At 60.0% G+C, this 57,671-nt stretch carries 40 protein-coding genes and 1 pseudogene; 30 read left to right on the top strand and 11 right to left on the bottom strand.

All coding sequences use genetic code 11. The features are described from left to right. Positions 1 to 213 precede the first annotated feature (213 nt). Complete coding sequence (locus IEY47_RS03765; RefSeq protein WP_188981834.1) at positions 214 to 5,070, bottom strand: NAD-glutamate dehydrogenase; 4,857 nt, start codon at positions 5,068 to 5,070, stop codon at positions 214 to 216. A 511-nt stretch (positions 5,071 to 5,581) separates the two neighbouring features. Here IEY47_RS03765 and IEY47_RS03760 point away from each other — a divergent pair. The 11 genes from IEY47_RS03760 (at position 5,582) to ggpS (ending at position 20,362) form a co-directional block, all read left to right on the top strand. Further along, entirely contained in the window at positions 5,582 to 7,465 is a 1,884-nt protein-coding gene (locus IEY47_RS03760) for a methyl-accepting chemotaxis protein (RefSeq protein WP_188981833.1), read from the top strand. A gap of 128 nt (positions 7,466 to 7,593) precedes the next feature. Then, a complete protein-coding gene (locus tag IEY47_RS03755; RefSeq protein ID WP_188981832.1) occupies positions 7,594 to 8,553 on the top strand; it encodes an AAA family ATPase in 960 nt (319 codons plus the stop codon). Then, on the top strand, positions 8,553 to 9,512 hold the full coding sequence (locus IEY47_RS03750) for a DUF58 domain-containing protein (protein WP_188981831.1): 960 nt from the start codon (positions 8,553 to 8,555) through the stop codon (positions 9,510 to 9,512). Before IEY47_RS03755 ends, IEY47_RS03750 begins: the two co-directional genes overlap by 1 nt. Continuing rightward, positions 9,509 to 9,997, top strand: coding sequence for a DUF4381 domain-containing protein (locus IEY47_RS03745; RefSeq protein WP_188981830.1), 489 nt, complete (start codon positions 9,509 to 9,511; stop codon positions 9,995 to 9,997). The genes IEY47_RS03750 and IEY47_RS03745 overlap by 4 nt, the downstream gene beginning before the upstream one ends. Further along, positions 9,990 to 10,991, top strand: a complete 1,002-nt coding sequence (locus IEY47_RS03740) for a vWA domain-containing protein (RefSeq protein ID WP_188981829.1) — start codon at positions 9,990 to 9,992, stop codon at positions 10,989 to 10,991. Before IEY47_RS03745 ends, IEY47_RS03740 begins: the two co-directional genes overlap by 8 nt. Continuing rightward, positions 10,988 to 12,700: a VWA domain-containing protein gene (locus tag IEY47_RS03735; protein WP_188981828.1), complete on the top strand. Its 1,713-nt coding sequence runs from the start codon at positions 10,988 to 10,990 to the stop codon at positions 12,698 to 12,700. Before IEY47_RS03740 ends, IEY47_RS03735 begins: the two co-directional genes overlap by 4 nt. Then, positions 12,697 to 14,331 carry a BatD family protein gene (locus IEY47_RS03730; protein WP_188981827.1) on the top strand — a complete coding sequence of 545 codons (1,635 nt, stop codon included), beginning with the start codon at positions 12,697 to 12,699 and terminating at the stop codon, positions 14,329 to 14,331. Before IEY47_RS03735 ends, IEY47_RS03730 begins: the two co-directional genes overlap by 4 nt. Positions 14,332 to 14,446: 115 nt before the next feature. Next, the gene (locus IEY47_RS03725) at positions 14,447 to 15,271 is read left to right on the top strand and encodes an HDOD domain-containing protein (RefSeq protein WP_188981826.1); all 825 of its coding nucleotides are present in this window, start codon (positions 14,447 to 14,449) and stop codon (positions 15,269 to 15,271) included. Between the two features lie 382 nt (positions 15,272 to 15,653). Then, a complete protein-coding gene (locus IEY47_RS03720; RefSeq protein ID WP_188981825.1) occupies positions 15,654 to 16,418 on the top strand; it encodes a sugar phosphate isomerase/epimerase family protein in 765 nt (254 codons plus the stop codon). Positions 16,419 to 16,641: 223 nt separating this feature from the next. Further along, on the top strand, positions 16,642 to 17,901 hold the full coding sequence (locus IEY47_RS03715) for an MFS transporter (protein WP_188981824.1): 1,260 nt from the start codon (positions 16,642 to 16,644) through the stop codon (positions 17,899 to 17,901). Positions 17,902 to 18,064: 163 nt separating this feature from the next. Beyond that, positions 18,065 to 20,362 carry a glucosylglycerol-phosphate synthase gene (gene ggpS, locus IEY47_RS03710; RefSeq protein ID WP_188981823.1) on the top strand — a complete coding sequence of 766 codons (2,298 nt, stop codon included), beginning with the start codon at positions 18,065 to 18,067 and terminating at the stop codon, positions 20,360 to 20,362. A gap of 184 nt (positions 20,363 to 20,546) precedes the next feature. On the opposite strand, the gene IEY47_RS03705 is transcribed toward ggpS, so the two are convergent. After that, complete coding sequence (locus tag IEY47_RS03705) at positions 20,547 to 21,446, bottom strand: AEC family transporter (protein ID WP_188981822.1); 900 nt, start codon at positions 21,444 to 21,446, stop codon at positions 20,547 to 20,549. Positions 21,447 to 21,752: 306 nt separating this feature from the next. On the opposite strand from IEY47_RS03705, the gene IEY47_RS03700 reads away from it, so the two are divergent. Beyond that, complete coding sequence (locus tag IEY47_RS03700; protein ID WP_188981821.1) at positions 21,753 to 22,874, top strand: aldo/keto reductase; 1,122 nt, start codon at positions 21,753 to 21,755, stop codon at positions 22,872 to 22,874. Positions 22,875 to 22,985: 111 nt separating this feature from the next. Here IEY47_RS03700 and IEY47_RS03695 read toward each other — a convergent pair whose 3' ends face one another. Both IEY47_RS03695 and IEY47_RS03690 read right to left on the bottom strand, forming a co-directional pair. Further along, complete coding sequence (locus tag IEY47_RS03695; protein WP_188981820.1) at positions 22,986 to 23,726, bottom strand: SDR family oxidoreductase; 741 nt, start codon at positions 23,724 to 23,726, stop codon at positions 22,986 to 22,988. 129 nt (positions 23,727 to 23,855) lie between these two features. Then, entirely contained in the window at positions 23,856 to 24,611 is a 756-nt protein-coding gene (locus tag IEY47_RS03690; RefSeq protein ID WP_188981819.1) for an SDR family NAD(P)-dependent oxidoreductase, read from the bottom strand. 153 nt (positions 24,612 to 24,764) lie between these two features. Here IEY47_RS03690 and IEY47_RS03685 point away from each other — a divergent pair, with 153 nt between their 5' ends. Beyond that, entirely contained in the window at positions 24,765 to 25,670 is a 906-nt protein-coding gene (locus IEY47_RS03685; RefSeq protein ID WP_229779177.1) for a helix-turn-helix domain-containing protein, read from the top strand. 126 nt (positions 25,671 to 25,796) lie between these two features. On the opposite strand, the gene IEY47_RS03680 is transcribed toward IEY47_RS03685, so the two are convergent. Then, a complete protein-coding gene (locus tag IEY47_RS03680; RefSeq protein ID WP_188981818.1) occupies positions 25,797 to 26,552 on the bottom strand; it encodes an SDR family oxidoreductase in 756 nt (251 codons plus the stop codon). 152 nt (positions 26,553 to 26,704) lie between these two features. Between IEY47_RS03680 and IEY47_RS03675 the strand changes: the two genes are divergently transcribed. The 3 genes and pseudogenes from IEY47_RS03675 to IEY47_RS03665 all read left to right on the top strand — a co-directional run. Next, complete coding sequence (locus IEY47_RS03675; protein ID WP_188981817.1) at positions 26,705 to 27,631, top strand: AraC family transcriptional regulator; 927 nt, start codon at positions 26,705 to 26,707, stop codon at positions 27,629 to 27,631. Between the two features lie 64 nt (positions 27,632 to 27,695). Next, entirely contained in the window at positions 27,696 to 28,763 is a 1,068-nt protein-coding gene (locus IEY47_RS03670; protein WP_188981816.1) for an NAD(P)H-dependent flavin oxidoreductase, read from the top strand. Between the two features lie 119 nt (positions 28,764 to 28,882). Further along, a pseudogene (locus IEY47_RS03665) lies at positions 28,883 to 29,152 on the top strand (PAAR domain-containing protein); the annotation flags it as partial. Positions 29,153 to 29,431: 279 nt separating this feature from the next. On the opposite strand, the gene hrpA reads toward IEY47_RS03665, so the two are convergent. Further along, the gene (gene hrpA, locus IEY47_RS03660; protein ID WP_188981814.1) at positions 29,432 to 33,580 is read right to left on the bottom strand and encodes an ATP-dependent RNA helicase HrpA; all 4,149 of its coding nucleotides are present in this window, start codon (positions 33,578 to 33,580) and stop codon (positions 29,432 to 29,434) included. Between the two features lie 326 nt (positions 33,581 to 33,906). After that, positions 33,907 to 35,106, bottom strand: a complete 1,200-nt coding sequence (locus IEY47_RS03655) for an MFS transporter (RefSeq protein WP_188981813.1) — start codon at positions 35,104 to 35,106, stop codon at positions 33,907 to 33,909. 304 nt (positions 35,107 to 35,410) lie between these two features. On the opposite strand from IEY47_RS03655, the gene IEY47_RS03650 reads away from it, so the two are divergent. The 6 genes from IEY47_RS03650 (at position 35,411) to IEY47_RS03625 (ending at position 40,905) form a co-directional block, all read left to right on the top strand. Further along, a complete protein-coding gene (locus tag IEY47_RS03650) occupies positions 35,411 to 36,469 on the top strand; it encodes an ABC transporter substrate-binding protein (protein ID WP_188981812.1) in 1,059 nt (352 codons plus the stop codon). Between the two features lie 111 nt (positions 36,470 to 36,580). Continuing rightward, positions 36,581 to 37,387 carry an alkaline phosphatase family protein gene (locus tag IEY47_RS03645; RefSeq protein ID WP_188981811.1) on the top strand — a complete coding sequence of 269 codons (807 nt, stop codon included), beginning with the start codon at positions 36,581 to 36,583 and terminating at the stop codon, positions 37,385 to 37,387. After that, on the top strand, positions 37,384 to 38,280 hold the full coding sequence (locus IEY47_RS03640) for an ABC transporter permease (RefSeq protein WP_188981810.1): 897 nt from the start codon (positions 37,384 to 37,386) through the stop codon (positions 38,278 to 38,280). Before IEY47_RS03645 ends, IEY47_RS03640 begins: the two co-directional genes overlap by 4 nt. Further along, entirely contained in the window at positions 38,270 to 39,058 is a 789-nt protein-coding gene (locus tag IEY47_RS03635) for an ABC transporter permease (protein ID WP_188981809.1), read from the top strand. Before IEY47_RS03640 ends, IEY47_RS03635 begins: the two co-directional genes overlap by 11 nt. Positions 39,059 to 39,268: 210 nt before the next feature. After that, a complete protein-coding gene (locus IEY47_RS03630; RefSeq protein WP_188981808.1) occupies positions 39,269 to 40,252 on the top strand; it encodes an ABC transporter ATP-binding protein in 984 nt (327 codons plus the stop codon). After that, positions 40,252 to 40,905, top strand: coding sequence for an HAD family hydrolase (locus IEY47_RS03625; protein ID WP_188981807.1), 654 nt, complete (start codon positions 40,252 to 40,254; stop codon positions 40,903 to 40,905). Before IEY47_RS03630 ends, IEY47_RS03625 begins: the two co-directional genes overlap by 1 nt. 58 nt (positions 40,906 to 40,963) lie before the next feature. On the opposite strand, the gene IEY47_RS03620 is transcribed toward IEY47_RS03625, so the two are convergent. Next, entirely contained in the window at positions 40,964 to 42,826 is a 1,863-nt protein-coding gene (locus IEY47_RS03620; protein ID WP_188981806.1) for a pyruvate kinase, read from the bottom strand. Between the two features lie 338 nt (positions 42,827 to 43,164). On the opposite strand from IEY47_RS03620, the gene IEY47_RS03615 reads away from it, so the two are divergent. Beyond that, positions 43,165 to 44,157, top strand: coding sequence for a TerC family protein (locus IEY47_RS03615; RefSeq protein ID WP_188981805.1), 993 nt, complete (start codon positions 43,165 to 43,167; stop codon positions 44,155 to 44,157). Positions 44,158 to 44,262: 105 nt separating this feature from the next. Here IEY47_RS03615 and IEY47_RS03610 read toward each other — a convergent pair whose 3' ends face one another. Both IEY47_RS03610 and pncB read right to left on the bottom strand, forming a co-directional pair. Next, a complete protein-coding gene (locus IEY47_RS03610) occupies positions 44,263 to 45,387 on the bottom strand; it encodes a beta-ketoacyl-ACP synthase III (RefSeq protein WP_188981804.1) in 1,125 nt (374 codons plus the stop codon). Between the two features lie 95 nt (positions 45,388 to 45,482). Beyond that, positions 45,483 to 46,688: a nicotinate phosphoribosyltransferase gene (gene pncB / locus IEY47_RS03605; protein WP_188981803.1), complete on the bottom strand. Its 1,206-nt coding sequence runs from the start codon at positions 46,686 to 46,688 to the stop codon at positions 45,483 to 45,485. A 145-nt stretch (positions 46,689 to 46,833) separates the two neighbouring features. On the opposite strand from pncB, the gene IEY47_RS03600 reads away from it, so the two are divergent. Next, positions 46,834 to 47,394, top strand: a complete 561-nt coding sequence (locus IEY47_RS03600; protein WP_188981802.1) for an ankyrin repeat domain-containing protein — start codon at positions 46,834 to 46,836, stop codon at positions 47,392 to 47,394. Between the two features lie 395 nt (positions 47,395 to 47,789). Next, positions 47,790 to 49,436 (top strand): acetolactate synthase large subunit, encoded by a 1,647-nt coding sequence (locus IEY47_RS03595; protein WP_188981801.1) that lies wholly within the window; start codon positions 47,790 to 47,792, stop codon positions 49,434 to 49,436. Between the two features lie 55 nt (positions 49,437 to 49,491). Here the strand turns inward: IEY47_RS03595 and IEY47_RS03590 are convergent, their stop codons facing one another. Beyond that, positions 49,492 to 50,481 (bottom strand): DctP family TRAP transporter solute-binding subunit, encoded by a 990-nt coding sequence (locus tag IEY47_RS03590; protein WP_229779175.1) that lies wholly within the window; start codon positions 50,479 to 50,481, stop codon positions 49,492 to 49,494. A 562-nt stretch (positions 50,482 to 51,043) separates the two neighbouring features. Here IEY47_RS03590 and IEY47_RS03585 point away from each other — a divergent pair. The 5 genes from IEY47_RS03585 (at position 51,044) to IEY47_RS03565 (ending at position 57,314) form a co-directional block, all read left to right on the top strand. Further along, positions 51,044 to 52,420 carry a TackOD1 domain-containing metal-binding protein gene (locus IEY47_RS03585; RefSeq protein ID WP_188981800.1) on the top strand — a complete coding sequence of 459 codons (1,377 nt, stop codon included), beginning with the start codon at positions 51,044 to 51,046 and terminating at the stop codon, positions 52,418 to 52,420. Next, positions 52,420 to 53,748, top strand: a complete 1,329-nt coding sequence (locus tag IEY47_RS03580; RefSeq protein WP_188981799.1) for a glycosyltransferase family 2 protein — start codon at positions 52,420 to 52,422, stop codon at positions 53,746 to 53,748. Before IEY47_RS03585 ends, IEY47_RS03580 begins: the two co-directional genes overlap by 1 nt. Positions 53,749 to 53,764: 16 nt before the next feature. Next, positions 53,765 to 55,861, top strand: coding sequence for a TolC family protein (locus tag IEY47_RS03575; RefSeq protein WP_188981798.1), 2,097 nt, complete (start codon positions 53,765 to 53,767; stop codon positions 55,859 to 55,861). Then, positions 55,858 to 56,898, top strand: a complete 1,041-nt coding sequence (locus IEY47_RS03570; RefSeq protein WP_188981797.1) for an HlyD family secretion protein — start codon at positions 55,858 to 55,860, stop codon at positions 56,896 to 56,898. Before IEY47_RS03575 ends, IEY47_RS03570 begins: the two co-directional genes overlap by 4 nt. A gap of 149 nt (positions 56,899 to 57,047) precedes the next feature. Further along, positions 57,048 to 57,314 carry a DUF2790 domain-containing protein gene (locus IEY47_RS03565; RefSeq protein ID WP_188981796.1) on the top strand — a complete coding sequence of 89 codons (267 nt, stop codon included), beginning with the start codon at positions 57,048 to 57,050 and terminating at the stop codon, positions 57,312 to 57,314. Positions 57,315 to 57,671: the final 357 nt, after the last annotated feature.

Genomic DNA, 57,671 nt, shown 5'->3' with positions numbered 1-57,671 from the left:
AATCGCGCAGGGCTTCCCCCGCCAATTACGGGATAACCCGGCTGAACGCCACGACGAGGTGAACGGTGGATTACGCCACGGTATGGCTAATCCACCCTACATACCTACGCAGCCATCGCGGGCATGGTGCGCTCCCACAGGCTCGATGAAACCTGTAGGAGCCCGCTTGCGGGCGATCCGCGGCGACGCCGATCCCACCTGCCAGCACTACGACTACGGATGAATCACGCTCTGCCCGCTTTGCGCAAGATCGGTCAATTCCCGACTGGCGACCGCGAACATGGCGTAGTCAGACGCGGTCGCCGCGTGAAGCTCCGTGAGCAGCGCGCGCCAGCGGTCAACCAGATACTGACGCTGCGACAACCAGCTCTCCACGCGGGCCTCCATTTCTTCCGGCGCGTCGGGCATTTGCAGGACAGAAACGGTTATTGCCCGCTGCTGCATGTCCAGATCGTCCCGATAGGCTTCCCGGGCCAAAGCCTGCCAGTTGTTCTCCACCGGAAGACTGGTGATCTGTTGCAGGTACCAGGACAGCTCCAACTGGCCGCCAACATTGAAGTACGCCTGCGCCACGCGGGCCGGCTCCTGACCGGTGAGGTCGGCCGCTTCGATGATTGGCAGCAGCGTGTAGATATGCGAGGTACCCGCCACCATACGTGCCAACAGCTCCGGCACGCCCGCATCGACATAAGTCTGGTGCCGCGCTTCCCAGTCTTCCCGCGTCTGACCTTCCAACAGCTCGTTGAGCTTGAGGCCCAGCGCCGCGATACGCGCACCGAAATGCTCGACGTCCCGTCCTGCATCCAACTCCTGGCGACGATTGCGCAGGAACCAGCGCGTCGCGCGACGACCGAGACGCATCAGCTCGTCCATCAAGCCCAGTTGCAACTCGGCCGACACCTGCGAATCCAGTGCCTCGATCTGACGGAACCAATGCGGCAGGTGGAAGACGTCCCGTACGACCACGTAGGCCGCGACCACTTGCGCCGCACTCATGCCCGTCGATACGGTCAGGCGCTGAACGAAGGTGATCCCCATGTGGTTGATCAAGTCGTTGGCGATCTGAGTCGCCACGATTTCACGCTTCAAGCGATGGCGACCCATCGCCTCCTTGAACCCCTCGGCCAAGCGCGCCGGGAAGGCGCCTTCTACGTCGCGGGCCAGGTACGCGTCATCCGGCACGCTGGACTTGATCAGCACTTCCTGCAAATCGTTCTTGGCGTAGGAGATCAGCACCGACAGCTCAGGGCGAGTCAGCCCCTTGTCGCTTGCGGTACGGGCAGCCAGCTGTTCGTCGCTCGGCAAGAACTCTAGCGCGCGATCGAGCTTGCCACGCGCTTCGAGGTCGGCAATCAACCGACGGTACTCGCCCACACGGGCCTTCGCGCGCCGCTCAGCCAGCGAGAGCGCCTGGGTTTGCTTGTAGTTATTGGCGACGACGAGCTGCGACACGTCATCCGTCATTTCCAGCATCAGCTGGTTGCGTTGCTTGACCGTCATGTCGCCGGACGCGACCACGTCTCCCAGCAGGATCTTGATGTTGACCTCATGGTCCGAGCAGTCGACCCCACCGGCGTTATCGATGAAGTCGGTATTGCACGCGCCACCATTGAGGCAGAACTCGATGCGGCCCAACTGGCTCATGCCGAGGTTACCGCCCTCGCCCACCACTTTTGCACGCAGGTCGGAGCCATTGACCCGCAGGCCGTCGTTGGCCTTGTCGCCCACGTCAGCGTGCGACTCGAGGCTGGATTTGACGTAAGTGCCGATGCCGCCATTCCACAGCAGATCGACGGGCGCCTTGAGCAGCGCGTTGATCAGCTCGGTCGGGGTGAGACGATCCGCGCTGATCTCGAAACGCGCTTTCATCTCGTCGCTGATCGGAATGCTCTTTGCACTACGCAGGAAAACCCCACCACCCTGGGAAATCAGCGACGCATCGTAATCCGCCCAGGTCGAGCGCGGCAGGCGGAACATGCGCTCACGTTCGGCGAAGCTTTTCGCGGCATCCGGGTTCGGGTCAATAAAAATGTGCTGGTGGTTGAAGGCTGCGACCATCAACAGACTGTCGGAGCACAGCAAACCATTGCCGAAGACGTCCCCCCCCATGTCGCCAATGCCGAGCACCGTGACCGGGTCGCGCTGCACGTCGATGCCACGCTCGCGGAAGTGCCGCTGCACCGAGACCCAGGCGCCTTTTGCCGTGATCCCCATGGCCTTGTGGTCGTAACCTGCGGAACCGCCCGAAGCGAAGGCATCATCCAGCCAGAAGCCGTAATCCTGCGCGATACCGTTGGCGATGTCGGAGAACGTTGCCGTCCCTTTGTCAGCCGCAACGACTAGGTAAGGATCATCTTCGTCGTAGCGCAGTACGTTCTGCGGCGGTACGACCTGACCTTCCTTGAGGTTATCGGTGATATCCAAGAGACCAGAAATGAAGATGCGGTAGCACGCGATGGCCTCGGCCTGAATTTCGTCACGCGTGCCGTTGAGCGGCAATCTGCGCGGCACGAAGCCACCCTTGGCCCCTACAGGCACGATAACGGCGTTCTTGACCTGTTGCGCCTTCACCAGCCCGAGCACTTCGGTACGGTAGTCTTCCTCGCGATCCGACCAGCGTAAGCCGCCACGGGCAACTTTGCCGAAGCGCAAGTGCACGCCCTCGAAGCGCGGCGAATAGACGAATATCTCCGCCATTGGCGTCGGTCGTGGCAGTTCGGGGATGGCGCGTGGGTTGAATTTGAAGCTGAAGTAATCCTTGCCTTGCCCGCCTTCGGACTGGAAGAAATTGGTTCGCAACGTGGCTTTGATGAGGTCCAGGTAACGACGCAGAATGCGGTCTTCGCTCAACACCGCCACATCGTCCAACGCGGTCAAGATGGCCTGTTCGAGCTTGCTGATCTTGTCGTCCAGATCATCTGCGCTGAGCTTGCGCGCGAGATAAAAACGCGTACGGAAGAAGCGTACGAGCTCACGCGCAATGTCCGTGTGGTTGTTCAACGCTGCCGCGATATAGCCCAGGTCGAAGCCCAGGCGAATCTGCTTGAGATAACGCGCATAGGCACGCAGCAAGGCCGCTTCGCGCCAGCTCATCCCTGCGGTGAGCACCAGTCGGTTGAACGCATCGTTCTCGGCATCACCTTTGATGATGTGAACGAAGGCGTCCTGGAAAGTATCGTTGAGCTGCTGGATATCGATATCCAGCCCTTCGGTATAGGTAAACGCGAAGTCGTGAATCCAATAAGTGCGCCCGTTGCTGTGTTGCAGGCGATAAGGGAATTCACCCAGAACCCGCAGCCCGAGGTTTTCCAAGATGGGCAGCACGTCGGAAAGCGGCAATGGCGTGTCGGCGTGGTAGATCTTGCAATGCAGCCATTGATCCTGCGTCGTCAGCGGCTGGTAGAAGCTCATTACCAGCGGTCGGCTTTCGGAGAGATTAAGGATGTGCTGCATGTCGACGATCGCCGAATGCGGCGCGAAGCGTTCCCGGTAGCCCGCCGGGAAGCCCTTGGCGAATTCGGATAGCAGCGTAGTGCCCTGCGCCTCGCCGAAATTCTCGACCATCAGACTGGCATAATCGTCCGCCCAGGAACGGCACGCTTCGATCACTTCGCGCTCCAGACGCGGCATGTCGACCGAGACCTTGTTCTTCGGGTCCAGTCGCAAGATGAACTGAACGCGTGCCAGGACCGAGTCAGAGAAGTACGTCCAGAACTCGCAGTCGCGCGCCTGCAAGCGATCCATCAGCACCTGCTGGATCTTCATGCGGATGTCAGTGGAATAGACATCGCGGGGAACATAGGCCAGGCAGTAGGCGAAGCGACCGTAGGGGTCCTTGCGCAGGAACAGGCGCAGCTTGTTGCGTTCTTGAATCTGCACGATGGAGATGGCGGTATTGAACAGCTCGTCCACCGGCGTCTGGAACAGGTCATCCCGCGGCAGCACTTCCAGCACCTGCCCCAGTTCCTTGCCCAGATGCGCCGAATTGCTGAAGCCGGCACGTTGCTCGATCTCCAGGACCTTGCGTCGGATATACGGAATCTGCCGCACGCTCTGGTTGTAGATCGATGAGGTATAGAGGCCCATGAAGCGGCGCTCGCGGATGACCTGCCCCTGCGCATCGATTTCACGAATCGACACGAAATCCGGATACGTCGGCCGATGCACGCTGCTCGGCAATGCAGCCTTGGCGAACGACAGTACCCGCGGCTCGCGCAGATAGCTCACAGCTTCAGGCTCGATGTGCAGGTCGTCTGCGGCCAAACCTACGCGCAACTTGCGAGAAAGGCCCAGCAGGGAGCTGTGGTCGTACACCATCTGCCCGCCATTGGCGTCATCAGCAACGGTGAACTCCTCGTATCCCAGGAACGTGAAATGGTGGTCGAGCAACCACTCGAGGAACACCTTGATCTCTTCGCGCTCTACCAAGTCGCCCGCGGCGTCGCCCGTGCCCAGAAGACGAAGCACATCGGCCACTTTTTCCCGCATGGCGGGAAAGTCCGTGACCGCCATCCGCACGTCAGCCAACACTTGGATGACGTCCCGCTCCAGTCCTTTGAGCTCAGTCGCGCTGCCGCAACGGTCGATTTCCAGGTACATCAAAGCTTCTTGCGTAATGCCCTCGCCCTCGGTGCCGCGAGGCAACACTTCCTGCAAGCGACCATCCGCGCCCCGACGGACACTCAGCACGCTGTTCTGCAAGGTATGGATCGCGTAACCGTTGCGGTTGAGCTCCATACGGACCGAGTCCACCAGAAACGGCATGTCCTGATGCAGCACTTCCACAACGGTATGCGTCGAGCGCCAACCGTGCTTTTCGTAATCGGGGTTGTAGACGCGCACTTCCGCGTGCAGCGGATCGAAACGTTCGAGCAAACGCCAGGCCGATAATGTGCTACCAACGAGGTCCGAGAGTCGCCTTTCGGTCAATTCTTCCAGGGAGATGATGCCGAAGAACTGTTCTGCAAACGTACCCATCTGTGGCAGGACTCGATCGCCTACGTGCTGCGCCAGTGCCGCTTTCAGTTGCTGGTGAAAATCGGCCTTACTGGCTGCGCTGAAGAACGCCATCGTTTCGCTCCGCTTCGTTTTTTGGGGGGATTCTTGGAAAAGGGCTGCCTTGGCGATATCGATTCGGAGTTGAGTCCACACGCGACATCGACTGCGTCCAAGCGTACCGGCAGACCAACGGCAGATACTTCCTCTGCTGCGACATATTCATTCACGCCCCGACCGAAAGGTGCAACCGGGTTGCACCTAACGTCGCGCACTACGCTCTGAGGTCTGCGCTGAACGTCTAGGCGGCCCATGGGCATGCTTTAGTTCTGATACGACAGGCACAGTGCAGTTCAAAACAAGTGCGCGTGATTCGGTCTTGGCCCTGACAGCGTAGAACCGATGTGCGCCGCGTGGAGGATTTTCGACAGACACATCAAGGGTCAGGCGATCGCTCGTGCAGGTTGGCAAGCCAGGTATCCCGCCGCTCCGCCTGCCAATTCACCGTTGATCCTCAAGTTAGTGGAGCTTCTGTCGATCTCGTTGTAGGGTTCGCCACACAACAAGAAGATATCAAGGAGCCATCATGTCGATGTTTCTGTCATGGAAGCAGAAATTCCACTTACTCATTCTCGTGACCCTCGCGGGCCTCGCGCTCATGGCGCTGACCGCGCTTTGGGTGAACCAAAGCCTGAGTGCCGCGCTCGACGCTCAAGAACGCGCCACCGCCTATGGCGGGCTGACGACGACGCTGTCCAATGACTGGCTGAAGCTCGAGGGCTTGCGCGAACGGCTTTCCGCACCCCAGATCCCCGCATTTACCGAGCAGTTGGCGCGCATCGAGCCCGCCGCAGAACAACTCGTCGAGCAGGCGAAGACATTCGATGATGCACGCCTCCAACAAAATGCCGAATCCATTGCGACTGCGGTGAAAGCCAACGTGGGCTTACAGCGGGAATGGCTGGCCCTTCAGCAACGCTTCGGCCTCGAGCCTTCCCAGGGCGAACGTAAAGCCGCTGTCGATGCCGCGGCGCCCTTGGAAGCGATCTCCATCGCACTGATCCAGCCGGCCATCGCCAAGGCCATCTCTGCGCAACGCGATTACCTTTCCACGCAAGACCGTCAATTCGCGCAGGCCACCCGTGAAGCCATCGAGGAATTACGTAATAAGCTGGTCGAGCTGGATTGGACGGACAGCCAGATAGGACAGAACGCGGAAGCCTTCGCTGCGCGCTTTGCACAGGTGGACGCGCTGATACAGCAGATCGTGACCACGGAGAAGACGCTGTCAGACGGCGCTCAACACGTCGACACTCAACTTGCCAACCAGCAACAAATGCTGCGCGACGGCGTACTTGCCAAAGCCCTGGCTCAAGCGGAACACACGCGCCGGTCTGGTTACTGGCTGCTCGGTGCCGCGTTCGGGATCATCGCGTTCGTGCTGCTGCTATCGATCATCACCGTCTCGCGACGGCTCATGGCGCAACTCGATCGCGTAATCCAGCAACTGAACCGTGTGGCCGGCGGCGATCTTCGGGCGAGCTTGGAGATCGGGCGTAACCCGCGCGACGAGTTCAATCAGCTGGGCCAGGGTACCAATGGCATGACCCGCGGCATCTCGAACCTCATCGGCCAGGTGCTGGAAGGCAACAATGAGCTGACGCGCCTGCACACCCATCTGAGCGATGCCATGCGCCAGTTGGACAACAACAGCAGCCAGCTGGAAAGCCAGACCGAGCAAGCCGCTTCCGCTTCGCAGCAAATTGCCGCGACGGTTAACGAGATGGCTCGCCGCGCGTCAGATGTCGGCGATGCCACGCAACACGCCAACGATTCGGCGCACACCGGTGCCGAGGTCGTCCTGGCGAGCGCTGAAAGCATCCGTGCGCTGTCACGGCTGATTCAAAACACGCACGGGCAAGTCAACGCGCTGATCCAATCCAGCACCCAGGTGACCGGTATCGTCGATGTCATCAATAGCTTGGCGGACCAGACCAACTTGCTCGCGTTGAACGCCGCGATCGAAGCCGCGCGTGCGGGAGACGCCGGCCGCGGCTTTTCTGTCGTGGCGGACGAGGTGCGGTCCCTGGCGCAGAAAACCGTCTCGGCCACCACCGATATCGCCCACATCATCAACGAACTCAAGTTGCAGACCGAAAGCATGGACACCTTGATGAACGATGGCGTGCGGCTCGCCAACGAGGGCGAGCGTCAAGCGGGGGAAGCCGCCGGCGCGATCGATGTCATTACTCAATCCATGGATCGACTGAGTGCCGAGATGACTCAGGTCGTGGTGGCCATCGAGGAGATATCGGCAACGACGGAAGACATCGCGGCGAAGATGGAAGACATTCATCGCAGCAACCACGAAACCCGGCAGTTGCGGACGGCCCTGGACGACCACACCCACAGCCTTTCAAGGCGAGTCCAGTCGCTCAGCGAAACCACGGGGCGCTTTCAGATCGCCTGACGAACAGCCGAAAGCGGGGCCAGGCGAACGCTTGGGCCTTGCCCGGCTTGGCGGCAATCGAGCGGCTTCGATAAGATGTGCCACCGACGCGGACCGCCCCGCGTATTTCCTGCGTGGAATCCTGACTCATGGAACACCGAGAGGCGCTTGTCGCGCTGCGTCAATACCTGTCGACCCAGATCCTAGGACAGGAAAAACTGGTCGAACGCCTGCTCATCGCACTCGTCGCCGATGGGCACGTCCTCGTGGAGGGCGCGCCTGGCCTGGCCAAGACCAAGGCAATCAAGGACCTCGCCGAAGGCCTGGAAGCCGAGTTCCACCGGATTCAATTCACGCCCGACCTCCTTCCTGCCGACATTACCGGGACGGAAATCTATCGCCCGGAAACCGGCAGCTTCGTATTCCAGCAAGGCCCGATCTTCCACAACCTGGTGCTGGCAGACGAGATCAACCGTGCACCTGCCAAGGTGCAGTCGGCATTACTCGAGGGCATGGCCGAGCGCCAGGTCAGCGTTGGCCGCAGCACGTACGAATTGCCACCGTTGTTCCTGGTGATGGCGACGCAGAATCCCATCGAGCAGGAAGGCACCTACCCGTTACCGGAAGCGCAGCTCGACCGCTTTCTGATGCACGTGAAGATTGGTTTTCCCGACGCGGCAGTCGAGCGGCGCATCCTTCAACAGGCCCGCGGCGAGGCCCTCAATGGCGAAAGTCAGCCGGAGAGCAAGATCAGCCAGCAAGCGATCTTCGCTGCGCGTAAGGAAATTCTTGGCCTGTACATGGCCGATGCGGTTGAGGAGTATCTGGTGCAGCTGATCATGGCGACCCGTACGCCGACGCGCTTCGATACGGAGCTGGGCGAGTGGATCGCCTACGGTTCCAGCCCACGCGGCTCGATCGCACTGGATCGCTGCGCGCGCGCCCACGCTTGGCTGGGCGGTCGAGATTTCGTCAGTCCGGAAGACATCCAGGCCGTGGTATTCGACGTCCTGCGCCACCGGATCATCCTGTCGTTCGAAGCCGAGGCGGCGGGTGTAGATCAGGACAAAGTGGTGCAACGCATTCTCGACACGGTGGCGGTGGGCTGATGCCGACCTCGATGGCAGTCGACCAGGGGCGAACGCGGGTCGATCTGGCTGGACTCATCGAAATGCGTCACCGCGTGCGGGAAATACGTTTGTTCTCAATGCCCAACCGGGGCAGCCCCTTGAGTGGCGTTCACCACTCGCGCCTGCGTGGCCGCGGCGTCGACTTCGATCAAGTGCGGGTTTATCAGTCCGGTGACGACGTCCGTAACATCGATTGGCGTGTCACGGCGCGAACCCAGGTCCCCCACACCAAGCTGTTCCATGAAGAACGAGAAAGGCCCGTGTTCATTCTCGCGGAGCAAAGCCAACGCCTGTTCTTCGGCAGCGCACATGCCTTCAAATCCGTCGTCGTGGCGCGGGCGGCGGCCCTGCTGGGCTGGGCCTGCCTGGATCACAATGACCGGATCGGCGGGTTGGTCTTTGGCGACCGCGCGCACCATGAGGTCAAGCCCCGCAGAAGCAAGCAAAGCCTGCTGCAGCTCTTCAACCACCTCGAACGTTTCAGCCAGGGCTTGAGTGCGGCGGACATGGCAACCCCGGATGCCTTGGTGCAGGCGCTGCGCCGGGCACGTGAGGTGCTGCGTCCCGGTAACCTTGCCATCGTGCTCTGCGACGAGCGCGGTCTGGATGACCAATCCGAGCAGCAGTTGATCCTGCTTGGACGGCACGTCGAACTGATGCTGCTCCCGGTGTACGACCCGCTCGATCGGGCCTTGCCTGTCGCCGGCCTTTTGCGCTTCCAACAAAGTAGCGGGCAAGACAGCGCCGAGCTCGAACTCGATACGAACGCGGACGCGTTGCGTGCGGGCTACGCTGCGCTTGCTCAAGCCCGCATGATGCGCTGGCAGCAATTGGCACAACGCCTGAATGTGATGCTCCTGCCACTGAGCAGCGCTGAGGATGTCGTCGATCAACTGCGCGACCAACTCGACACCCGTATTCCGGGCCGCCACCGATGAGCACGCTGGACCGGCTCGAGCCGCTGATCGAACCCGCCGCCGTTTCGGCGTGGCCGCCTGCGCCGGGCTGGTGGGCGCTTGCAGTATTGCTCTCGCTACTGGCTGTGCTGGTTTGGCATAAACGCGCACGCAAGGTTCCTTCAGCGCCCTCCCCCGATCGCGCCGAGGTCGACCCATTCCGCCAAAGCGCACTCGATGAGCTGGCTGCCTTGCCACCCCCTTATGGACGCAATGCCGCTCCGTGGCTACAGCAACTCAATGCGCTGTTGAAGCGCGTGTGTAAGGCGCGCTATCCCGATCAGCACAGTCAGACGTTGAGCGGACGGGCCTGGCTGGCCTATCTGGACACGCGTTGCACCGCTGCCGGGCTGACCCGCTGGATGATCCTCGTAGACGGCGCCTATCGCGCGGATTGCCGACTGGATGATCGCGCCATCGACGGCTTGCAGCTAGCCGTCGAAACCTGGATTCGCAAGCATGCTTGAGTTCGCCTGGCCCTGGGCGTTTCTGCTTGCGCCACTGCCGTGGATCATGCGTAGGCTATTGCCGCCCAGCAAAAGCCGAGAAGCGGCACTGCAGGTAGCGTTTCTCGATGAGCTCCAAACACTGAGCGGTCAATCCACCACACGCGTACGACCGAACTGGCGAAGCCTGACATTGCCCATCGTCATCTGGATTCTTTTATTGATCGCCTGCGCGCGGCCCGAATGGCCAGGTGACGCCCAACCCCAGCCGATCAGCGGACGAGACGTGCTACTGGCCGTGGACGTGTCGGGTTCGATGGACTATCCCGACATGGAATGGGAAGGCCAGCCCGCCAGCCGGCTGCTGCTGGTAAAGCACCTCTTGGGTGACTTCATCGACGGCCGTGAAGGCGATCGGCTCGGCCTCATTCTGTTCGGCAGTCGCGCCTATCTACAGGCGCCACTCACGTTCGATCGCCGCACCGTACGCACTTGGCTGGACGAAGCGCTGATCGGCATCGCCGGCAACAACACTGCCATCGGCGACACCATCGGCCTTGCGGTCAAACGACTACGCGAACGGCCCGCCAACAGCCGTGTTCTCGTGCTCGTAACCGACGGTGCGGAAAACGGCAGCAGCGTTCCCCCGGCGACCGCCGCACAGCTCGCGGCGGACCAGCAGGTAAAGATCTACACCATTGGTATCGGCAGTGACTCGGGTGCAGAAAGCCCCGGGCTATTCGGCTTCACCCCGGGCTCGGACCTGGATGAAGCCCTGCTCCGCTCGATCGCCGAAAAGACGGGCGGCGAGTACTTCCGCGCAACCGATCACCTCGAACTCGCGGCGATCGAGGAAGCGCTCGATCGGCTCGAACCCGTCCAGCAGGCATCGTCCGAAACGCGCTTCAACGAGCCGCTCTACCCCTGGCCGTTGGGTGCTGCGATGGTGCTGACGTTGGTGATGGCAGGCTGGCACACCGGCTTGCGTGTCCGCCAACGCGAGATCACGCCATGACCGATCTATGGCCGCATCTGTCGCGCCCCTTCTGCTTGCTCCTGCTTCCAGTATGCGCCTGGTTACTGTGGCGGCTTTGGCATCGCCGCCGCCGTCAGGGCCAATGGCACGCGCTGTTGCCGGAGGCGTTTCACACGTTGCTATTGGTGGGTGAAGATCGCCGCGCAAGCCGCAAACCCTGGTTCGTGCTCGGTGCCGTATGGCTACTGACCGCCTTGGCACTGGCTGGCCCGAGTTGGCAGCACCATCAGCAACCGATGCTCAAGCTCGCCGACCCGCTGGTGATCGTGCTCGATCTAAGCACGGAGATGCTGTCGGGGGATCTCGCGCCCACGCGATTGGAGCATGCCAAACGCAAATTGCTGGACCTGATGAATACCCGGAAGGACGCGCAGACCGGCATCGTGGTTTATGCCGGCAGCGCGCATACCGTGGTGCCCCTGTCGAACGATAGCGCGACCACGCGCAATCTCCTGAATGCCGTCGAGCCGAGCATCATGCCCGAGCCCGGCCACCGGGCAGACCTCGCGGTGGGTCGTGCATTGGAATTGCTCGATCAGGGCGCCCACGGACGTGGCGGTTTGCTCCTCATGACGTCTGCCCTGAATCCAGAGGAACGTAACGGCATCCAGCGCCTGCTCGAAGACCGCTCTACCCCACTGAATATCCTGGGCTTTGGCACCGCGCAGGGCGCGCCCATCGCACAGGGCGATGGCGGGTTCCTGCGTGACGACCAGGGCGCCATTCTTCTGCCACGGCTCGATGCGGGGGCCTTGGAGGCATTCGCAGATTCACTTGACGCGGGTTATCACACCGCGCAAATCGGCGATGCCGATCTCGATGCCCTAGACCTGCTGTCGGCCTCAGGTGACGTCCGCCCGGAGGCCGACATGCGGCAATTCGACATTTGGCAAGACCAGGGGTATTGGTTGCTGCTTCCCATCGTGCTGCTGGCCGCGTTTGCCGGCCGCAAAGGCTGGATACTTGTGCTGCCCTTGCTGTTGTCCATGCCGCAGACGAGCTTCGCGTTCGATTGGCAGGACCTGTGGCTACGTCCCGATCAGCGGGGACAGCGCCTGCTCGAAGCCGAGCGTCCAGCGGAGGCAGCGAAGCGCTTCGAGGATCGCCGCTGGCAAGGGATTGCCCTTTATCAAGCGGGCGATTACGAAGGTGCCGCCAGCCGTTTTGCCCAGGGCCAAAGCGCCGCAGACCGTTACAACCTCGGTAACGCCATGGCCCGTGCAGGCAAGCTCGAAGCGGCGATCGATGCGTACGATCAAGCGCTCCAGCAGGCGCCTGACCTCACCGCTGCGCAGACCAACAAAGCCCTGATTGAAGACTTGCTTCGCCAGCGTCAGGCTCAACAGCCTGACCCCAGCGCGGGTAACAGCACCGACGACGCCGACGGCGCGACGGGATCGCCCGGCAACGTTACGCCGCAGCCAAACGCCGAGACACCGTCCGAATACCGCTCCGACGGATCCGAGCAAGGCGAGCATCCTGGTAGCGAAGAGGTGTTGCCCGATTCCGATCAGATGCAAGGACGTGAGCAGAGCCGTACCATGCCACCTTCGAGTGCGGACGAATACGATGAGGAAAGTCGTCAGGCACTCGAGCAGTGGCTAAGGCAGATTCCTGACGACCCGTCCGAATTGCTTCGTCGCAAGTTCTGGTATGAACAGCAACAGCGCCAGGAAAATGCCCCATGATTCGTCTGCTCTACGCGCTGTCGCTTTTATTACCTGCCATGCTGGCATCCGCTGCGGGCCTCACCGCGAGCGTCGACCGCAGCACCCTCATCCAGGGTGAAACCGTCGAGCTGACGCTGGAAATCGCCGACAGCACGGCATTCGGCAAACCTGATCTCAGCCCGTTGCATGACTTGTTCGACGTGCTCGGCTCGCGCCAGGTCAAAAGCGCCGGGCTCGGTAGCGGTGGTATCGCGGCGAGCACACGCTGGATGATCACGCTGCAGCCCAAGCCTCTCGGCTACGTGGTGATACCGCCGCTGCAGCTCGGCAGCGCCACGAGCGAACCGATCAAGCTGCACGTTCAGGCACCCACTGCACCAGCCCGCGACACCTTGGCACCGGTGTTCATCGACGCCAGCCTGGATCAGGACTCGCCCTATGTCCAAGCGCAGGCCGTGCTAACGCTGCGCATCTTCCACTCCGTTTCGCTCTATGACGACAGTCGCCTGACACCGCTGCAAATGGCTGACGCACAGACTGAACAGCTGGGCGAAACCCGAACCTACGAGCAGGTCATCGGCGGCGTTCGCCACGGTGTGATCGAAGTGCGCTATGCGATCTTCCCGCAGCGCAGCGGCGATCTGGTGATCCCCGGCCAGGAATTCAGCGCAACCCTCGTAGACCGGTCTGCACCCAACACCTTTACCCCATTCGGCCCGCGGCCAGGCAAGGTCACCCGGGTGCGTTCACCCGATATACCGCTGCAGGTACGGCCGAAGCCCGCTGACTATCCGGCCGATGCCCCATGGCTGCCCGCGCGCGCGCTGACGCTCACCGAGGCATGGTCACCCGAACCCACAGAGGTGAATGTCGGTGACTCGCTCACGCGCAACCTGATGCTGCGCGCCGAGGGTCTTTCCAGCACCCAGCTTCCGGCCTTGCCAGGCCTGCTTCTGGACGGATTACGCAGCTATGTCGATCAACCCCGGCTTGCCAATCAAGGTGAAAGCACCGGCGTGATCGGTAGCCGAGAGGAAAGCCAGGCGCTGGTTCCGACCCGCGCAGGGAATTTTGAAATACCGACCCTGACTGTGACGTGGTGGAACACCCAGGAAGACCGGCTGGAACGAAGCGAGCTTCCGGCAAGAACGCTTTCGGTAGGCGCTGCGCTGATCGCAGAAGGCGTGGCCGGCCCCGGACAGACTCCAAGCACGGCGGGTTTTTCAAGTGCGCGGCTATGGCCGTGGCAACTTGCGTGTGCGGTTCTGCTGTGCACGACTATCCTGGGTTTCAGCCTTTGGTGGCGCGCACGTCGACGAACACCCGCGGTGCTCACCCCCGTCGATACTCCCGACGCCCGTGATCTGCTCGACGACTTGCGCCGCGCGTGCCAGGCGAACGATCCGCATGCCACGCGCCATGCCCTCGATGCCTGGGCACGCCAGCAGCCAGAGACATTGGCGGACATGGCCGCGCGCTTCGCACCGCTGTCCGATGCACTCAACGGGCTCAACGGCGCGCTGTACAGTGAAACGGGGCACCGCTGGCAAGGCACCGGGCTCTGGCGCGCCATTCGCGAACTGCCGCCGCGTACGGCCGTGGAAACGCAGGACGACGAAGGCAGCCTGCCGCCGCTCTATCCAAAGTAGCCGCCGGGCACCCGTACCGGCGCAAGCAAAATACAGCTTTCGTCGAACGGCACTGGAATGCCGTCAGTCACCACCTATGCTTGCCGATATCCCTCGCCGACAAACGGACGCACGTATGGATATCGACACACTCTTCGCTGACCTGCATACCTTGCCTAGCATTCCCAAGGTGGTGCAGGAGCTTATCCAGCAATTCGACAACCCGTCCTCCAGCCTCGAAAGCGTTGCCAGGAACATTGAGCGCGATCCCGTGATCTCCGCGAAAGTACTGCGCCTGGCTAACTCGGCACGCTTTCGCGGTGCCCGTGAGTCGGCGAGCATTGAAGACGCGGCGATGCGCCTGGGCTTCAATACCCTGCGCACGCTGGTCCTGGCATCCGGGCTTACGGCTGCATTCAAGGCAGCCGCCAACTTCGACCTCAAAAGCTTCTGGACGGACAGTTTTCGCGTGGCGAGCGTCAGCCGGTTGCTGGCCAAACAGGCCGGCAAGGAGGCAGACACCGCCTTCAGTTGCGGCATGATGCACAACATTGGCGAGCTGTTGATTCAGACCGGCGCTCCAGAAATGGCGGGCAAGCTCAACTTGCACGCGCATCGCGATGCCGCCGGACGTGCAGCTGAGGAAGCCCTGCAACTTGGCTTCGGGTACCCCGAGGTGGGGGCCGAGTTGGCGCGCCGATGGAACCTACCTAAAACGATTCAGAACGCAATCGCCTATCAGGCACGGCCCAGCCAATGCCCGGACGATCCGAGCTACGCCCGGATACTCGCCCAGGCGAGCTTGATCTGCGAGGCGATCACCCAACAAGGCGGACTTACACCCGAATCCAGGCATGAATTCGACGGGCCGCTGTTCGAAGGGGTCGATCTGGACAAGCTGTTCACGGACCTTCCCGCAGTGCTCGAAGCTGACAAGGTTTTCGTGGAACAACTGAGTTAGTCGTGCACGTCCCAGGCGGGTGCGCGTCCATCCGCCTTGCGCCGTACAGGAACAGCATTGCCGGTTCGCATCGATAACGGCATCTGCAAACCATTCCAAAAAGCTCATCGCCCCGCTCCGGTGGACTTTCCTCGCGGCGTGCCTCCGCGTCGGCAAAGCCCACTCCCCCCTCCGAATCAACTGCGATGCCCGGCGGATGGCCCAGTTTGGCCGGCGTAGATGAAACATTGAATTTCTGAAGGTCGCTGCCTATCCAAACAAGCCGAGGCGAAAGGTCGAGGTGTCTATTTCGGCCTTTTCAGTTATTGACTGGCACACGGGAGGCGACGTGAACCTACTAGGCATATGCACTTGGACACTTGGAATCGATGAGCCCGAGGCCATGATTTCAAAAGCCCGCGAGCTCGGTCTGGACGGCATACAGTTCTGTGGTACGCCGAGTCAGTACGACGCCCATGAGCTACGAGCCTTAGCGCACGCGCAAGGTATGCAGATATTCGCCATCGACCCCTTCGACTGCGCACCAGAAGACCCCACCCAAGCAACCGCCGAAGGCGCAATCGCGTTCTACCGCCAAGCCATAGATTTCGCTCGTGATGCAGGCGCGCCCTGGGTGACATTGCAAGGGTTGTCCGCATGGACGCAGAACTGCGAGAACGAAAACGCCGCCTGGGAGCGGTTGGTGAGCTGCATCAGGACGTTGGAAACGTACGCGACCTCGCAGGACATTCGCCTCGTCTACGAAGTGGTGAATCGCTACGAAGTCCCGATGATTCGCACCTTCGATGAATGCATGAGGCTGCTAAGCGATGTTGGCAGTTCGCGCATAGGCATTCTCCTCGACAGCTTTCACATGAACATCGATGAAACCGACCCCTGCGCTGTCATTCGCCGCTGTGGTTCACGTCTCGCCAGCTATCACATCTCCGACTCCAATCGAGGCGGTATTGGTAGCGGGCATATCGACTACCTCGCCCAACATCGTGCCCTGCAAGACATCGGCTTCGACGGTCCGGTCATGGTGGAAATCGTTTTGCCTCACCTGACCCCAACCAAGACGCCACGGAACAGCGACGAACGCTCGCGCCTGGACGAAGAAATCCGTCGCAGTGTCCGAATCTGGCGTGCAATGAACGGAAAACATTGACCCCATCGAGCGCCCAGCAGGGCAACTGCACCAAAAAGTCGCCCGCCCCGTCACTCGCCAGCCGCACCAGTCATGGAAACTGAGTCGAACAGGAGATTTTCTTGCACGTCGCTGAAACACCCGAGATAGAGCCATCTTCTTCATGCGAGCAAACGCCGATCCGCCCTTTCGTGGCCCGGTTCATGCTTGCCAACCCCCTCAGATTTGTTAGGGTGTAGCGCTTATGCCATCACTGCTTCTACCCATCAGCTCGCTGCTGTGCGGAGTAGCCCTGCTGCTGCTTGGTAACGGCCTTCTCAACACCTTGCTTACCGTCCGCGGTTCCGCCGAGGGATATTCGTCCACCCTCCTCGGCTTGGCGATGTCCGGCTATTTCGTTGGATTCTTGGTCGGTATCTGGATCGCGCGCCCACTCATCCGTCGTGTGGGTCACATTCGCGTATTCGCGTTCTACGCGGCGCTGGCTGCCGCCACGGCGCTCATGCACGTCCTTGTCGTCGATATCTGGGTGTGGATGGTGCTCCGCGTCTTGTACGGCATAGCACTCGTCACGCTCTACACAGTCGTCGAAAGCTGGCTCAACGCACAGACACCAGGCGAACAACGCGGCCAGGTCTTCGCGATCTACATGGTCGTGAACCTCGGCTCGTTAGCGTTGGCGCAGCAACTGCTGCAACTGGACGACCCACTCAACTTCACCTTGTTCGCGGTGGCCGCCGTGCTGATCTGCTGTGCGGTCATGCCACTTGCGATCACCCGTCAGGCACAACCGCCGGTGCCCGATACGCCGCATACCAACTTGCGACACCTGTTCAATGTTGCGCCCATTGCAGTCGTCGCATCACTGCTGTCGGGTCTCGCCCTGGGCGCGTTCTGGGGAATGGCTCCGGTCTACGCCGGCCTGCAAGGGTTCAGCGCGAGCGACATCGGTACGCTGATGAGCGTGACCATCCTGGGGGGCGCAGTGCTGCAATTGCCTATCGGGCGGTTGTCGGATCGCTTCGATCGTCGGACGATCCTTATCGGTGTGGTTGCCCTCGCGACCGTTGTGAGTGTGCTGATTGCGCTGCTTTCGGAGAAAACGCCGCTAATGGCGATGATGTTCCTTTTCGGCGGCTTGTCATTCGCGATCTATCCTATTGCGATGGCGCAGCTGATCGACCAGTTGAACCCCGAGGAAATTCTGTCGGGCTCGAGTGGCCTGCTGATGCTCAATGGCGCGGGTTCGGCGGTAGGCCCGCTACTCGCTGGCGTGCTCATGGATGCGGTCGGGCCCACGGCGTTGCCACTCTATTTCGCGCTCATGCTTGGCCTGCTGTTGGCCTACGCCCTGTATCGCCGCCGACATGTGACCGACCTTGTCTCGGGCAACCCGGGTCACTTTGTCCCGATGGTACGCACCAGTCACACCGTCTTGGAGCTCATGCCCGATGCACCCCATGACGATGAGTCGGCTCAGGAGCCGATGAGAACTGCTTCCTGACGGGGTTCGCCCCGTCATGATTTCACCGCAGGGCCAGATTGTTGGCGATAAAGCCGCCTTTATCCCCAGCAAGTTGGCGCCGGCGAACACTTGCTAGCGCTCAGCGCTACACCCCTTGCAGGCTGGGTAGATGCCAGCCCATTACGCTAAAAGGAGACAGCGCATGCTACTTGCTACCGATCTCGATGGGACCTTTCTTGCCGGCGATCCGGAAGACCGCTTGAGCCTGTATCAGACCATCGCCGCACACCCGGAAATCAAGCTCGCTTATGTCACGGGCCGTAGCCTGGAGGTGGTCCTTCCGCTGCTCGCCGACCCGACCCTGCCGCAACCGGACTACATCATCTCCGACGTCGGCGCGAGCCTCTATCACGGTGAAACGCTCCAACCCATCCAGCCGTTGCAGAACCATATCGACGTCCTTTGGCCAGGCGACTCCGTGGTCGCCCAGGCGCTGGCTCCGTTCCCTGATCTCGAGCGTCAAGATGTACCCCAGGCGCGCCGGTGTTCCTATTTCTGTACCCCTGAACGCGCCGCGGACCCTAAGTTGCAGGAGATCGCGGACGAGCTGGGGTGTGACCTGCTCTACTCCAACGGTCTTTACCTGGACTTCCTCCCGAAGGACGTCAACAAAGGCAGCTCGTTGCTGAAGCTTGCGGACCACCTGGGTATTCCCCACGGCGAAGTGCTGGTAGCGGGCGATACGCTCAATGACCTGTCGATGTTCAATTGCGGCTTCAAGGGCGTTTGCGTCGGTGAGTCAGAGCCGGGACTGCTCGAGGCAACCCAGAACAACACCTTCACCTATCACGCGACTCGTCCTGGTTGCGGCGGGATCTTGCAGGCATTCGCGCATTTCGGCTTTCTCGGCGAGCACGGCATCGCGGCTGAACGCCGCGTCGCCGCGCAGCCCGGCCAAGCCGAGTTGGTCATCGTGTATCACCGCCTGCCCTACGAAGAGCACCGGGTCGATGGCAAGATCCAGCGGCGCCGTCCGAAATCGCCTAATGGCATCATTCCAACGCTGCTGAGCTTCTTTGGCGATGGCCGTAAGGGTTCCTGGGTCGCCTGGGCCGTCGAGGAAGAAGGTGAAGCCTTCGAAAAACATACGACGGTGGACGCCGAACAGTATCCTAAGCTCACGGCAGCCCGTGTGGGCTTGTCTCAAGAACAGGTCGACATCTTCTACAAGCGCTTCTCCAAGGAAGCGTTCTGGCCGACCTTGCATACGTTCTGGGAGCGGGCCACGTTCCGTGAAGACGACTGGCAGGTCTATCTCGACGTCAACCGCGCTTTTGCCGAACGCACTGCACGCGAAGCCGCCATCGGCGCCACGGTCTGGCTGCACGACTACAACCTGTGGATGGTACCGGCCTACCTGCGTGAATTGCGCCCTGATCTGGTCATTGCCTTCTTCCACCACACGTATTTCCCATCGGCGGACGTATTTAACGTCTTGCCATGGCGGCGCCAGATCGTCGGTAGCCTGCTGCAATGTGATTTCGTTGGTTTCCACATCCCGCGCCAGGTCGAGAACTTCGTCGATGTTGCGCGCGGCGTGACGCCGCTGAAAACGGTCTCGCGACAGAACTGCGCGCCCCGCTTCCTGACCTACGGTTGTGCTGTCGGCCTGGAGACGATGACCACCGCCGTCGATACCGGCACCCGCACCGTCAAGCTTGGCGCACACCCTGTAGGCCTCGATGTCGAACGCGTTCGCCAGAATCTGGAGCTGGAAAAAGTCCAGGAACAGATGGCGAGACTGCGCAAGGAGCTGGCAGGCATCCGCTTGATTCTTTCGGTGGAACGCCTGGATTACACCAAGGGGACGCTGGAAAAACTGCAGGCCTACGAGCGCATGCTGGAGGAATACCCGGACCTGCATAACAAGGTCACCTTGGCCTGCGTGTGCGTACCGGCGGCGCGTGAGATGACGATCTATGACGAACTGCAAACCCAGATCGAGCAGACGGTCGGGCGCATCAATGGTCGCTTCGCCAATGTCGGCTGGACACCACTGCAGTTCTACTTCCGTGCGCTCCCGTTCGAGGAAGTCGTCGCGTGGTACGCCATGGCGGACGTCATGTGGATCACGCCGCTGCGTGATGGGCTTAACCTCGTTGCCAAGGAATTCGTCGCGACCCAAGGCCTGATGCAAGGCAGTGGGGTCCTGGTGTTGTCGGAATTCGCTGGCGCCGCCGCGGAACTCAAAGGGGCGATTCTTACCAACCCGCACGACGCCGCTGACCTCGCCAGCAGCTGCTACCACGGCCTTAACCTGCCGAAAGCCGAAGCGCAGGCACGTCTGCGTGAATTGTTCGACGTCGTGTCGTATTACGACATTCGTCATTGGAGCAAGGAGTTCCTCGACGCAATCGAACCTGGCGGCATTCAGGATGCCAGCAACGTCCATCCCGTCCCCGGCAGCATCGTGCCGCCTCCGGTAGCCAGTGCGAGTTGAGCACCTGGGAGGCATTTCCAACCTGTAAGGTGGATTAGCCGCGTCGGGGGTAATCCACCTTCTACCTCGTCCTAAGGGAGCGCTGCGGTGCGATCTTCGATCGCATTCGCGGCTAAAGCGGATGGCCGCCCCGCCGCCCCTACAAGAGCGGTGTGCTGTTTTGTGGGGATGAGCAGATGAACGCTCAAATCGCAGACGCGATCGCCATCCAGAGCGGCAGGGTCACGATCGAAAACGCGGTGGACACGAGGATGGTCGAACTGCTGATCTTGACGTCCCCCGGCGTACGGGCGAACGCCAGTACATTCACGCCAGCGGGATTCGCCGCCATCACGATGAGCACCGCACGGGCCAGCGGGTTGAGCCCCACCAGCACACTGACCAACAGCACCGCTGCCGGCATGAGTACGAGCTTGACCACGGTCAAGCCCACGGCCAGGCGACTGGGCATCAGTCGGAAGGTGGATAGGTTTGCCCCGAGCACGATCAAGGCACAGGGTAAAGCGGCATCGGCCATCCAATGAAGGACATGATCGACAGCGCCCGGCAGGCTTATCCCCGAGACGTTGATCGTGATGCCGATGAGAATGCCCACGATCAGCGGGTTGGCCAGATTGGTGAGGAAGCCTTTCATGCTGAACGCTTCAGCACCGGCAAACGACGTGTACAGGCTTTGGAAGGTGAACAACAGGAGCGAGTGAAACGCGAGTACGCTGAAGGTGTAGATGAGCCCCTGGTCACCAAAGAGGGTTGCGACCAGCGGAAGACCAATCAGCACGTTGTTGGAAAAACACGCACAGAGCCCCAGCGAGGTTGCCATGCCAAAGCGGCGATGCATGTACAGGCTGGTGCAAACGAACACACCTAAGGCGGGGATGAAGTACGCCAGCAGTAAACCGGGTGAAAACCCTTGGTCCAGCCGCGCCGTGGCCAGCCCGGTCAGCAGGACACAGGGTAGGAACAGCTTGAACGCCACAACGCTGACACCCTTGGCCAGATCAGGCGTGAGCACGCCGAAGCGGCATAGCCCGTAGCCAAGCATGATCAACAAAAAGATCGGCAGAATTGCATTCAGCGCCGCCACGGCATTCATCCTCGCAAGCAGGTCATTCGAATCGACGCAGCCCGCATGTGGATGGCGATGTACCGAACGGAAACAAGCGCCGTTTCTACCGTAACTTCATATGTCAAACAAGCGTTCTTGAGCGATCGCAGCGCGTTTTGCCCGTTCTCGTGCGCCCCTTTCCAGACGACAGTCCAGACGCTTCGGGGATACGGCCATGGAAAAGCCCACAAGAATTTACATAAGTTACCGCTGACATCGTGGAACCCTGGCGGGAGGCGTCTAGGTCGTACCTTGGAGACCATTGAATGCCAGGAGCAATCACCCATGCGACGCCGCCCCTTTCTGACTTCCGCCGCCATTGCTGCCGCGTCTCTTGCCGCCGGCCCCTTGCTCGCCCACGCCAACACTGCTTCGACCGCTGCCAAGCGCCCGGAAGATCTGCCCATGAACGACGGCAAGTACAAGCGCTATCGCCCGGCCTATCGCTACGGATACGGTTGCGCAATCGCCCTGGGTGATATGCGCCGAACGATCAGCAATGCTGATGCGCAAGCACTGATGAAGGCCGCGTGGGATGCGGGTATTCGTTACTTCGATACTTCGCCCTGGTATGGGCTCGGCCTGAGCGAACGCCGCGTGGGTTATTTTCTGTCACCGCAGGAGCGGCAGTCCTACGTGCTGTCGTCCAAATCCGGCCGTCTACTGAAGCCTGAAGTGGGCTTTTCTCACGACAATTGGCAGGGCGTGAACAACTTCAACTACACCTACGACTACAGTGCGTCCGCGACTCGACGTTCAGTGGAAGACAGTTTGCAGCGCATGGGTGTGCCTAGCCTGGATGTCGTTTTCATCCATGATCTGTCGCCAGACAACAAGGATCTCGGAGAAGGCTGGAAGGAACGTTTCGAACAGGCGAAAAAAGGCGCAATGCCAGAACTCGTGAAGATGCGTGAAGAAGGCCTGATCAAAGGCTGGGGGATGGGCGTCAACACCTTGGAGCCCTCGCTGGGCGCGATCGAGGCATCCGATCCCGACATCATTCTGCAGGCGTGCCAGTATTCCCTCATCCAGCATGCCGATGCGGTAGAGCGTCTGTTCCCGGTGTGCCGCGAACGCGATGTTTCACTGGTCATCGGCTCGCCGTTGAATTCCGGCTACCTCGCTGGCAACGACTATTTCAATTACTCGAAAGACATTCCGAAAGGCATGGCCGAAAAGCGCGCCCAGGCACAGGCACTGGCGAAGAAGCACGGTACCGACCTGCGAACGGTAGGGCTGCACTTCTGCAATGCGCCGGACGTCGTGTCCGCGATCATTCCCGGCGGCAGCACGCCCGAGCAAATTCGGCAAAATGTCGCCTCGATGTCGGCGACGGTACCTGCGGCGTTTTGGCGGGAAGCCAAGCAACAAGGGCTGATCCACGAGGACGCACCTGTCCCCGCGTAAGCAAACGCCGGTATCGCAGAGGCGGTGCCGGCGGGTCTTGCCCGGTCGAACGCTCGAACCACGCCAATCGGGAGGGTCGAGGCAAGCGTCGTCCGTAGTTACGCGTTTTCGCTAGACCATCCCGCCATTCACGCGCAGCACCTGCCCGTTCACCCAGGCACCATCCGGCCCCGCGAGGAAGGCGACCGCCGAGGCAATTTCATCAGGCTGACCAATGCGCTCCAGCGGCGCCGCTTGCGCGAGCTGCGCGACCATCTCATCGCTTTTACCCTGCATGAACAACTCGGTTTCGGTAGGGCCTGGCGCGACCGCGTTGACGGTGATGCTGCGACCGCGCAGTTCGTTCGCCAACACCCGCACCAATCCCTCCACGCCTGCCTTGCTGGCGATGTAAGGGCCGTAGTTGGGAAACGACTTGCCGATTACGCTGCTGGACAAGGCGATGATGCGCCCACCTTCCTGCAACCGGGCGGCGGCCTGGCTGAGTATCAGGAACGCGCCGCGCAAATTGGTCGCGATCGTACGGTCGAATGCGTCCAGGCTATCCTCCTTGATCGGCACCAGCGCCATGATGCCGGCGCTATGCACGACGACATCGAGGCTGCCGAAGGCGTCATACGCGCCATCGAATAGCGTCGTGACTGCAGTCGGTTCGGTGACATCACCTTGAATCGCCACCGCGTTGCCGCCGTTACGGGTAATGTCGGCGACCGTTTCCTGGGCCAGTTCATGGTTACCGGCATAGTTGACGACGATGGCATAGCCATCGGCCGCGAGCCGCAGTGCGATGGCTTTACCGATCCCGCGTGAAGCACCGGTCACCAATGCCGTTTTTGCAGTGTGCTGAGTCATGAAAGCTCCTCCGTTGGGGTTGCGCTCATTTTCTGTATTGCAGCGGGTCCGATAAACCCCGGCCGCTTGCGAACACTATTCAGCACCCGTCAACAATTACGGATGAGCCAGGCAACGCCATCTAGCGTGCTAGCCGGCAACAACGGACATGCCACCATCGGCCATCAGCAGGGCCCCAACGATGTACGACGCGCGCTCCGATGCAAGGAACGCAACGACTTCAGCGATCTCTTCCGGGTGTGCGGCGCGTCCAATCGGCGTTCCACTGCCATGCTCCGCCAGGAACGCGGCGCCGTCGTCGACCACGTCATTGAGGATGTTGGTCATTACATCACCACTGCCCACCGCATTGACGCGGATACCGTGCCCGATGGCTTCGAGCGCCAACGTCCGGGTCAGCTGCATGAGCGCCCCTTTGGATGCGGCATACGCAGCGATGGTTGGAAATGCGAGAAAGGCCGCATAAGACGCGATATTCACGATCGCCCCCGTCCCCTGGGGAACCATCACCTTCATCGCCTCGCGCGAATGCAGGAAAGCCGCAGTCACGTTGACGGCTTGGATGCGTTCCCAATCGGCACGGCTCATGTCGACGACGGGTTTATTGATGATGATGCCCGCGTTGTTCACCAGAATATCCAGCCGGCCGAAGGCCTCCATCGCGACCTTAACCGCAGCCTCTGCGGCCCCGTCGCGAGTGATGTCCGCGACCAGCGGCGTTAGTCCCTCTGCCGCCAGCGTTTCGACCGCTGGATCGATGTCTTCTGCCACGACCGCCGCGCCGCGCGCTTTCAACAGCAGCGCGGTAGCGCGTCCAATACCGCTCGCCGCACCGGTCACCAACGCGACTTTGCCTTTCAACTCTGCTTCTGTTGTTGCCGTCATGGGAAAGCCCTCCGCCACGGTGACGGCCGGATTGCCGCCACCTTTGGCTCGTAGGCTCGCTGAACGAAGGTTTTAGCGCTTTCGCCTTCTTGCGCATACCATCGTGATCTTGCGGTCAGCGCACTTTTTCGGCTGAGGGACCACTCATCCGCCATGAATCGCACAACGTCATCGCCAGTCACACCCGCAGCCATGCAGGCCTGCCTTCCCAGCGCTTGTCCGAAACTCCACGCGCTGGCTTCGGGCCCAGCGGTGGAAGTGCAGCGCTACCACCATCACACCATTACGCGACCGATACTCGTCCCCGCCGTTTCGGAACCCTTGGTCGTCCTCATCCTGGGCGGTACCGCCCGCGTGGAAGAGCGTACGCTGTCCGGCGCCTGGGACGCCTACGACGTCCGCGTGGGCGACTTCTTCCTCACACAATCCACCGAGCCGTACGAAATGCGCTGGCGCACGGGCACCGAAGGTTTCGATGTGATGCATGCCTACGTGAGCCTGGCGTTATTGGAGCAAGCGCGAGCGAGTCTATGGGGCGGGACGCGACAAGTCGTCGCCTTGGAAGAAGTGTCGGGTGGGCACGATGAAACGCTGCGTAGCCTGATGCTGTTGCTGCTGAGCGAATTGAACCCTGCCAATACGCCCAATCCGTTATATCTGTGGGGCGTGGGCCAGGCCCTTAGCGTCCACCTCCTGCGAACCTACGCAATCGATGCCGCGGGCTACCGACCGCAAAGGTTACCTGCGCATCGACTGAAAAAAGCCATACGCTGGATGGATACGCACTTGGCGGGCTCGTTCGATCTCGATGCCATTGCGCTGGACGCAGGGTTGAGTCCATTTCATTTCAGCCGCTGCTTCAAACAATCGACCGGTACGTCGCCGCTGCAATACTTCCTCCGCTTGAAAATGGAGCGTGCCGGCCACCTGCTACGAACGAGCTCGGCACCCATTACGGAGATCGCACTCGATCTTGGCTATGCCAGCCCTGCGCATTTCGCTGCACGCTTCAAACGAACGATGGGCACGACACCGAGCGCTTATCGACATTCAAGTTGAGCTACGCTGCTCGAATGCATGCGCGCCATGGGCAATGGCGATCGTGCCCGCCTCCCTGTCAAACCCAAAACGCTTCCCCGTCGCCTACGCGTGGCAAGAGAAGCGATGGAATGGGGAAATTCACGGCTAAATCGCTTGCCCACCCGACACTTCGATTCGCTGGCCGTTGACCCACCGATTCGCGGGTGACACAAGGCTCGCGATCATGGGCCCGATGTCGTCCGGCACACCGGCCCGACCCAGTGCGGTCATGTCGGCGAACACCTTATTCAGGTCAGGCATATCCCGCACGGCACCGCCCAGAAAGTCGGTTTCTATCGCACCGGGAGCGACCGTGTTCACGGTAATACCGCGGTGCCCTAGCTCTTTGGCCAGATAGACGCTCAAGATCTCGACCGCCCCCTTCACTGCCGAGTACGCTGAAAACCCCGGATAGGAGACGCGCGTCAGTCCCGTGGAGAGGTTGACGATACGACCGCCATCGGCGATCAGCGGCAACAGGGCCTGCGTCAGGAAGAACACGCCCTTGAAGTGAACATTCACCAGCGCATCGAATTGCGCCTCGGTGGTGTCTGCGAATGCCGCCATGTCACCATGGCCCGCGTTGTTCACCAGGCAATCGAAGGTTTCACACCCCCAGATGTCCTGCAAAACGCGCTGCAATTCAGCGGTGAATGAAGCGAAGCGCGCCATGCTGCCGACATCGAGTTGCAGTGCGACCGCGCGGCGGCCCATGGCTTCGATTTCCGCCACCACCGACCGTGCACCTGCCTCGCTGGCCTGATAGGTTACGATGACGTCGCTGCCCGCACGGGCGATACTCAGTGCAGTGTTACGCCCTAAGCCGCGGCTAGCACCGGTTACGAGTGCAAGTTGAGTCATGTGAAGTCTCCTGTTCAAGTGGACGGCTTCATTTAACGAGCATCCGGTTTTGCATGCGTTGCCAGAACGGCGGCGAGACTTGCCTATTTCTCCAACTCGCAATTGCATATCGCCCAGGCTGTCCACACGCCCGGCATGAACGAGGCCTATCGATGAACAACCCGTTGCTCGATATCGTGCTGCGCTACGTCAACACGCATGCAGACGATGCAGGCCTGGCTCATACGCCGATTCCCGGCCTTACCGTGATACGCGCTTTGGAGCCGAGCGCGTTGATGCATGCCATCTGCAGCCCGCTGGTCTGCCTGGTGCTGCAGGGCATCAAGGACGTTGCGGTCGAAACTCGTAGTCTGCGCTTTCAGGCGGGCGATTCACTGTTGATTACGGCCGACGTCCCCACTGTCAGCCAGATCGTGCAAGCGAGCCCTGAGGCGCCCTACCTGTCGCTAGTGGTGAATCTCGACGCGGCGGTGATCGCCGATCTGACGACGCAAATGGAACACGCACCGCTTGCCGACGACGCGCCCGTCCGCCTCGAACCCACTGACAGGGAGGTCGTCGATGTCGCCATGCGTCTCATGCGCTTGCTCGACCGGCCCGAGTCCGTTCCGGTGCTGCATGCGCAGCTCATTCGTGAACTGCACTACTGGTTGCTTGCCGGCAAACACGGGGAAGCGATTCGCCGGCTGGGCTGGCCCGACAGTCACGCGCAACGCGTCGCGCGTGCGGTGGCTCGGATGCGCACGGACTTTGCCCAGCCCTTGCAGCTTAAGCGCCTGGCTGGCATCGCGGGTATGAGCACATCGTCCTTTCACCAACACTTTCGCAATGTCACCTCGCTGTCGCCCCTGCAATTTCAAAAGCAGCTGCGCCTGATCGAAGCACGGCGCCTGATGCTTGCCGAAGGCATGACCGCCAGCGGCGCCGCATTTGCCGTGGGCTACGAGAGCGTTCCTCAGTTCACCCGAGAGTACCGCCGGATGTTCGGCATGCCGCCGGCGCGTGAGGCGGGCGTCACGCGCCACCGACTGCAATCCGCGCCGCACGCCTCGGCACAAGGCGTTCAGGCGTTGCTCTAGACCAACATCCGATCGCTGAAAGGCGTATCGTCAACACTCTCTCGACAGACAGGACGGCCCGCTAATGACCTCAGCCCGCGGTTTCACGGATGCCCTTGGCATTCAGTACCCCCTGATCCAAGCGCCGATGGCAGGCGTATCGACCCCTGAATTAGCGGCGGCCGTTTCCAATGCAGGCGCTTTGGGATCGCTGGGCATCGGTGCCAGCACCACAGAGCAGGCGCGGCACGCGATCGAGCGCACGCAGGCACTGACGTCGAAGCCCTTCAATGTAAACGTGTTTTGTCACGCCCCCGTCATGCGCGACGAGCAACGCGAACAGGCCTGGATCGAACACCTGGCTCCCTTGTTCGAGGAATTTGGTATCCCGGTACCGGACCGTCTCGACATGATCTATCCGCCATTCTGCGAGAGCCAGGAAACGTTCGAGCTGCTTCTGGAGCTGAGACCCGCCGTGGTCAGCTTCCATTTTGGTCTGCCGTCAAAGAGCGAGCTGCACGCATTTCGTCACGCGGGCATTACCACGCTCGCCACGGCGACCAATCTTGAAGAAGCGGAGCTTATCGAAGCCGCCGGGATCGACATGATCGTCGCCCAAGGCATCGAAGCCGGTGGCCACCGGGGAATGTTCGATCCGCGAGCGACCGACGAGCGCCTCAGCACGTCGGTACTGGTGCGTCAGCTCCGGCAAAAGGTGAGCCTTCCGATAATTGCGGCGGGCGGCATTATGGACGGTGCCGGCATTCGTGCCGCGTTCGCGCTCGGCGCATCAGCCGCGCAGCTTGGCACGGCGTTCATCCTTTGCCCGGAGTCTTGCGCCAATCAGGCTTATCGGGACGCGTTGAAAAGCGATCGAACCCAACGAACGATTCTTACCAAGGCGATCTCCGGTCGGCCCGCGCGGGGTCTGGTCAATCGCCTCATTGCGCATGGCGAAGCACCAGGCAGCCCGCTTCCCGCCGATTACCCAATGGCCTATGACGCCGCTAAGCGGCTCAATATCGCTGCCGCGCGCAAGGGTGACGACGGTTTTGCGGCGCAGTGGGCAGGGCAAGGCGCGCCGCTCTCCCGCGAGTTGGCCGCAGCCGATCTGGTCAAGTGTCTGGTGGAAGAATGGCAAAGCACGCCCTGACAATGGCTTGCTATTTCCGAACGCTGTGGCGCTGAGTGCGAACCTCATTCTGTGAACGGGTAAAGCGGATCTCAGCGGCTCCCGCGTTACGATCCGCACCTTTCACAAGGAGTGACACCATGAGCGGAAAACCGGCGGCTCGCCAAACAGATCCTACCTCTTGCCCAAAATCCGGCCACGGCAACAACGCCGTCGCCACGGGTTCTCCGAACGTCGTCTTCGAACACCTCCCCGCCGCGCGACTGGGCGACACGACGGCATGTGGCAGCGCCATTGTTTCTGGCGTATCCGCCACCGTCTTCATCAATGGTCAGAATGCAGCAGTGCTGGGAAGCACAGGCACACATGGCGATGTCATCGTGGAGGGGGCTGGGACGGTGCTGATTGGGTGAAGGCCCCGAATCTGGCGCTATGGGGACGCAATCGCGGGCATGGCCCGGTCCCACAGAAAGAGCAGTTTTGTCTTAGCTGAGCGGTGAACGTAGGGTGGAATCCCGCAGGGCTTCCACCGAAAGCCGCGAAAGAATCGTCTGGCGCTGAGGCTTGGGTAAGCGGTGGATTACGCCCACTTCATGGCCAATCCACCGTACGTCTTCCTAGCCCTTGTGGGAGCGGGCCATGCCCGCGACGTGCAGGCTGGGCCTGCACCACAAAAAGCAACCCCTTGCCTACGCTTCTACCTCACTCCACTGCTTGTTCAGTCGCTTGTCCGAGACTGGGACGCGCGTTCCGAGCTGCTGCGCCCAGAGCGAAACGCGATATTCCTCGAGCATCCAGCGATACGCCGTCAAGGCAGGATCGCGTTTGCCCTCCTGCTCGTGCTTGGCACGCCGTGCTTGGTACTGGTCCCAATAGCCCGCCAACTCGCCGGACCAGACACGGTCGCGTTGCAGTTGGGCGGCGATCTTGTCGAAGCGCTGCTCAACCGCTTTGAGATAGCGAGGATATTCGCGCAGCCATTCAGCAGGCGTTTCCCGCACGAACCCCGGATAGACGAGGTGCGCGAGTTGGCTCTTGATGTCATTCAGGGCCACCGCTTGCGCCAAGTCGATCTTGCCCTTGAAGCGTTTCTGCAGCGCATGCCACTGCTTGAGGATGTCGAGCACCAGCCTCGAGAGACGTTCCGCGTGTTCCGTCCACTCACCGCGTTTGCGCTCGGCCAGCGACGCCAGCGCGGCACCATCGCGCGGAAGGCCCTCTTCACCCGCGAGCACGGCGCTGTCAAGGCTGGCCAACAAGATGTCTTCTGCCAACGCATCGACCTTGCCCATGTCGCGATACAGCATGCCCATGTCCGTCAGACCCGGGAGCTTGCCGCGCAGGAACTTGGCCTGTTCGCCCAATTGCTGCAGCAGCAGCCGTTGCAGCGCCCGCCGGTGTTGGAAGGCTGCCTCGGAAGGCGTCGAAAAACGCCCCTCCTTGACGACGCCCCCCTCCTCCACCAACGCCGGGTAGACGGTCATGGAAAGCCCCGCGACCTTTTGCTGTGCCTTCTCAGGTACTTCGTTGAACGCTTTGGCTTCCACCGGTTTTGCGGGAGCGGCCTTCTGCGGAGCCACCGCCAGCGCCGCCTGGCTCTCGCGCGAAAATTGCGCCATGAGGGCAGTAAGGCTGCGCCCTTCGCCCAAATGCTTGCCGTGGGCGTCGACCACTTCGATATTCATCCGCAAATGGCGATCGAGCCCTTCGACGGCGACCGGCCAAGCGTCGTCGGGGATACGCGCCCCTGTCATGCGTTGGAGCTCACGCCCCAGGCTCTCGTAAAGCGAACCTTGACCGAAAGGTATCTTCTCCAACGCGGCGCGCACGAAATCTGGCACCGGAACGAAATTCTTACGCACGGCCTTGGGCAATCCCCGTACGAGCGCGACGCTCTTGTCGTAGAGCAGCCCGGGAACCAGCCATTCCAGACGTTCCGCTGGCAACTGGGGCAACAATGGAGCCGGCACGCGCAAGGTCACCCCATCACGAGGATGGGTCGGTTCGAACTCGTAGGACAACGGCAACTGCAAATCGCCGATATGCAGGCTGTCTGGGTACTGCGAGGCCGTGACCTCGCTGGCTTCCCGCGCGAGGACGTCCTCTTCGCACATGATCAGTAGCTGTGGATTCTTCGCACTTTCGCGCTTGTACCAGTTGTCGAAACTAGAGGTCTGGTAGATGTCGGCGGGAACGTGCTTGTCGTAAAAACCGAACAGCGTTTCTTCGTCTGCCAGAATGTCACGACGGCGAGCCTTGGCTTCCAATTCGTCGAGGGTTTCCAGTAGTCGCTGGTTCGCACCGAGGCATTTGGCGCGGCTGTTGATATCGCCCCGCACCAGCCCTTCGCGAATGAACACTTCCCGCGATGTGGCGGGGTGGATGGGGCCGTAGTGCACCGGCCGCTTGCCCACGATGATGAGCCCGTACAGCGTCACCTGTTCATAGGCCACCACCTGGCCACGTTTCTTCTCCCAATGCGGCTCTAGGTGATTTTTCTTCACCAAATGCGCGGCCAAGGGCTCGATCCAGTCAGGCTCGATCTTCGCGACCATGCGGGCGAACAGCTTGGTGGTTTCCACCAGTTCAGCGGCCATGATCCAATTCGGCTTTTTGCGGCCGATGACGCTGGACGGATGCACCCAGAAGCGGCGTTGGCGCGCGCCGTTGAAGTCGCCCTCTTCGGTTTTCTGGCCGATCTGGCTGAGTAACCCGGACAGAATTGCCTTGTGCACCGCGGCATAACCACGCGCGCGAACCGCCGCTTCGGATTGCTCGGCCTGCTGGCGAGCGATGGCATTGACGCGGGTGTCTTTGGTGGGCGCGAGACGTGGATCCTGTGATTCAGCGGTAGCCGCACCCTCTGGATCGCCCACAAGTGGGCTCCTACGGGGCTCACTTTCTCCTGTAGGAGCCCGGTTGCGGGCGATCGCTTTGGGCGATATTGAGTCGGCAACAGCGGCGCCTTTCCCACTCAACTTCAACTCCCGACACAACAGCGTCAGTTGCCGGTGTGCATCCCGCCACTCCCGCAGCCGTAGGTAATTGAGGAAGTTCTTCTTACACCAGTTACGCAGCGGGTTTGAGCCCAATGCCTGACGCTGCTCTTCGAAGCCGCGCCAAAGGTTGATCAGCGCCGCGAAATCAGAATCCGGATCCTTCCACTGCGCGTGTGCCTGGTCGGCTGCCTGTTGCCGCTCTATCGGGCGCTCGCGGGGGTCCTGCACAGACAATGCGCTGACCACGATAAGGATGTCTTCAAGGCTGCCTTGGCTGACGGCCTCCAGCACCATCCGCCCCAAACGCGGATCGATCGGCAAGCGTGCCAGATGGCGGCCGAGCGGCGTGAGCTGGTTTTCCCGATTGACCGCCGAGAGTTCCTGCAACAGCGTGAAGCCATCGCTGACCGCCTTGCCATCGGGCGGCTCGATGAAGGGAAACGCATCGATACTGCCCAGGCGCAGGTGCAGCATCTGCAGGATGACTGCAGCGAGGTTGGTCCGCAGGATCTCGGGATCGGTGAATTCGGGGCGCCCGACAAAATCTTCTTCGCTGTAGAGCCGGATGCAGATACCCGGCTCCACCCGCCCGCATCGCCCTTTACGCTGGTTCGCGCTGGCCTGGGAAATGGCTTCGATCGGCAACCGCTGCACTTTGGAGCGATAGCTGTAACGGCTGATGCGTGCGGTGCCCGAATCGATCACGTAGCGAATGCCAGGAACGGTCAGCGACGTTTCCGCCACGTTGGTCGCCAGGACCACCTTCCGGCCAGGGCGCGGCTGGAAGATCTTTTGTTGTTCCCCTGGCGTCAGCCGGGCATAGAGCGGCAGCACTTCCGTGAACCGCAGGTTCGCCTTGCGTAACGCATCGGCGGCGTCGCGAATTTCCCGCTCGCCCGGCAAAAATACGAGCACATCGCCCGGACGCTGCCCCACGCTGCGTTCGTGTGCCTCGATTTCTTCGAGCGCAGCAAGAATGCCCTGATCGACCGAGAGGTCGTCCATCAGGGGTTCACCCTCTTCATCCACTTCTGCCGCCAACGGGCGATACCACGTGTCGACCGGATAGGTACGACCTGATACCTCGACGATGGGCGCGTCGGCTCCGCCACCCTCTGGGTGATCGACCCTAAAATGCTTGCTGAAGCGCTCCAGGTCGATCGTCGCCGACGTAATGATGACCTTGAGGTCCGGTCGCCGGGGAAGAAGCGTTTTCAGGTAACCGAGCAGGAAGTCGATGTTGAGCGAACGCTCGTGGGCTTCGTCGACGATGAGGGTGTCGTAGCGCTCGAGGAAGCGGTCATGCTGCGTTTCGGCGAGCAGGATGCCATCCGTCATCAATTTGATAAGGCTGCGTTCGTTGGACTGGTCTTCGAAACGCACTTGATAGCCCACGAGCTCGCCGAGGGGTGTTCCGATTTCTTCGGCGACGCGTGTCGCAACGCTGCGCGCAGCCAGGCGGCGTGGTTGCGTGTGGCCAATTAGCCCGTGCACGCCGCGCCCGAGTTCGAGGCAGATTTTCGGAAGCTGAGTGGTCTTGCCTGAACCCGTTTCGCCTGCGATTACCACAACCTGATGCTTTTCCAGCGCCGCCTTGATTTCATCACGCTTGGCCGCGATGGGCAGCGCGTCGTCGTAACGCATGACAGGCACGCTCTGCCTACGCGCCTCGACTTTTTCACAAGACGCCTGAAAGCGCGCTAGCCACTGCGCCAGCCCCGCGTCGTCAGGTTGCTTCTGCAAATCGTGCAACTGACGACGCAGGCGATGCCGGTCGGCGATCATCGCTTGGTCAAGGTTTTTCAGCAGGGAGGCGATGGCGGGTTTCGAATCGGACATCAGGCTCGACGTATCTCGGCGGAAAAGAGCGGGATTGTCGCAGATTTGGCCCGACGCCACGATGCCGGCGGGCCGAAGCCTGGATCGAACCACCTGGGCTGCGATTAGCTTGTGGGCGATCCGATAGAGGCAGCGACGCTTGAACGATGTTGGTGTCCCCGATATTGATCGCCCACAAGTGGGCTCCTACACGCGCCTCGTGCTCTCACCGCTGCAGCTCAGACACCGCTCTTTGTAGGAGCCAGTTTGCTGGCGATCAGATCGTGCGAACACCTCGGCTCAAGCGACAAAACGTGATCGCCGGCGGCGCTATTTCCAAACGCCCCTTATGTTCTTACCGCGCCTCGGTCCGTTGCGGGGCGGCGGGACAGCATCCACGTCACCAACGCTACCGCGCCGCAGGTAAATCCTGCCGCGCACACGCCCGGCCAACCGAAATGCTGGTAAAGCGCCGCCGACAACAGCGAGCCCAGCGAACCACCGAGGAAATACCCCGTCATGTAGCCGGCATTCAAACGGCTACGGGCTTCGGGGCGCAGTTTGTAGACGACGTTCTGATTGCTGACATGGGAAAGCTGCACCGCCAGATCAAGTACGACCACCCCAATCAGCAATGCTGCCAGCGAGCTTTGCGCGAAGACCAAGGGTAGCCAGGAGGCGGTCAGAAACACGAGACCGATAGTGGTTGCCAGCGTACCTTTGCCTTTGTCGGCCATGCGCCCGGCGACATTCGCTGCCAATGCACCCACTGCGCCCGCCAGCCCAAACAATCCGATCGTGCCATCGGAGTAGCCATAAGGCTCCGACGATAGAAGAAAGGCCAACGGCGTCCAGAAAATCGCAAAGATGGCAAAACCCAGGCCGCCGAGGAACGTTCTCAGCCGGTGGACCGGCTCCTCCTTGAGCAGGGTGAAGACAGAGCGCAAAAGGCCCGGATAGCTCAGCCCTGCGGATTGATGGTAATGCGGTAGCGCAAAACGAAGCGCGACGGCAGTTGCGAGCATCAGGATCGACGCCAAGATATAGACCGTGCGCCAGTCGCCGATCTCGGACAAGGCGCCGGCTACGGTACGTGCGAGCAGGATGCCCAAGATCAATCCACTCATGACCGTACCCACCACTCGTCCACGCTCTTCCGGAGAGGCCAGCGTCGCGGCGAATGGCACCAGCACCTGTGCCACCACCGAAAATAACCCAGTCAGCGTTGTGCCGAGCAACAACCAACCAATGCTGTTGGCGCTGGCACTGATACCGAGCCCAACCGCCGCTACGACGGTCATCGACACGATAAGGCGTCGGCGCTCCAACAAATCTCCCAGCGGTACCAACAGAAGCAAGCCAGCGGCGTAACTCACCTGCGCAGTGGTGACGATGATCCCCGCCTGCGAGAACGACAAACCGAAGCGATCAGCGATCGTGTGCAGCAGCGGTTGGTTGTAGTAGTTGCTTGCCACGGCGATGCCGGTGGCAACGGCCATCAGCAGGACGAGCCAACGGCTCAGGTGATGTGGCGTTTGCTGGGACATTTCGGGTACTCGTAACAGGGCATGTCAGTATCAAGGAAAGAGCCCGGCCGATGAAGCGCTCCTAAACGGGACAGTGCGTTTCTGGGTTGGGCGAACGATGTTCGCCTTCGCGACTAAAGCCGATCGCCGCCCGGTCCCCCTACAGGTACCAGCGTCACCATCGGCGGCTATTTCCATGGAACTGCGCCCAGGCCAACAGGGGCTATGCTTCAGCGCACTGAAACAAAAGTGTCACTGCGGAGTAATAGATTGGCCGGGCGTCGATACGCAAGGTCAATCACTTCACCTGGGAAAGGAGCATCGAATGAAACAGCTGTTTCTGGCTTCACTGTTGGGCATGTCGATCGCTGTCGCGGCGACGGCCAGCGCCACTGAAACGGACCTCGCAGCCCTGGAAAAAGCCGCGCGGGCCGAGGCTGAGGTCAACAGTGTCGGCATGCCTGACAGCTGGGCGAATTGGAAAGGCACCTGGGAAGATCTGGCGACGAAGTATGGCCTCAAGCACATGGACACCGACATGAGCTCGGCGCAGGAAATCGCCAAGTTCGATGCCGAAAAAGACAATGCCACGGCGGACATCGGTGATGTCGGCGCTGCGTTCGGTCCGGTGGCCGTGCAAAAAGGAGTGACGCAACCCTACAAGCCCAGCACCTGGGATCAAATTCCGGGCTGGGCGAAGGACGCCGATGGCCATTGGGCGCTGGCCTACACCGGCACCATCGCGTTCATCGTCAACAAGCAATTAGTGAAGGATGCACCGACCTCCTGGGCCGAGTTGAGGGAAGGCACATACAAAGTCGCCATCGGCGACGTGAGTTCCGCCGCGCAAGCCGTGAACGGCGTGCTGGCCGCCGCTATCGCCAATGGCGGTAACGAGAAGGACATTCAACCGGGCCTGGATTACTTCGCCGACATCGCAGAACAAGGGCGCTTGTCCCTGTCCAACCCCACCATCCAGACGCTCGAGCGTGGTGAAGTGGAAGTCGGCATCGTCTGGGACTTTAATGGCCTTTCCTACCGTGACCAGATCGATCCTGCACGTTTCGATGTGCTCATCCCGTCCGATGGCTCGGTAATGTCCGGCTACACGACCATCATCAACAAGTACGCCAAGCATCCAAACGCCGCCAAACTGGCGCGCGAGTACATTTTCAGCGATGCCGGGCAGATCAATCTGGCCAAGGGTAATGCCCGCCCGATTCGCGCCGAGCACATCGACCTGCCGGCGGATGTCGAGGCGAAGATGATCCCCAACGAACAGTACGCCAAGGCGAAGCCGATCGAAGACGCGGACGCTTGGGAGAAGACCTCCAAAGCGCTGCCGCAGCTGTGGCAGGAAAACGTGTTGATCAATATGCAGTAAGCAGCTCAACCGGATCGCCAGCAAGCTGGCTCCTGCACAGATCACGCTTTTTGTAGGAGCCCACTTGTGGGCGATCGCTCTTCGCTGTGTTCACTCGCGGGCAGCTAACCCATGAAACGAAAGATCATCCTGGTCGTTCTCGACGGCCTCACCCATGCGGTCGCGCGCCACGCGATGGGTCATCTGCACGCCTGGTGTAACGCCAGGCGCGGTGCGTACTACCGTCTCACGTGCGAGCTGCCGGCACTGTCACGCCCACTCTACGAATGCATCCTGACGGGCGTGCCCCCCATCGAAAGCGGCATCGTGCACAACGACGTGGTTAGGCTCAGCCACCACCGCAGCCTCTTCCATATCGCTTGCGAAGCCGGTCTTGTCACAGCAGCGGCGGCTTATCACTGGGTCAGCGAACTCTATAACCGCGCGCCCTTCGATGCCGCTCGCGATCGGTTGACCGATGATGCGAAATTGCCGATCCAACACGGCCTGTTCTACTGGCAGGACCATTACCCGGACTCCCACGTATTCGCGGATGCCGAGGCGTTGCGCACGCGCTATACGCCGGACGTACTGCTGATCCACCCGATGAACATCGATGACGCCGGGCACAAGCACGGTGGGGACTCCGCTCAGTACCGCAATGCCGCACGCATGGCGGACATCTACCTCGCCGAATACCTGCAACGTTGGCATGACGCGGGTTACCAGATCATCGTCACCGCCGATCACGGTATGAACGCTGACCGCTCGCACAACGGCCTGCTCGCTGAGGAGCGCGAGGTGCCGCTGTTCGTCATAGGCGATGCCTTCAGCCTGGATCCGGCCGCCACGCCGCGGCAGACGGACCTGTGCGGCACACTTTGCACAATCCTCGGCGTGGTGCACGAAAAACCCGGTTGCAAGGCACTGCTGGCATGACGGTCAACCCCGCTCCCTCCGACACGACCGCAGCGCTTCCCACCCCCAACCTACCGAAGCCGCGCTCTTCGCGCCGCTGGCTACCGCTGTTGTGCCTGGCGCCGTTCGCCGTGTTTTTCGTGGCGTTTCAGATCGCGCCGCTGTTCTGGGTGGCAATCAACAGTGCGATTGCCGAAGGCGGCTGGAGTCTTGCCAACTACGAGCGCGTGTTTTCATCGCGCTTTTATCGTCAGGCCATGCAGTTCAGTCTGGAAATCACCGTCTGGTCGAGCGTGCTGGGGCTGCTGTTCGCGGTGATAGGCAGCTACTCGCTACGCCAGGTCGATTCGAAAGTACGGGATTTCGTCATGGCATTCTCGAACATGACGAGTAACTTCACAGGCGTACCGCTCGCCTTCGCATTCGTCATCATCCTTGGCTTCAACGGCGCGCTGACGCTGGTGCTCAAGCAATATGGTCTGCTCAGCGACTTCAACCTGTACTCTAAGACTGGCCTGATCGTCGTCTACACCTACTTCCAGATCCCGCTGGGGGTTCTTCTGCTCTACCCCGCGTTCGACGCGTTGCGCGATGACTGGAGAGAGTCGGCGTCATTGCTAGGCGCCAGCGCCCTGCGCTACTGGTGGCACATTGGCTTGCCGGTGCTCACGCCCGCACTGCTGGGCACCTTCGTGATCCTGCTGGCCAATGCGCTGGGTGCCTACGCAACGGTCTACGCGCTGACCACGGGTAATTTCAACGTCATGCCGATCCGTATCGCCGCATTGGTGGCCGGCGATATCAACCTCGATCCAAATCTCGCCAGTGCGTTGTCGATGGTGCTGGTGGGCATGATGGTGGTGTTCACCGCCGCCCATCAGTGGCTGCTGAAGCGGAGCTACCATGTCCACTAAACCCGCCGCGCTGTATCACCGCATTGTGGTTTGGGCGCTCTTCGCCATGTTGCTCTTGCCGTTGCTGGGCACGTTTCTCTATTCGATCTCGACAAGCTGGAGCGCGACCGTACTACCGGACGGCCTCACCCTGAAGTGGTACATCCAGCTCTGGACGGAACCGCGCTTCTTGAATGCCTTTCTGCAATCGATCCTGGTCTGCGTGGGCGCGCTGTTGCTGGCGACCGTGCTGATCTTGCCGCTGTTATTCGTCGTGCATTACCACTTCCCGAAGTTGGACGGGCTGATGAACGTGCTCATCCTGCTGCCGTTCGCGGTGCCGCCGGTCGTGTCGTCAGTGGGGTTATTGCAGCTGTATGGATCAGGCCCGTTGGCCATGACCGGAACGCCTTGGATCCTGGTGGGCTGCTACTTCACTATCGCCCTGCCCTTCATGTATCGCGCCATCACCAATAATTTGCTGGCGATCAATATTCGCGACCTGATGGATGCCGCTCACTTGCTCGGCGCCAGCACCTGGAAGGCGGCGCTGCTCGTCATCCTGCCGAACCTACGCAAGGGGCTGGTGGTTTCGCTGCTGCTGTCGTTTTCCTTTCTCTTCGCCGAATTCGTCTTCGCCAATCTGTTGGTGGGGACACGCTACGAAACGCTGCAGGTGTATTTGAACAACATGCGCAACAGCAGCGGGCATTTCAGCAGCGCGTTGGTGATCTCGTATTTTTTTTTCGTGTTGATGTTTACGTGGATCGCGAATCGGTTAAATCGGGATCGGGGGTGAGGGGATGGTCTGGGGTCTCATGGACAAGCCAGAGATTTGCAGTGGATGTCATGTCCTATTCGCGGGCAAGCGGATCGCCGCCCGGCCCGCTCCTACAAAAGCAACGCGGTCCCCTGTAGGCGCGGGCCGGCCGGCGCTCCGGTTGCTCGCGAATGCGGTGGCCCTAACGCCAAGAAACTATCGGCCTGCGCCCCTTGGAGTCACACATCCATGAGCTTCCTCAGCATTCAGAAACTGGATAAGCGTTATGGCACTACGTCGATCTTCACCGGCATCGATTGCGAGATCGCAAGGGGTGAGTTCGTCACGCTGCTTGGTCCTTCGGGTTGCGGAAAATCGACGTTGCTACGCTGTATCGCGGGCCTCACCGATGTCAGCGGCGGCCGCATTCTTGTCGACGGCCAGGACATCGTGCCGCTGCCGCCACAGAAGCGCGGGATTGGGATGGTCTTTCAGAGCTACGCGTTGTTCCCGAACATGACGGCGGCGCAGAACGTCGCGTTCGGCTTGCGCATGCAGAAGGTCGGCAAAACGGAGTCGGACAAGCGTGTCGTCGATGCGCTGGCTATGGTCGAACTGGGCGAGTTCGCTGCGCGGTACCCGTCGCAACTATCCGGAGGCCAGTGCCAACGGGTTGCCCTCGCCCGCTCGTTGGTTACGCGGCCCCGTTTGCTATTGCTCGATGAGCCGCTATCTGCGCTCGACGCCCGCATCCGCAAGTTGCTACGCGAGCAAATCCGAGGAATCCAACAGGAGCTCGGCTTAACCACGATCTTTGTCACCCACGATCAGGAAGAGGCGTTGACGATGTCCGACCGCATCTTCCTGATGAACGCTGGCCAGATCGTCCAGAGCGGCGATGCCGAAACCCTCTACACCGCGCCTGTCGATGCCTTCGCCGCCGGGTTCATTGGCAACTACAACCTGCTCGATGCATGCGTGGCCGAAGCCTTGCTTCGACGCACGATGACCTGTCGTATCGCGATCCGACCCGAGGCCATCGGCTTCGGTGGAGATATCGACGCCCAAATCAAAGGGCACAGCCTGCTCGGCAATGTCATCCGCTACCGCGTCGAAGCGCGAGGCGTAGAATTGGTGGTCGATGTACTCAACCGCTCGGCCGCCGATTTGCACGCCACCGGCACATTGGTCGGCCTGAGCATCGATGATTCCGCTATTCGCGAGGTTGCCTGATGCCCCTAGCCATTTTCGATCTGGACGAAACCCTCATTGCTGGAGACTGCGCCAGTCTCTGGAGCCAGGAAATGGCGAGACTCGGCTGGGTCGATGGCGAGCGCTTTCTTAAGCACGAAGCACATCTCATGGCGGAATACGCCTTTGGCCGCCTGTCCATGGAAGACTACATGGCGTTTACCCTCGAACCCCTGGTGGGACGTACGCTGGAGGAAGTGGAGTACGTGGTCGGGCCATTCGTCGAGGACACTATCGAACCCCTCATCCATGGCGACGCCATGCGCTGTGTGGCTGAACATCGCGCAAAAGGCGATCGCATCCTCATTATTTCCGCCTCGCCCGCGTTTCTGGTCAGCGCCATTGCCGAACGGCTGGGCATCGACGAAGTGCTGGCGATCGAAATCGAGGTGAAGCACGGCATGATCACCGGCCGTACGGAGGGTGTACTGACGTATCGCGAAGGCAAGGTCAGCCGCTTGGAAGACTGGCTTCGAGCCCGCGACGAACACCTCGAAGGCGCGTACTTCTACTCGGACTCACGCAACGATCTGCCATTGCTGAATCGCGTCAACCAGCCCCGTGCGGTCAATCCTGATCCGGTGCTACGCGAGCATGCCGAAGCCCATGCCTGGCCGATCTTGAGTTGGCATTGAGCCTTCCTGGCACGCGCGACCGGACGTTGCCGACCGCGCAGGCGAAGCCGGCCGCCCGTTAAGCGTTAGGCCGCTGTGCAACGGCAAGCCGACGCAGCATCTGGCGCTTTTTGTGGTGATGGGATTGCATACGGGTCAGCAGGTCATCGAGCGTCTCGACCGCCTTCAAGACATGCGGCCCCTTATTGAGCATGACGCATTCCGCGCGGACTCCCGTCGCGGCATCGGTAATCTCCGCGCGGGATGGCGAGCCTTTCTTCGCCAAGCTCTCCAACACCTGTGTTGCCCAGATCACAGGCACGTGAGCAGCCTCACACAGGCACAGGATTTCCTCCTGCAATTCGGCCATTCGCTCGAAGCCCCCTTCTACCGCAAGGTCGCCGCGCGCGATCATCACGCCGAACTTCGGATGGCGCATACCCGACATTAGCAGTGCGGGCAGACGCTCGAAGCCCTTGCGGGTTTCGATTTTCAGCACGATCCCCAGATGCATGGCATCGAGCCGTTCGAGATGCTCGAACAACAGGTCGACATCCCCTGGTTCGTTCACGAAGGACATCTCTACGACATCGGCGTGCTCCGCAGCGAACGTGAGTGCCTGCACATCATCTTCGCCGAGCGCATTCAACTGCAGCGTGCTTTGCGGAAAGTTGATCCCTTTGTCACTGCTCAAGTTGGCGCCGCCGGGCGCATGGGTGATGCGGACACGAAGCTCATCCGGCGCCGCCGACTCGATGACCCCGCCGATCTTCCCGTCGTCGAACCAAACGATTTGCCCGGCTTTCACATCGTTGAACACTTGTGGCAGCGTGCAGCCAATCGTTGCAGGGGTAAGAACGTTCCCCGCACTGTCGAGCGATGCAGGATGCCCCATGATTTCACCGCGGGTCACCAATAGCAGATCGTCTTCCTGGAGCCGAATTTTCCGGTCGCTGGAAGGAAATGCAGCGATCGTGGTTTCCCGCCCCTTGCGGTCGTCACTGGTGAGCGTTAGGCCGGGCGTGAAATAGATCGTCTTGTGAGCTTCCGCCCAGCAGCCCTGCTCCGTGCACTCGACAACATTGAGATGACGGCGTGACCCTCGTGCATCGTCCAACGTGACGCGCATGTCAGGCTTGAGGCTCGAAAGCCATTTCCCGGAGACACGCAAGCTCGCATCGCAGTTCGACGGCGCTTCGCTTGGACGCTCGATCATCGTCAACCAGATCCTCGCAGGAGACACGACCAGCCCCATACGGTCGCGCTGTGGCTTGGCTTTGCGCACCGCCGGCCCTGGATCGATCGGCCCTGTCCGTAGCTTGGGCCCCGCGAGGTCCATCATGACTTTGCAGGGGCGCCCAACCTCCTTCTCAGCGCGCCGAACGTGCTCGATCATGCGCGCCCAGGCCTCGGGACCGTCGTGCGCGCAATTGATACGAACGCTGTCCATCTTCGTGGCTAGCAGGTCCCGGATCATCGAGTAGTTGTCCGCCGCCTCGCTCGGCATCGTGACCATGATCCGAACATCGCGATCGACGGGCGCGGCGCCAAACAAGGCCAGGGCGTGCTCGTCCAGCAATCGCTCGCTCATTTTCATGTCCGGTGCGATGGGTTTACTCGATGAGGTCGGTTCTCCGGTCAGTCTTTCGAGCACGTCGATAACGGTCGATACCGCCGAAAGGATGTATCCCTCGGATCGCCCCAGAGAAGAAAGTCCCATGGCCGCGAGCTTCATCTGCAGGGGCCGGATATCGTGGCGACGCAACGCCAAGTACGCCAGCAGGTTTTCGCCGCTTTTGCGGTAAGACGCATCCAGAACCCCAAGTGTGCGGGACTGTTTTTCCTTGGAGGACATCATGCCGTCGCGCAGACGGGTCAATTGTTTGCGTGCGCTTTCCGCGTCTCGCTTCTTTATTACGCTGCGGTTGCGAGAGTTATTCATGTCAAATCAGCTCCAGGATAGCGCCGGGATTGCGAAGCCTCGTCGAACCGTGCGGTCCCGCTAGCTCATGTCTGAGGTAGGTGGATCGGTCGGGCGACGGCGACGCATTTTTAGCTACAGCCGTTAGGACCGCGCCAGCGCTCATCCTAGAGTCGAAGTGTTTTACAAACGGTGACAACGCTACGGATGACCCAAGACACGTTTTGCAAACTCTCTTTCATTGAGCGCCTTCACCGGGCGCTTTAACGTATGCACCAGTAACGCCGGGCCCCTCTGACGGCTGCCAGCCGCCATGTCGGAGTTACAGCTTGTACAACCGACAGTTCGAGGGGGCTCAGATGACCACTCTAGTTACGTTTCTCAACGCCGATTTTCTCGGCACCGCCACTTGGCTGTGGCTTGCTTTCATTGGCATCGTCGTTGCGCTGCTGGTCTTCGACCTCGGCGTGCTTCACCGTGAGCACCGCGAAATCGAGATCAAGGAAAGCTTGCTGCTCTCGGCGGGCTACATCACCGCGGGCCTGCTATTCGGTGCTTGGGTCTGGTTCCAGAAAGGTGGCGACTCCGGCATGGAGTACTACACCGGCTTTCTAATCGAAAAATCATTGTCGATGGACAACGTGTTCGTCATGGCGATGATCTTCGGTTTTCTCGGCATCCCGCGTAAGTACCAGCATGAGGTACTGTTCTGGGGGATCATGGGCGTGATCGTGCTACGCGCAATCATGATTGGGCTTGGCGCCACGTTGATCCACAGCTTTGACTGGATACTCTATGTATTCGGGGTGTTTCTGGTCATCACCGGCATCAAGATGCTGTTCAGTAAGGTGCACGACGATCCGGACCTGTCGGACAACAAATTCCTCCAGTTCCTGCGCCGTCACCTGCCGGTGACCGACGAGCTCCATGGCGACCGTTTCCTCGTCAAACAGGAAGACGCCAACGGCAAGATGAAGACGTGGATCACGCCGCTGCTGCTGGCGTTGATCATGATCGAGTGTGCCGATATCGTCTTCGCGGTCGACAGCGTCCCCGCAATCTTCGCCATCACGCTGGACCCGTTCATCGTCTACACCTCGAACATCTTCGCCATCCTGGGACTGCGGGCCTTGTACTTCGCGCTGTCGGCGATGATCCACCGCTTTGCCTATCTCAAGTACGCGTTGGCACTGGTCCTGGTGTTCATCGGGTGCAAGATCTTCCTGGTCAACATCATCGGCAAGTTCCCGCCTGCGCTCTCGCTGAGCGTGACGTTCGGCCTGTTGCTCGGCGGTGTGCTGCTGTCGCTGTGGAAGACGCGTGGCGAGAAAGAGGCGCCCACGCAAGGCTGACGTTGAAGCGGAGTTTCGGGATGATCGTAGGACGGGTGCAACCGGCGCGGAGCGATTGACGAAGCCGCGGGTTCTGCCCGCCCTACAAAAGCCGAATGACGGGATTTACACCTTTCTTAGAATCACGCTTCCGATCGAATACCCCGCGCCAAACGAGCTGAGCACACCCATCGTTCCGCTCGCCAAGTCATCGTTATGCAGGTGGAAGGCGATCACCGATCCTGCTGAACTTGTATTCGCGTATGTGTCGAGAATGACCGGGGCCTCGCCCTCTTCCGCGTCCCGCCCCAACAGTTTGCGCGCGATCAACAGGTTCATATTGAGATTCGCCTGGTGTAACCAGAAGCGCTTGACCTGGTTCACGTCGATACCCGTCTGGGCGAGATGCTGGCCGATAAGGTCCGCCACCATCGGGCACACTTCCTTAAATACTTTGCGCCCTTCCTGCACGAAGAGTTTGTCGGGATTACTCAGGGCGGCGTCTTCGGCGGTTCGATTCAGAAAGCCAAAGTTATTGCGAATGTTGTTCGAGAATTGCGTCAGGAGCTTGGTGCCCAATATTTCCCACTGGTGCCCTGCCGTCGCGTTGTCAGCCCGCTGCACGATCACCGCAGTCGCCGCGTCACCAAAGATGAAGTGGCTGTCGCGATCGCGGAAATTCAGGTGCGCAGTGCAGATTTCCGGATTCACTAGCAGTACCGCACGGGCCTGGCCCAATTGCACAGCATTCGCTGCGGCCTGCAAACCGAATGTTGCCGATGAGCAAGCAACGTTCATATCGAAGCCGAATCCCTCGATACCCAGCGCCGCCTGCACTTCGATTGCGATGGCGGGATAGGGGCGCTGCAGGTTGGAGCAGGCGACGATAACGGCGTCGATATCGGCGGGCGTCATGTTCGCGCGCGCGAGCGCCTGTTGCGCGGCCGCGACCGACATCTCGCACAAGACACTCCACTGATCGTTGCTGCGCTCGGGTATCGCCGGCTTCATACGCTCTGGATCGAGAATGCCCGTTTTGTCCATCACGAAACGGCTCTGGATCCCAGACGCTTTCTCGATAAAGGCAACGCTGGATTCGCCCAACGGTTCGCACGTCCCCGCTGCGATCGCCTCGGCGTGCGTCGCGTTGAACTGTTGGACGTAGGTATTGAAGGCCGTTACCAGCTCTTCGTTCGAAATGCGATGCGGGGGCGTGTACAGCCCGGTCCCGCTGATGACTGCCTTATGCACGGACGTTCCTCTTGTGATTGTTGCCGTAGTCGTGCGCCGGGATGTTCTCACCTGCCGGCTTTAACGGCTCGTCGCGCTCGAGCCGTACGGCGGGATCAACTCGCCGCGTCCACCTTGAATACGTGTTTGAGGTAACGGATGAAGTTTTCATCTCGGCACTGCGTTTTGCCAGGCGAGTCGGAGATCTTGGCCACGGGCTGACCGTTACAGGACGTCATTTTGATCACAGCGTTCAGCGGCCGAACGCCCGGCACGTCGCAGGTCAGCTTGGTGCCGATGCCGAAACTCACATTGATCCGCCCCCTCAGGGCGCGATAGATGTTCAACGATTTCTCGAAATCGAGGGAATCGGAGAACACCAGTGTTTTGGTACGCGGGTCGACGCCCATCGAATGGTAATGCGCGATGGCCTTCTCGCCCCACTGGATGGGATCGCCCGAGTCGTGCCGCAAGCCATCGAAAAGCTTGGCGAAGTACAAGTCGAAGTCTCGGAGGAAGGCGTCCATGGTGATGACATCGGTCAGCGCGATGCCCAGCAACCCCCGGTATTCACGCACCCAACTTTCGAGCGCGGCGACTTGGCTGTCGATCAGACGCATGCCCAGTTGCTGATGCGCCATCAGCCACTCGTGGGCCATGGTACCGATGGGTTTCAGGTCCAGCTCTTTCGCCAGATGCACATTGCTGGTGCCCACAAAACGGCCAGGGAAATCTTCTTTGAGAATTCGTAGCACTTCTGCCTGGGCGGTATACGAAAAACGTCTGCGGGTACCAAAATCAGCGAGGTTGAACCCCGCCAACTCCTCATCGGACGCCAACGCACGAAGCTTGTCGAACTTCTCATAGAGCGGCGCGCGGACCTGCTCAAGCGTGATGTCTGCGTGCAGACGGCGATTGCGAATCTCGCTGACCGTCGCCAGTAGTGGCACTTCATAAAGGATGACGTGCAGCCAAGGCCCGCGCAGGCGGATGAACACTTGGCCGTCCTCTTCGCCAACGTACAAGTACGACGGGTTGAAACGGAACAGGCTGAGAAAGCGAATGAAGTCTGGCTTCAGGAACGGGATGCGCTCGAGGAACGCCAGCTCACCCGCTGACAATTGCAAGTCGGCGAGGCTTTCCAGCGCGTGGCGAATATCTGCGAGATAAGGCCTGAGATCTTCATCACTGCGACAGCGAAACTCCCACTCGACTTCCGCGTTCGGATAGTTGTGCAGCACCGCCTGCATCATGGTCAATTTGTAGAAGTCGGTGTCCAACAGGTTTTGCACGATCCGCTTCGCGAACGGGCTGTCGCTCATCTTGTACTCCTTCGGCCTGTTCGGCATGCATGCGGGTTCGACAGAGCGCACAGCCGATCGTTTGGCGGGTCCGCATTATGCGCGACTCTCGCCGTAAAACGCGATGCTTCGCGGAGTTCGTCACGGTTCGCTAAAAGGAGAAAACATGAGTAGTGAGTCGAACATCGGTGTGCCGGAGATGACCGCCGAGGAAATGCAGGAGTTTGCGAATCAGGTATTCGATGTGGCGCGCAAAGGTGACGCCTCTATGCTCGGACGGCTGCTTGAGAAAGATCTGCCGCCAAACTTGCGCAACCACAAAGGTGATTCGCTGCTCATGCTAGCCAGCTACCACGGCCACCTCGACGCTACCCGCGTATTGCTGGAGCACGGGGCTGACCCAAATACGCGAAACGACAACGGTCAATCACCCCTGGCAGGTGCGGGCTTCAAGGGCAACCTTGCGATGGCCACGCTGTTGCTGGATCACGGCGCCGAGGTCGATGCGACAACACCGGATGGCAAGACCGCGCTGATGATGGCCGCCATGTTCAATCGCGTCGATATCGTCGAGCTACTGGTCGCGCGCGGTGCCAACCCGGATGCCCAGGACATCAACGGCGTCACCGCCCTGAGCATCGCCCAAAGCATGGGCGCACAGGATACGCCGGTGCGTCTGATGGAGCTGATGGCCGAGCGGGACAGCACGAGCACCGCCTATAGGTAGCGCCATCACGAAGATTGCTGGGTCGGTGTCTCCACTCATCTTCTCCGGACGATTAAAGGCCTCGTTGCCCGACGTTGAGCATTGCGAGTCGGAGCAGCGGGCAACTTGCCGGGACTTCGTCTGCCTGCATACCGCAATGCCCTAACCGCCTAGCGATTAGTCATCCCCGTCACTCGACGGAATGGCGCATATAAAACGTGTGCGCCAATCTGTCGCATTCACCCCCTCCTGCATCTGGCATTGAGGCAGTACACTGGCGTCCGCCGAACGCTTGTAGCAAAAATTTGCGAGCACTACGGCATTCTTGTTGTCCACTCAGGGTCCGTCGCGGGCACCGACTCCGCCCCGCCACGATCCATGCGCTTTGCACACCGACAGGGAACAGGTACAAAAACATGCAAAAGGCTTCTGACCTCACCGTCCAATGCTTGGAAAACGAGGGCGTCGAGTACATTTTTGGTATTCCCGGGGAAGAAAATCTCGACCTGCTGGACTCATTGTCTCGCTCGGAACAGATCAAGCTCATTCTCACACGCCACGAGCAATCCGCAGGTTTCATGGCCGCTACCTATGGTCGCCTGACCGGCAAGGTTGGCGTATGCCTATCGACCCTCGGCCCGGGCGCAACCAACCTGGTCACTGCGGGTGCCTACGCCTATCTAGGCGGCATGCCGATGATGATGATTACCGGCCAGAAGCCCATTAAGAAGTCCAAGCAGGGACGTTTCCAAATCATCGACGTATGCAAGATGATGTCCCCGCTGACCAAGTACACCCACCAGTTCGCGTCCGCTGACAACATTCCTTCGCGTATTCGTGAAGCGGTGCGCCTGGCCGAAGAAGAAAAGCCAGGTTCAGTTCACCTCGAGCTGCCCGAAGATATCGCTGAAGAGCTGACGGAAAGTCTACCGATACCGGCTAGCCTGTCGCGTCGCCCGCTGGCGGAAGAAAAGGCCATCAACGCCGCCGTTGCCAAGCTCGAAGCGGCCAAGAGCCCGATCATCGTCATCGGCGCAGGCGCCAACCGCAAGATGACAGCTCGCGTACTCAAGCAGCTGATCGAAAAGACCGGAATTCCTTTCGTCACTACTCAGCTGGGCAAGGGTGTGGTTGACGAGCGCCACCCGCGCTTCCTTGGTAACGCCGCTCTTTCGGCTGGCGATTTCGTACACCGCTCCATCGAGTCAGCTGACCTGATCATCAATGTCGGGCACGACGTCATCGAGAAGCCGCCATTCTTCATGGTCCGCGGCGGCACCGAAGTCATCCACGTGAACTTTCGCTCGGCTGAAGTCGATCCGGTGTACTTCCCGCAGATCGAAGTCGTCGGCGATATCGCCAATGCCATCTGGCAGATTTGCGAAGCGATCACGCCACAAGCGCACTGGGATTTCAGCCGGCTGCTGACGATTCGCGAAGCGAACGAGGCGCACGTGCAGGAAGGCAGCACCGATGCGCGCTTCCCGATGTACCCACAGCGTGTCGTGGCCGATCTGCGCAAGGTCATGCCATCCACCGGCATCATCGCCCTCGACAACGGCGTCTACAAAATCTGGTTCGCGCGCAACTACAAGGCGCACATGCCGAACACCGTTTTGCTGGACAACGCTCTGGCCACAATGGGGGCCGGAATGCCGTCTGCAATGGCTGCGCGGCTCGTATATCCAGACACTCACATTGTGTCGGTCTGCGGTGACGGTGGTTTCATGATGAATAGCCAGGAGCTGGAGACGGCCGTTCGCCTGAACATGAACCTTGTGGTCGTCATCCTGCGTGACGATGCGTACGGCATGATTCGCTGGAAGCAGTCGCAGATGGGCCTGGCTGACTATGGCCTGACCTACGGCAACCCGGACTTCGTCAAATACGCCGAAAGCTATGGTGCCAAGGGTCACCGTGTCGAGAGCGCTGAAGGTTTCGCGCCGCTCATCGAACGCTGCCTCAATGAACCTGGCGTCCATGTAATCGACTGCCCCGTCGACTACACGGAGAACGATTACATTCTGCACCAGGAGATCAAGGTCCGTAGCGCGGAGCTTTGATCGTACGTACCCAAATAGAAAAGGCGGCCTAGACCGCCTTTTCTATTCTTACGCGTTAACGCCGATTCACCGTCTGCGCGGCGCGAATCACACTGGCGCCGATGTCACTTTCATGTCGCTTGAGCAACGGCTGCATGGCTTCCCGCCATGCCTTGATCTGCTGCGCATCGAGGGTAACGACCGTGCTGCTTCCAGACGCGACAATCATCTCGCGGTTCTTCGCATTGATCGCCTCTGCGTCACGATTGACCGACGCGGTCACCTCGTCCGCGATCGACTGCAATTCCGACCGAACCTTGAACGGCAGGCCGTTCCAGAATTTGGTATCGATCAACAGCATGTAGCTCAGCACGCCATGGTTGGTCTCGCTGATGTGCGGCTGAACGGTATTGAGCTTTTGGCTGTAGTAGTTGGACCACGTGTTTTCGGTGCCCTGCACTTGACCACTCTGCAACGCACGAAACGACTCGGAGAACGGCATCTTCACACCCGTGGCTCCCACCATTTCGAACTGTTCGACGAGCATGTCCGATGCCTGGATACGAAACGTAAGCCCCTTGGCGTCCGCGGGTAATTTCAGTGATTTATTCGCGGAAAGCTGCTTCATGCCGTTGTTCCAGAACGCGAGCCCGGTGATGCCCTGGTTGGACAGAGCTCCAAGCAAACGAACACCACTATCCCGGGATTGGAAACGTTGCACCGCCGCAAGGTCATCGAAAAGGAAGGGCAGATCGAAGACCTGCAGTTCCCGTGTATAGCGATCAAATTTGGAAAGCGAAGGCGCGAGCATCTGGACATCGCCTCGGATCAACGCTTCGAGTTCCTCATCGTCGCCATACAAGCTTGAATTCGGGTAGACCTCGACGCGTACCTTGTCGCCCAACCGCTCCGCGACTCGCTTTTGGAACAGGAGTGCACCGCGCCCTTTTGGCGTGTCTTCGGCAACCACGTGCGAAAACTTGATCACCACGGGCTCAGCGAGCGCGGCAAACGAAACAAGCGCCAGTGATATCGCGATTAGCGGTTTGAACATCTGTCTGAACATCACATCTCCCTCTGCGAAAAATAGAGCCCAACGCTTCGTCAACCCATACGCAACGGCGCAACTACCTTCAGGTACAGCCGGTACGAATTGATCAATCCACAACTCGTTGCAATTACTGTGCGTGAAGGATCATGCAATCGTTCATTACCACGCAAAACTTCCGTCGACCATTCGCGGATGCGTTTGCGAATCCGGACGATATGTCCGAATACGCGTCGAGCCTTGCGATATCGTTAGCTCAAGAACCCCGTCTCACCTGGCTGTCTTCGCCGAATCCCAAATCGAATGGCTGGTATCGTTAGTTGCTTCTTTTTACGAGGCCCGTGAGCATCGTCGAGCGATCTAAGGTTTCCGATGTCGCGAATCCACGTCTTCAGAAGAACCGGCGCCAAGCGATTTGGGGCAAAAATTGACAAGACGTGACCAAGATTAGTTATCGAAACCGGGTCCATCGCCAGACTAGTGTGACGCGTTTCACATTAACAGCACCCAAATAACGAACTGCCCGCTTCGCTTAAAGTCCGACCCCTATACGGAAAATAGCGCAGTAGGCAAAAAATACGTGACGAGTTACCGATTTGCGGTGATAGGAACACCGCATTGTGAAGATTTAGGGGCTACAGATCGCTTCGAACATTCAACCCATTTACTGAAGTCCGGCATTGACTACGACGCCGTCATCGTGAGCGGTGATGCCGAGTCCGACCCTGCCGAACTGGAACGACTCCGTCGTACATCGACGTATGCGCTGAAGCCGCTTTTCACATCGAAAAGCGCTAAGGGCGTAGCGGCCGCGCTATCCGACGGCGCTGCGCCGGAAAGCATCAAAGCACTTGAAGAGATCTGCCGCTCGTACGCTGAGCGACTATCGATGTTCAACCGCGGCCGGCCGCCACTTGGACTAGAAGCAAAAGTGCTGGCCTACCTATGGATGCGCGGCTCGGAGAAGGTCCTGGCTGTTCGGGACGCTGCGGCGCCACAATTCTATCAATATCCATTGATCGATGCGCTTGCGGACGAGCCAGTGAATGCCGCGGTGTGGTTGCAGGGGCTCGCCCAGCGAGGCCTGCTGCACACGGATCACCTGATTGATCGAATTCGTCTGTGCTCCCACTGCGGCTCGGGCCGGCTCAACTACATCGATGTCTGCGTCGAATGCCAGTCGATGGAAATTCGCCGTCAACCGTCACTGCATTGCTTCACTTGCGGTCACGTCGGGCACCAAGAGCAATTCCTCAAAGACGGTACCTTGGTGTGCCCCAATTGCATGACGCGTCTTCGGCATATCGGCACTGACTATGATCGGCCGCTGGAAAATTACCATTGCAACAACTGCAGCGCCTTCTTCGTGGACGCGGACGTAGAGGCCCGCTGTCTAGACTGCGGGACTCACCACACCCCTGATCAATTGCATGTGCGGGAAATACGGGACTATGCACTCACGGAGTCCGGCATGCTCGCCTGCCGTCAGGGCCTGGACCAGACGAATCTCAATTATTTTGGCCAGCTTTCCATGGTTGGCGCCACGTCGTTCAAAGTCCTGCTGGACTGGCAACTCGAGCTGATTCAGCGCCATAAAGCGCCCTCCTTCGTGCTGCTGGGTGTCCGTTTTCGAAATCTTGCGCAAACCCTGGCGCGGCTGGGAGAGCAGCGCGGTCATGCGCTACTCGATACATTGGTCGAGCGTATGCAGGAAGCCATTCGGGATACGGACCGCTGCACACGAACGAGTGAAGAGCACCTCTGGCTGCTGTTGATGCACACTGATCAACAGGGCATCGATCGGGTCAGCCAGCGCCTGGAGAAGCTAAGCACGCTATTCGTGGGCGACGAGCTTCAGGATATCGCGCTTAGCCAAGTCGCTTGCGTGGCTCCGCGCGATGTCGTGTCGGAGGAGAACGCCGAACTGCTGCTCGCCCGCCTAACCGGGGAGCTTTAATGCAGGCATTGCTCGAACACTGGGAGCTGTGGCTGCAGGATATCTCGGGGGCCGATGGCCATTGGCGGCTCTTCCTGATGGTGTTCCCGTATTTCCTGCTACTGGAAGTGCCGCTGAACCTTCTTGTGCTCGCCGGCACGCTTCGTTGGTTCGTCCGCAAGCGTAGCGCGACGCCCATGCGTAGCCTCTACCGGCCGCGGGTGTCCTGCATCATCACGTGCTACAGCGAAGGCCACGATGTCGAGAAAACACTGCGCAGCCTGGCCGAGCAAACCTATCCCGGTAGCATCGAGATCATCCCTATTGTCGACGGTGCCACGGCGAACCAAGCAACTCTGTATGCGGTAAGACGTTTCAAGGCTACACAGCGCATGCCGAAGAACCGAATCATTCGGCCCTTGGCCAAATGGCAACGCGGCGGTCGTGTGTCCTCACTAAACGCCGGGCTTGCCTATGGCAGTGGCGAAATCATCATCAACGTCGACGGCGATACCTCCTTCGATAACGACATGGTGGTGAAGATGGTTCGCCATTTCGAAGACCCGAAGGTGCCTGCAGTGGCAGGAAGCCTTCGCGTGAGAAACGTCGGCCAGTCGTGGGTTGCGAGGGTACAGGCGCTCGAATACTTGCTGTCCATCCACATGAGCAAGATCGGATTGGCCGAGTGGAATCTCGTCAATAACGTGTCAGGCGCATTCGGCGCATTCCGCCGCAGCTTTCTTCAGCAAATAGGCGGCTGGGACACGCATACTGCCGAAGATCTGGACCTTACGTTACGGATGAAAAGCTACTTCCGCCGCTACGGATTGCGTATCCCCTTCGACCCCGAGGCAATAGGCCACACGGATGCGCCACATACGTTGCGCGGGTATTTGCAACAGCGCCTGCGCTGGGACGGCGATCTTTTCTTCGTCTACATCCGCAAGCATGCGCATAGCTTCAATCCCCAGCTCGTCGGTTGGCCAAATTTTCTGATGCTGCTGCTCAGCGGCCTGTTCTTCCAGCTAATCCTGCCCTTCATCATTCTTGGCTATTCGCTGGTGGCGCTCTTCATCCTTCCCTTCACGGCTTTCGTGTTTTACGCAGCGTTGATTTACCTCTTGTACCTCGCAATGGCGAGCTTGCTCTATCTCGGCTTGATGCTGATGGTCAGCGAACGGCCACGGCAAGACTTGAAGTTGCTGCTGATCCTTCCCTTCTTCCCGTTCGCCATGTTCGGGCTTCGGTGTTGGAGCGTCTACGCGGTGCTCAACGAAGTGCTTCGCCGAGGGCATGAAGAGTCGAGCATGGCGCCTTGGTGGGTGCTCAAACGCGCCAATCGGTTTTAGGAACACCTTCAAACCAATGATCGAAAAAAACTACACATATTGCGTCCTGCTGGGGATGACCCTGATCGCGGGCCATGCCCAGGCACGTCCTTTGAGTATGGCTGACGTACTGGCGCAAGCTGGAAATGGAAGTGGGTACGCGGCAGCGAACGCCGAACTCGAGGCACGCTACGCGGCCAAGGATCAGCGGCAGAGCGAGCGCGGTTGGCAGCTGTTTTCATCGGTCAGCTCGGGCTATTACAAGGAGTTGGTAACGGAGGACCAGCGCAACGAATACACCGGTCTCTCCTACTCGATTGGCGTGCGCTACCCGCTATTCGGAACGTTGCGCCGCCGCGCAGAAGCGGTACGCAGCGCAGAGGGCGACATCCAGCGTGGTGAATACGAGCGAGCCTTGGCCCGGGCTCAGCAGCGCCTGTACTTACGCAGTGCCTATGCAGATTGGTGGCGTGCGTACGAAGAGAATCGTCTCTGTCACGACGTATCGGCGGCCTGGAACAAGGCAGAGCGAACCTTGGATGAGCGTTTGGCCGGTCGTTGGATACGCCCTTCCGAAGCGCGTTTGATGCGTAGCGAGTGGACATCCGTTCGCCGACGTTGCGACCTCCAGTCGTCGATGCTCGCTGACATGAGAGCAATGCTGGTCAGCCTTGGGGTGACATTGAAGCCTTCCGACACTCCAGCCGCATCGACTATCGCTCGATCACCGAAGCCCCTGTCAGCCTGGGCGGACGCACTTGATGAAAATCCTCGCATTGGCCAGCGCCAGGTGGATGTGGATGTCGCTAACGCGAACCGAGATCAGCCTTGGTACACGGCGGTGAATTCGGAGTTCGCGCTGTCGGCAGGCCGTGAGGAACGGCCGTTTGAGTCGGGCCCGCCGGGTTATGGCGTCACAGCGGGGATTACCTTTTCCGCCCCTTTCGACGTGCTGGATTATGGAACCGCTCGCGGTAAGGAAAGCGAGGCGCGCTACCAAGCCGCAAATCATGCCCTGGAGGCTGAAAGAGCATTATTGGTACGCGAGATTGGCGCGGTCCTCGCGCGCTATCGCAGGGCGGTGGATGAGTACAGTTGGCGCGCTGAACGACGATCAGCGATCGATGCGATCATCGCAGAAGAGCGCCAACGAGGCTCGCTGGACGCCGGTGATGCTGCCGTACGGATTATTCAGGCCCAGGTGGATCACTACAACGCCAACTTCGCAATGATCTCGGCGTGGCATGGTGCTTGGCTCGAGCAATCCGCGTTGCAGCTATTTGAAGACGACCAGAGCAAATTGGCCGAGCTAATCGGTACCTCACAAATAGCCTGGGATGCACCATGGGCATCGATGAGCGAGGTTCGTCAGAAGCGGACGTGGGCGCAAGGCACATACATCTGGGAAAGCGAAGCGCTTCTATCTTCTGCGACTCAAGATGCTCAACTCATAGCCCTGCAGAACGCAGGAATGGGTGTCATTCATGTGGGGCTCAATGGGGTTCAGGTGGCTGCGGGGGCGGTTACGCACAATGCGCTTGCGGGCCTGATCCGTAAGGCACATGCCAAAAACATTCAGGTCAATCTTCTGCTTGGCGACGCGAACTGGATGAAGCCTCAGAGTCGTCCGCAGTTGATGGCCCTGATCAATCGCTATCGCGATTTGCCATTCGATGGGCTTCATCTTGATCTCGAAGTTGAACAGTTGGGCTGGCCGGTTCCAGATCAGCGATTGAGGGATTGGATTGCAACCCTCAAGGATGCCAAAGCTGCGAGTCCATGGCCCCTCGCCATTTCTAGCCATCCGCGCTGGTTTGGTGAAATGGCTGAGCGCGGTCCATGCGTTCCGTGCGAAGTCGACAAGCTTGGCCTCCAGGCGGTGAGCCTGATGATTTACACCCGCAACCCCGGTCGTAGCGCTGATGCAGCACAAGCGGCCGCGAAGCGCTGGCCAAACATCGCTTTTCGTCTTGCCCAGAGCGTCGAGCCAGATCTACCAGCGGATTTGAGTTGGGCTGGCTTGAACGCAGCGCGTCTCAGCGAGCAAAGCCGTTCGTGGCAAACGCAATTGCGTAAGAGCGGCGTGGCCGGCATCGACTGGCAATCCTGGAGCTACTACCCGAGCACACCATGAAGATACGTTTTGACAGTAATAAGGAAAGAAAGCCGACTCAAGACAATGGGCTCGAGGTGCTTTACGCCCCAGGAAAGCGAACGGCGTTCCGCCTCCGCTGGTATTTGATTCTGTTTCTTATCGTGCTTCCAGCGCTTGTGCTCACGACCAACTACGGGCTCGATCTCATTCGCGTCGAGGCCCCGGCATTGATTCGCTTACCTATGACTGAAGTACGCGCAAGGCAACCCGGCCAAATTAGCAAGATAGATGTTCGCCAGGGCGATCACGTCGACGCCGGTTTGCCGCTGCTCCAGATGGACAATCCCGAATGGCGCTTACGCCTGGCGGTATTGCAGTTAACCAAAAGCGAGGCCACGAGTGCTGGGACTACGGTTAACACTCGCAACCGCGCGGTGCTGCGAACATTAGTGGAGCGCGCTCGCGCTCGCGTTACCGAAACACGCCGCTTGCTTAGATCTGGTGCAGCTACAAGAGGTGAATTGTTAAATGCCGAGAATGAGCGGGATGCGCGAGAGGCGGAACTGCTCTCTTTCGAGCGCAGTGTCATCGCGACAGCGCAAAATCCAGCGGACGATCGTTATCGGGATCAATTAGACGCTGAGCGGAAGTGGCTGATTGGCCAACTTAAAAACCTGCAACAGCGCGCGCCGGAGAACGGCCGAATTGCTGAGATCATTGCGAACGAGGGGGAAAATGTTGGGCCTGGCACACTATTGATGAGAATGGAGAGAAGCGGCCCCGCGCAGCTATGGATCTACATGAATCCTAGCGATGTCGAATTTAGCACTCAAGGTACAAGATTGAGGGTGCGGCTCCCGGACGGTAACTTCCGAGCAGCAACCGTGTTGAACCCGGCTGAGACCACTAACCCCCTACCTCCCGATCTACGCAGACCATTTTCAAGCCCAACCAGAGGCTTATTGGTGCTTGCAGAATTTGATGAGCCCCTGCCAAACGAATGGCGTGTCGACTCGTTGCCCGTTCAAGTCAGATTTCCAGGTAGGACGTTGAGCCTATTCGGCCTCAACCTGTGACTTCTTCTAAGCCGCGGAAATATTCAGTAGCAAGCTAATATGTTGCTAGGTGATATCGACTAGCAAAGACGTTGATTTCTCTCCCGGAGAGCCAAGTGGTTACATAAATCCCGTACACGTAATCACTCGATTCTTTAGGAGACTTGCCCATGAAAACTCATTCAGTCGTTTCCGCTTTAATCGCCAGCCTCATAGCGCCGGCGGTGTTCGCATCCTCTTCACCTTCGGCCGCTGACGTGCCAGTCGTCGACTACCGCTATGGAATGAAGCTCGACATCGAAAAAGTCGTGCATCGCACAGACAATTCGAAGAAAGCCGGAGTTGTACCAACAATCGTGACTTACCAAGACCACAGCGGGGCCGTTCACAAGGTCCGTTTTCTGGAGTGGGGCGGGCGCACTAGCGATCAGGCCTAAGTCGGTTGCTGGTAATCGCTAAATAGGCTGGAAGTTAAAAAGTGCTGCAGCAAAACTATTAGGTTTGGGCAATGCGTAGTGATGGGCTGGCACGCATTGGGCGTACGCAGCAGCGTTAGCTAAAGCCATTACAAAGACGGCGCTCGCAGTAGGCGCCGTTCTACTTAGCCCTAGTTCGTAAGCCCGGTAGCGGCGATCCCTACGCCCAGCCTATACAAGCTTGTAATGCGTGCGCCTAGAGGAAGGCGGAGATCGCACGTTTCTACGCCCTTCTCATGCCCCTATTTTCCGTCCGCAAAAGAAAACCCCCAGTCTCTTTCGAGGCTGGGGGTTTTCGGTATAGGTGCTTGACGATGA

The sequence above is a fragment of the Pseudomonas matsuisoli genome, assembly GCF_014647635.1.
Classification (GTDB): Bacteria; Pseudomonadota; Gammaproteobacteria; order Pseudomonadales; family Pseudomonadaceae; genus Pseudomonas_P; species Pseudomonas_P matsuisoli.
This window is presented reverse-complemented; position numbering and strand designations above follow the sequence as displayed.

Coding starts and splice junctions, on each gene's coding strand:
- IEY47_RS03570 (WP_188981797.1), top strand. CDS start 55,858: ATGAAGATACGTTTTGACAGTAATAAGGAAAGAAAGCCGACTCAAGAC.
- IEY47_RS03670 (WP_188981816.1), top strand. CDS start 27,696: ATGACCTCAGCCCGCGGTTTCACGGATGCCCTTGGCATTCAGTACCCC.
- IEY47_RS03650 (WP_188981812.1), top strand. CDS start 35,411: ATGAAACAGCTGTTTCTGGCTTCACTGTTGGGCATGTCGATCGCTGTC.
- IEY47_RS03590 (WP_229779175.1), bottom strand. CDS start 50,481: ATGTTCAGACAGATGTTCAAACCGCTAATCGCGATATCACTGGCGCTT.
- IEY47_RS03565 (WP_188981796.1), top strand. CDS start 57,048: ATGAAAACTCATTCAGTCGTTTCCGCTTTAATCGCCAGCCTCATAGCG.
- IEY47_RS03615 (WP_188981805.1), top strand. CDS start 43,165: ATGACCACTCTAGTTACGTTTCTCAACGCCGATTTTCTCGGCACCGCC.
- IEY47_RS03715 (WP_188981824.1), top strand. CDS start 16,642: ATGCCATCACTGCTTCTACCCATCAGCTCGCTGCTGTGCGGAGTAGCC.
- IEY47_RS03765 (WP_188981834.1), bottom strand. CDS start 5,070: ATGGCGTTCTTCAGCGCAGCCAGTAAGGCCGATTTTCACCAGCAACTG.
- IEY47_RS03640 (WP_188981810.1), top strand. CDS start 37,384: ATGACGGTCAACCCCGCTCCCTCCGACACGACCGCAGCGCTTCCCACC.
- IEY47_RS03620 (WP_188981806.1), bottom strand. CDS start 42,826: ATGAATAACTCTCGCAACCGCAGCGTAATAAAGAAGCGAGACGCGGAA.
- hrpA (WP_188981814.1), bottom strand. CDS start 33,580: ATGTCCGATTCGAAACCCGCCATCGCCTCCCTGCTGAAAAACCTTGAC.
- IEY47_RS03635 (WP_188981809.1), top strand. CDS start 38,270: ATGTCCACTAAACCCGCCGCGCTGTATCACCGCATTGTGGTTTGGGCG.
- IEY47_RS03700 (WP_188981821.1), top strand. CDS start 21,753: ATGCGACGCCGCCCCTTTCTGACTTCCGCCGCCATTGCTGCCGCGTCT.
- IEY47_RS03595 (WP_188981801.1), top strand. CDS start 47,790: ATGCAAAAGGCTTCTGACCTCACCGTCCAATGCTTGGAAAACGAGGGC.
- IEY47_RS03740 (WP_188981829.1), top strand. CDS start 9,990: ATGCTTGAGTTCGCCTGGCCCTGGGCGTTTCTGCTTGCGCCACTGCCG.
- IEY47_RS03720 (WP_188981825.1), top strand. CDS start 15,654: ATGATTTCAAAAGCCCGCGAGCTCGGTCTGGACGGCATACAGTTCTGT.
- IEY47_RS03630 (WP_188981808.1), top strand. CDS start 39,269: ATGAGCTTCCTCAGCATTCAGAAACTGGATAAGCGTTATGGCACTACG.
- IEY47_RS03580 (WP_188981799.1), top strand. CDS start 52,420: ATGCAGGCATTGCTCGAACACTGGGAGCTGTGGCTGCAGGATATCTCG.
- IEY47_RS03625 (WP_188981807.1), top strand. CDS start 40,252: ATGCCCCTAGCCATTTTCGATCTGGACGAAACCCTCATTGCTGGAGAC.
- ggpS (WP_188981823.1), top strand. CDS start 18,065: ATGCTACTTGCTACCGATCTCGATGGGACCTTTCTTGCCGGCGATCCG.
- IEY47_RS03735 (WP_188981828.1), top strand. CDS start 10,988: ATGACCGATCTATGGCCGCATCTGTCGCGCCCCTTCTGCTTGCTCCTG.
- IEY47_RS03600 (WP_188981802.1), top strand. CDS start 46,834: ATGAGTAGTGAGTCGAACATCGGTGTGCCGGAGATGACCGCCGAGGAA.
- IEY47_RS03755 (WP_188981832.1), top strand. CDS start 7,594: ATGGAACACCGAGAGGCGCTTGTCGCGCTGCGTCAATACCTGTCGACC.
- IEY47_RS03745 (WP_188981830.1), top strand. CDS start 9,509: ATGAGCACGCTGGACCGGCTCGAGCCGCTGATCGAACCCGCCGCCGTT.
- IEY47_RS03725 (WP_188981826.1), top strand. CDS start 14,447: ATGGATATCGACACACTCTTCGCTGACCTGCATACCTTGCCTAGCATT.
- IEY47_RS03645 (WP_188981811.1), top strand. CDS start 36,581: ATGAAACGAAAGATCATCCTGGTCGTTCTCGACGGCCTCACCCATGCG.
- IEY47_RS03575 (WP_188981798.1), top strand. CDS start 53,765: ATGATCGAAAAAAACTACACATATTGCGTCCTGCTGGGGATGACCCTG.
- IEY47_RS03690 (WP_188981819.1), bottom strand. CDS start 24,611: ATGACGGCAACAACAGAAGCAGAGTTGAAAGGCAAAGTCGCGTTGGTG.
- pncB (WP_188981803.1), bottom strand. CDS start 46,688: ATGAGCGACAGCCCGTTCGCGAAGCGGATCGTGCAAAACCTGTTGGAC.
- IEY47_RS03695 (WP_188981820.1), bottom strand. CDS start 23,726: ATGACTCAGCACACTGCAAAAACGGCATTGGTGACCGGTGCTTCACGC.
- IEY47_RS03750 (WP_188981831.1), top strand. CDS start 8,553: ATGCCGACCTCGATGGCAGTCGACCAGGGGCGAACGCGGGTCGATCTG.
- IEY47_RS03675 (WP_188981817.1), top strand. CDS start 26,705: ATGAACAACCCGTTGCTCGATATCGTGCTGCGCTACGTCAACACGCAT.
- IEY47_RS03760 (WP_188981833.1), top strand. CDS start 5,582: ATGTCGATGTTTCTGTCATGGAAGCAGAAATTCCACTTACTCATTCTC.
- IEY47_RS03685 (WP_229779177.1), top strand. CDS start 24,765: ATGAATCGCACAACGTCATCGCCAGTCACACCCGCAGCCATGCAGGCC.
- IEY47_RS03730 (WP_188981827.1), top strand. CDS start 12,697: ATGATTCGTCTGCTCTACGCGCTGTCGCTTTTATTACCTGCCATGCTG.
- IEY47_RS03655 (WP_188981813.1), bottom strand. CDS start 35,106: ATGTCCCAGCAAACGCCACATCACCTGAGCCGTTGGCTCGTCCTGCTG.
- IEY47_RS03680 (WP_188981818.1), bottom strand. CDS start 26,552: ATGACTCAACTTGCACTCGTAACCGGTGCTAGCCGCGGCTTAGGGCGT.